Genomic DNA, 57,671 nt, shown 5'->3' with positions numbered 1-57,671 from the left:
GGAAATGCGTAAAACTTAAATACTTTATAGATCTAATACCAGGTTACGCTTTTAAAAGTGAAGAGTACTCATCTAATGATAAGGATATTAAGCTTTTACGAGGGATCAATGTTTCACCTAATCAGATCAAATGGTCTGAGACAGTGTATTGGCCTAGCGAAAAGGTAGATATGTATGAAGAATATCTCTTACAAGAAGGAGATATTGTGATTGCAATGGATAGACCTTGGGTTTCAGGGGGCATAAGAATTGCTGAAATTGGTAAGCATGATTTACCTGCCTTATTACTTCAGCGCGTGGCTAGAATGCGTAGTAAAGTAGGGATTAGTAATAAGTATTTAAAACTTTTATTAACTAATGACCTATTTTTAGCATATTTCACTCCTATGCTAACAGGTATCAGTGTGCCACATATAAGTGGAAATCAGATTGAAAATTTCATATGTCCACTTCCTAATATTGATGAGCAAAATCAAATTATTCAATATTTGGAACAGAATTTAAGTGAGATCAAAAAAGCGAAAGAGTTGTTATTAACTCAAATCGAAAAGCTGAAAGAATATAAAACCACGCTGATTAATGATGCTGTTACAGGAAAATTTAAAGTGGCTTAAATCTTTATCTAGCTTTTAAAAATATAAACCGCCAATGCAGAGCGTAGAGGAATACTTGTGAACAAAAATTTAAATGAACTGGCTTTAGAAAAAAACATCGAACGTGCATTGGTCGGTATTTGTAAAGAAGATCTTGCTCAAGGCATAGCTCAAATCCATTCGGGTTTGGGCTATGTCATCGGGCAAGTGTCCGACTTTAATACAGACTATGCGATTGATGAAAAATTGTTTTTTCGATTTTTAGAAACAACCCAAAAAGACAGCTTAGATGCCTACAAAGCCTATAACAAAAACGACCGGAAACAAAAAATTCTAGGACGTTTTGACAAGCTGATTAAAAAACATGGCATTGCCTATATGCTCAAAAAAGGCATGGCACTAGATGAACAACATTTTCATTTTATGTACCCATGCCCATTGGCAAGCAGTAGCCAATCGGTCAAACAAAATTTTGCGTCTAATATCTTTAGCGTGACACGACAAGTGCAGTATTCACTAAAAAACCGTCGTGAAGAAATTGATATGGTCATCTTTCTAAATGGCTTGCCGTTGGTGACGATGGAACTTAAAAACGCATGGACGAATCAAACAGCACGTTATCACGGTCAAAAACAATATCGTGAAGATCGTGACCCAACACAGCCATTACTGATGCCTGCACGTTGCTTGGTACATTTTGCTGTCGATACCGATGAAGTCTATATGACTACCAAATTAGAAGGCAAAAAGACTTACTTCTTGCCATTTAACAAAGGCACAGCTTCAGGTGGACAAGGTAATCTTGTTAATCCGAATGGCTATAAAACGGCATACCTGTGGGAAGAAATCTTTGTTAAAGAAAGCTTGGTCAATATTGTTCAGCACTTTGTCCGTTTAGACGGTAAAGATACAGATCAACTCAGCAAACGCACCTTGTTTTTCCCACGTTATCATCAACTTGATGTGGTACGTAAAATCATTCGTGATGTGTCACAACATGGCGTAGGCAAGCCGTATCTGATTCAGCATTCAGCAGGTTCAGGTAAGTCTAACTCGATTACGTGGGCAGCCTTTCAGCTCATTGAAGCTTATCCAAACAATGCACTCGCAGCAGGAAAACGAGCATTACATCAACCGTTGTTTGACTCAGTGATTGTAGTGACAGACCGTAAAATTTTGGATAAACAACTTCGGGACAATATTAAAGATTTCTCTGAAATCAAAAACATTATTGCGCCTGCACTGAGTAGTGCTGAGCTCAAAAGTGCTTTAGAAACCGGTAAAAAGATTATTATCACCACGATTCAAAAGTTCCGCATCATTTGGGATAACGTGACCGACTTAAGTGATAAAAACTTTGCCATCATTATTGATGAAGCACATAGCTCACAGTCAGGCGAAGGGCATAACAGCATGAACAGAGCAATGGGCAATGAAGCCTTAAAAGCTGCCGATGATGTTCAAGACATACTTGTCGCAATGATGACCACACGTAAAAAACGTGAAAATGTCTCGTACTTTGCATTTACAGCAACGCCTAAAAACACCACTTTAGAAAAGTTTGGTCAGCAAGATTCAACAGGTAAGTATGTACCATTCCATCTATACGGTATGAAGCAAGCTATTGAAGAAGGCTTCATTTTAGATGTGTTGGCAAACTATACGACCTATAAGAGCTTCTATGAGATTCAAAAGTCGATTGAAGATAATCCGATGTTTGAGTCGAAAAAAGCACAGCGTATTTTAAGAGCCTATGTAGAAGCATCACAACAATCGATTGATGCTAAATCCAGCATTATGCTTGAGCACTTTATTGACAATGTGGTCAATAAGAAAAAGCTCAAAGGTGTAGCAAAGGGCATGGTGGTGACACAAAGCATAGAAGCTGCGATCCGCTATTACTTGTCACTTAAAAAATTGCTAGATCAAAAAGGCAATCCATTTAACATCATGATTGCATTCTCCGGTGAGAAAGAAGTTGATGGTACAACCTATACTGAAGAATCGCTGAATGGCTTTAATGACGCTAAAACCAAAGAAAAATTTGATTTAGATGAAAACCGAATTTTGGTGGTGGCAAACAAATACCTGACTGGTTTTGATCAGCCTAAACTGACCACAATGTATATTGATAAAAAGCTTACAGGAGTACTATGTGTACAGGCTTTGTCACGTTTAAACCGTGCAGCACCTAAATACAATAAACGCACGGAAGACTTGTTTATCTTAGATTTTTACAATGACATTGATGATGTTAAAAATGCCTTTGATGATTTCTATACCTCGACTTCATTGTCTGAAGCAACAAATGTCAATGTGCTGAATGATATTAAAACGGCATTAGATGACAAAGGCATTTATGAATTACATGAAGTCGTGAAGTTTAATGAACTGTTCTTTAGTAATGCATCAGGCAGCGATTTAAGTCCAATTATTGATACCGTTGCAGCTCGATTTGACGCAGAGAGGAAAGGCTCGTGGGAACATGAGCAACGTGTTGATTTTAAAGTAAAGGCTAAACAGTTCGTTAAAATTTATGCTCAAGTCTCCTCGATTATACAGTTCAATAAAAAGGAATGGGAGCAATTGTATTGGTTCTTAAAATTCCTTATTCCAAAACTGAATGTACAAGATGGACGATTGAATGGTATTGATGATTTATTAGAATCAGTCGATTTAAGTACTTATGCCTTAAAGCGTGAGCATATCAATATAAGCATTACGCTTGATGCAGAAGAGACAGTTTTAGATCCACAAAATCCAAACCCTCGTAATCCAAGCGAAGAAAATGATGATGAAACCTTAGATGATATTATTTCTAAGTTTAACGAGAAATGGTTTCAGGACTGGAGTGCAACACCACAAGATCAACGAGTGATTATCATTGATTTAGTGAAGCGTATTCAGCAACATCAAAACTTTATGAAAAAGTATAAACAGACGCAAGATCCACAAAACAGAGCATTGGTATTTAAAAAGATGCTCGATGAAATTATGGTGGTACAGCGTAAGAATATGGTGGACTTGTATAACCTTTACCGTAAAGACTCTGCATTCCAAGATACGTTTAGTCAGACCTTGGAAAACTTGATTGAGATGGAAGAGGTTTAGTATTACTTATAGAAGTCATCATTAATGGTGACTTCTATTTAGCCTAAATTATTTAAAAATATTTGAGGGGGGATGGGTGAGAGAATCGATAGCAAATGTTTTGGATGTAAGACCTAATTTAAAAGGTTCTGAAATAGCAGCAATTCTTGGTTGGCATAAAAAAGAAATAAACTCATTTCTAGCGCAGAATACAGATGTTTATATAAGAGATGATGCTAATTTTACTTGGAGCAACAAAGACCCATTAAATGTAAAGGAAATAAAAATTGATTTTCCCTCTGGGTGGATAGATGCAAACACATATGAGAATGAAGTTCTAGCAGGACATGATTTTTTTATAAACAGAGGCAGAGTATCTTTCATTTTTAAAAAAAATACTAAATTATTAATGGAAGTCATAGCTAGATTTATTTCATTGATAAATCAGCTAAATGATTATGGAATTAAGGTTGTTATAGATCTTGAAAATTGTACTGCTTCACATGGTTATTTAAATAGAGCAGGTTTTTTTGAACTCACTAATACAGGTATTATCATCTTACCTAAGCGACCTAGTCACTCAACTGCGCAGCAGTTTAAAGGGAATTGTCGTTCTTTAGTTGAATTTGGTGAAATTTGTCCAAAGAGTGAAAATAAACAATTAAAAAATGACTTGAGGACAAGTTTCATTACGCAGACATCATCAGAATATGCGAATGTAGCAACTCTATTTTTTGCTGAGTTTATTGGGAATGTCAGTGATCATAGTGAGTCTAAATTGAAGGGATTTGCTGGATTACAGCTATATAGTCCACCGAATTCAAAACAGCATATACAAGCTGTAATTTCTGATAGTGGTAGAGGAGTAGTGGCAACATTAAGGACAACTCTTAAACATAACTATCCAGATCTATATAAAAAATATCCTGAGGGGCATGAAGAATCAGATATAGGTTTGGCATTGGAAGTTTTTTCAAAAGGAAGAATTACTCGGTTTGGTAAAAGTAGTGGTAGAGGATTAGGTTTTAAAAGTACAACTGATAATGCAAGTAGGTTTGATGCAAATCTAAGTATAAGATTGAATAATTTTAGTATTCAATTGATCTATCGAAAAGGTGAGCTGATTAGTGAAGATATACTTAGAAATCTAACATATATACATGGCACACATATTTGTTTTGATTTTATAATTGACTGAAGCTGCTTAAACAGGTTAAATTTAACAGATGACTAAAAAAAATTTTATAGAGCTTAGAAAACTTGTTAACTCATCTGTTGCTTTTGGCAATCAAGAAGGGAGAGAGGTTTATCAAGCTATATCAATGTATATTGATGAACACCCTGAGTACTCTATTTTCGAGGTATCTTTACGAGGTATTGATGCTACAGATGCCTCTTTCCCGAGAGAAAGTATCGTATCACTGGCAAAGAATTTCCGTGGGGAAAAAGCTTTTTATTTAACAAATTTTAAGAACAAAGATTTAATAGATAATTGGCAATACGGTGCAGAGGCTAAAGAGCAACCTTTGTTAATCAAGCATGAAGATAAGCATCTTTGGATAGGTCCAAAAGTTAATTCAGCAACACAAGAATTGCTAGATTTTATTTATGAACAACCAAAAGTTACAACCTCTTTGATTGCTAATCATTTTGATGTTTCTATTCCGAATGCAAGCATGAAGCTAAAAAAATTATTTAATCAGGGTTATATCTTAGGTGAAAAAGAAACAGCATCTTCTGGTGGGCATGAGTTTGTTTATCGACCAATAAAAGATTAAATAATCTGATTAAACTGTTTGACTTAATCAGATTTATTGGGTTATAGTCTTCAAAAGGGCAAAAGCCCTTTTTTGAAACCACCTGATTAAACAGGTTAAGTTAAACAGAAATAGGAAATTTAGCTATGGCTACAAATCCTCCATCAGGCGATGGACATCGTAATGGAATGGTTCGAGACCGTTCCCAAACACAAACCCCAAGTGGTCATTGGGTTAAACGTGACACTGATACTGGGCGTTTTATGGATGTTAAGACATCTGATAAAACCCCTTTCAAAGGTGTTCGTAAAGAAAAATGAACAAGTAAATAATGCTCAATGGCTTTTCGAAGCCATTGAGCATCCTATTAAATTTTTGAATTAGAGGTTGTAATAATGGCGCGTAACCGTACAGTTAACTATGCTGTTGTTGATATTAAATTACTTCGAGAAGGTACAGCAGTTGAAACTTATGTCGAGCTTTTTGAGGAGCTTCGAAATAACCCTAGACAGATTCCTTTGGAACGCAATAACTATTTAAAATTTCGTTTCATTAAACCATTGAATGAAGAAAACTTACTTAATGGTTTTAGTGGTGAAGTTTTTAAAAGTAATGGAATTACAAGTGATTGGTATGACGAAGAAAAAAATGAAAGAAATCGTCATAAAAATGTAGAGGAAAACTATATTCCATCTAATTTAAAAGCAAACCCAAGATTCTTTAAATTTATATTTTTTCCTTTACATCAAAAATTGGTTTGTGAAGTGAAAGACCCTGAAAATGAGATCCAAATCGGATTGCTTGAAAAATTTTTAAAGAAGCTAATTATAACGGATAAATTGCAGGACAAATTTGGACGAATCATAGTTAGTACAGTCCCTGAAGTAATTTCGGCAGAAAAGATCATCAATTCGAAAACTTTAAAACGAATTCAAATTTGTTTAGAAAAGCTAGAAATAGGTGAGCAGTTCGATTCAGCTCACAAGGTTATTTCTTATATGGCTGATACGAATACAGAGTCTTATATTCAGACATATATCGCAGGTAAAAATGATTTTTTAAACTTAAGCGATGAGGTAAAAGAGCTCATAAAGTTTGCTGCAGAGCATGGCATTATTGAATATAAGATCGAAAATCAAGAAGGGTTAATAGAAGATAAAAGTACAGCTGAATCTAACCCTTTAATTATTAGAGTTCAGTATGATCCAGATGAAACAGATCAACATTATTTGATCCAAGCTAAAGCCTTGGAAATTGTAAGTAACATTAATTAGCGGTCAAAATTGAAGTAGTGAGGCGAGTGGGGTGTTATTTCATCCCACAGGTTTAACTAGACATTTGGAGTAATAATCATTGGATGTAGTCTTAAAATATTTACCTCTTATCATTTTTATTTACCCAATTTTATCTTGGTTAGATAGCAGAAAACGCTTTACCCATAGTGCAAAATTTTATGCTGATAGGGCGGTATCTGTTAAAAAATATGAAGAAGAAATTAAGCGAGCTGATATCACTGATTATGAAAAGAGTGCCTTTGCACAGGCAATGGTTGCCACTGAAAAACTAGGCTTTAAGGAAGTGAATATTCTTAAGCTAAAATCCGCTAATAACTTTTTTTCAATGGTTAATAAGATAAAAAAAATTAGACACAAGATAGAAGTTAAAAAAATTGGGCAGGAAGATGTATTCGTTTCAATCGATAGATCTAAGGCGTTAAAATTTAAACCAATAATTTATTTCCTTCTATATGTATCATCAGTACCAATTTTTATATCGAATAGTCTTTTAATTTTGTTGTTTAAATATTTTGGATGGAACTTATTTGTTGTCGATGCAAATACTTATATTTTTTCTCAATTTGCTATCTTAATAGTTGGAATTTTAGTAGCAATTATTGCTGCGATGAAATTCATTAATCATGAAGTCTTAATGTCATTGATTAAAGAAGATATAATTATGACAAAAGATGAATTTGAAAAAGCTCAGAATTGATAAAGTAATGTACATGATGATTTGGTTGAGCTTGGGTAAATCTGGGTTAAATAACATGGATGTTCTTTAATAGTAACAATAGTCTCAATTGCTAGTTCAACTTCCACCACCTCTATTTTTAGCATTGGTTATTTATGGCAGGATTACCATGTGGAAGACCAAATGACATATGAGTTTGTATCTCGTTGTAGAGTCAAAACCTTTGTAGATCTAAACTTTTAATTTATCTGCACATGTAGTTTTATAAGTTTATTATTAGATTTTCAGGGGGCCTGTTTTTGTCAAAGCAAATCATTCTAAACAATATATTTACTGAGTATGACGATAGTATCCATGGGGATGGAAATATTGATCCACTTGGAATGCTTGTTATTTGGTCTGGATTAGGCCGTGAAATTTTTAGCAGTAGAATTAGCTCTATTGCAAATGATCTACGAAGCTATACTGTAAATCTATTGCATCACGCAGTGATAAAATCATTAATTGAAGATTCCTCAGTAAGTTTGTCTAATAAAATATCATCAATCTATCATGACAAAAATGATCTTAAATTTAAACAGTCATGTATTTTGATGTTGGAAAATATTTATATATTTTCAATGATTAAAAACTCATTTTCCGATAACAATGTCGCCTTACAAGGTGTTCTTGGGAGTTCAAATGGGCGAAAAATCTGGGAAAGCCAATCAGCAAATCCTAAGCTAGCATTTGGCGTAGATGTTAAGGAATCACAAGTTCTGGTACGTCAACTATTGTTAGGTGTGAATGGACGTTACAAATCACCAATGATGTTTTTAGAATTTTTTGATTCAAATTATAACTATATTCAAGAGGGGCATGCTTGGGAGTATGCATCAGAATTTATAGATAAAAACCGACGGTTACGCAAATTAAAACAGAATCTCAAGGACTTTCTAGTAGAGAATATTTTAACCATTGATAGCGAAAATCCTACGATCCGATTCTCTGATATTCCTGATGAGATCAAAAAAGGTTATGGAATAAATTTTTCTACATCAAAGCATATTGGAAGTTATGCAACAGATTTTTGGTTAAAAATAACCAAACTTGATCAAAATGCACCAGGTGCTTTAAGGGAGTTAATACTTACAAAGGATGATTTGGGGTATTCAGAAATCATTGGTAAAGCAATTAATAAACCAGGGCTCGCACCTAAAGAAAAGACCAAACTTGAAAATATTTTTTCAGTTGAACCTTTACTCAGTGAAATCAGCCAATTATTCACACACCTACTCGATAAAAAGAATCATACGGTGCGGGAAGTCGAAGAAATCTGGCACAACCAATGGAACAGAAAAGTACGTACATTAAATCAATATGCTTCAAAGATAAGGCAGCATCAATTAACAGAAATTAATAAGAGTATTTCAGCCACTGCAAAATACCGTTTAGAAAAATTGCTTTTAATCGGAGAACAAACCAGTTTAGAAAATCAAATTAAAAGTTTGATTCAGTATCATTCAGAAATCATGCAGCAACGTGGCAACACGGCCTGGTTACGATTTGATGATGGCCAAATAAAATTATTTGTTAGACCAAGGCCATTATCGGAAAAAGTATCTGAAAGTACTAAAAAACACTGGGTACACCATTATTATTTGCCGGAATTTAAAATAATGCTCGATGGAATGAGGGGAAAATAAGGTGAAATTACTTAATGAATTTAAGCGTACTATTGCTGAAGCAACGAAAAATGAAAAAAAAATCCGTAAAGTATGGATGACGACATTCAATATCGATATTGGTTTTGTGGAAAAGTATATTTTACCTATTTTAGTCGATATGGAATGCCCTCGAAATCCGATGGATTATGAAATCATGCAACAAAAAATATTTGATCAAAATATTGATTTTAGATTGTTCTGTGATCAAAGGATTTTAAGTAGGGATAGTGATAAATTAACATCAATTCCAATTCATACCATCAATACAAAAAGTTTTAAAAATTCAGAACACTTAGGGAGACAATGTTTATTCCATCCAAAAGTTATCTTAATTGAGAATAATCGTAACGAGCTTTATATCGGGGCGGGAAGTGCTAATTTAACTATTTCTGGGTGGTCTAAGAATCGAGAAGTTTATAGTTTCCATAAAGTTGAAACCGTTGAACAATTTAAATCTATCAGACTATTCTTTAACACGATTACCAATGTTCTGAAAAATCCCCAAATTCCTAAGTTTTTAAGTCTTCCTCAATTTAAATCTAGTTCAGTACAACATTCATCAGCGAAGTGGGATTTTGTACATACTTTTTTGGATAAGGATTTTTTGAGTTTTATACTGAGTGAAGATACATCAAAATTAAATATCTGGTCGCCCTATTTTAGTCACAACATTCCAGGCTTAATTGAATTATTTAAGTTGACCTCTCCTCATTTAAAATCAGTAAAATTAGTTGCTGATAAAGCCAATGGTCATCATTTTAGAATTAAGTGGAGTGAAGAAATAGAGATTTTAATCCAAGAGAATAAACTCGCATTTTATACCAATCCTTTATGTCAAGATGATCGTCTAGAAATGACCCATGCCAAAGTTTGGCAATCAATTGGCAAGTGCTCGTCAAGATTTGCAATTGGCTCTTGGAATTTTACCCATCATGGTACGGCAAGTGTAAAAGGTAAGAAAAATATTGAGGCAGGTTTTGTATATCAGCATATTCCCAAAGAGTCGATTTTAGGCAGCAAAATAGACGTCAAAGCTACACATTTTGCCGATGATCAACTTCTCAAAGATGAACAATTAAATTTAACTGAGCAATTACCATTTCTATTAGATGTAGAATTTGATTGGAAAGACAAGACCTATACTTTGAAATTTGAGTCGCTAGATGATGATGTACTCTTAAATTTACAAATTAAATTGCCTGGGATTGAGCAAAAACAAAATTTGATGTTTAAGCATGATAAAGAACGAAATATCTTTCTAGAAAATATGAGATTTACTGTCACTAAAGATGATGCTGTTTTAAAAGACCATTTTTTTCAGATTTTTAAAAATGGTCGGTTGATAATGAAAGATATTTTTACCGAAATAAATTTTGATTATCGACGTGCTCAGCGTTTTGATAATTTATCAGATCTCATTGATAGTTTGGTATTTGAAAGAGAAGTTGGTCAAGCTGACAGTATGTCTTTACGGGCAAGCATGGCAGATCATCAAGATGTCGAAGTATTTGATGAGACTGTGGCAGCCCCTCAATCCAATGAGATCACATATTTTAGAATGTTTTTAGCATTTAAAAATTTTGAAAACAAAATTTTGAATAGCCCAAATGAAATAGATTTATATAAACAATTATTTGTGTATCCAGGATGTCTGCTTGAACTCAAGGAAAAAGTCGTTGATATGCAGTTCGAAAGTCAAATCTTTCAGTGGTTCGTTTTACAAGAGGTCAATAAATTAAAAAATGTGGCGAGTAAACATTATGCCAAGCTCAGTACCCAGAAAGAATCTATGAGATTAGAAGACTGGAATCAGCTCAATTGCGATCTCCCAAATATTTTAGCCAAAGTAAAACTCACACCACAACAGAAAAAACAGTTTAGGGCATACCTTCAACTTGTGAAGAAGAAACAAAGCTATGTATAAATATAATTTAACAACGATTAGTGAGATGATTCATTTCAATTTAGAGCATAAGGATTGGATTTATACACATGGCGCACAAAAGTCTTTAGAGGCTATGCAAGTCGAGGGTGTGTATGGACTGATTCAGCGTTTAAAGAAGCATGATGTTGCTTTACTTGCAGATGAAGTGGGTATGGGGAAGACCATTCAAGCACTTGGTGTAATGAGTCTTTTATGGAAAACCAAACCAAATGCAAAAGTTTTGGTACTTGCTCCCAACGTTGTGATATGTGATCAATGGTGTAATGAATTTGAAAATTTAAGAAATAAGCATGCCAATGAGCATCTAGCTAAAGCAATTAAACATATTCATCCAATACGCTGTAAAAACTTTATTGATCCTGAGCATGGTGTACTGAAAGTAATCAATGAAATCCAAAATGATAGGAATCAGCAAGCCTTATTGTGCTTAACGACAATTCACTCTCTAAGTGGTTTAGTGCCTGAAGATAAAAAAGATAACAGTATTGCCGTTGCCCAAAAGAAAGCCCAAGAGATCAATGAACGTATAAAGTCAGTTATGAAAGAGGGTTTTGACTTAGTCGTTATTGATGAAGCACATTACTTTAGAAACGTTGGTGGTGGTTCTCAACGCGTTGCAGCAGCGAAAGCATTATTTGGTGAGCCTAATGGCAATACACGACTAGCTAAACAATACTTATTGCTGACTGCAACCCCAAGTCATTCAAGTATTCATGATGTTAATAATATTTTAGGATTTTTCAAAGACACCCAGGCTCTATCTCCAAGTGATTCTTTAAAGCTATATGCAGTTAGACGTTTACGTTTTATGCAGGGATTTGAGGGGGCATATAACAAATATCATTACCGAAACGAGCATGTACTGGAGGCTGATTTCAAAGAAAATCCTTCGTCTGAATTATTTTTTGCACTATATCAAAAAGCACTGGTCGATGAGTACGGGGGGACAGGTGGTGGGAAATCATTTTTATATGGCTATTTAGAAGGATTTGAATCCGTTGGCCATCATAGCAAAGATCAAGAAGATGGAAGTAAAGAGTCGTTTTATACTGCACTTGATACTGACATCTTATCTCAATTATCAAAGGAGTTTTTTGAACAATTTAATCAAGCCCCTGAACATCCTAAATATGGGGTAATACAAAATACTTGTTCGCCTGAGGATTTATTTCATAAGGATCATCAAATTGAAAATGACAAAAATCTAATTTTTGTTCGACGAATACCCTCTGTGCGAGAGATTACGCAGCGTATCAATGCTGAGTATGATGAAATATTTGCAAAGCAGATTATCGATGCTTTGGCTCCAGCGGATAAAACTAATTTATTTATGCAATGGAAAAATAAGAAGTGGAGTAGAGATTTCTTCGAGAAGAAAATATCTAGTAAAAATAGCAGTGAAGATAGCTTTGAAGAAATTAATGAAAACGAATCTTTAGATGATGAAAGCCCAATTAAATCACACATTCTAGATTTATTTATTATTAAAAAAAATGATAAATCCAAAACGACAGATTGTAGTAATTTTAGAAATAGGCTAGTGGTACCTAGCAGTTTATTTTCTATATTGTTAGAGCCATCGTCAGATTATAAAACAGGAGAATATGAATATTTTTATAGTTATGGTGATTCTCAAAAGAAAGATGATTATTTATCAGCAATTAAAGACTATCGTTATAATTCTATAACTCATTCGGAACATCAGTCTAACTTTAAATCATCTTTAAAGACATTGTGGGCCGATTTGTATACGCAATTAGAAAATGATGATGTTGCACTTTATGAAACCTATAATGGTTGGTCTGATGTTGTCAAAGAAAACTTTTCACAATATTTTAAGACAGGAATTTTGTATGCAAGTCCTGTCATCGTTGAGCTTTATTGCTGGTTTGCTAAATTTGTATTGGCTAAAAAATATAATAATCGTAATGTACAGCAAAGTTATCGAAATTTCTTAATTTGGGTTCGTACCAAAAAATTACTGAAGATCTCTCTACTCTATAAATACTTTGCAGCGGCTATTTCAACATTTGAAGCTCTATGTACAAAAATAGCAGGTTTTTCTTTTTCTGAAAAATTACCACATGATGCTTGGAAGGATTTCAAACAGCTCCATAATCCAGCGTGGTATGCCAGTGGCGAGGTCCAAAATAGGAAAAGATTAATTATCGGTTTTAATAGCCCATTCTTTCCCAATGTATTATCGGCAACCCAAATTTTTCAAGAAGGTGTAAATCTACATTTACAATGCAATAAAGTCTTGCATTACGGTATGGCATGGACTCCTGGTGCTAATGAGCAACGTATTGGTCGGATTGATCGACTATTTGGCAAAGTGCATAGAGATTTGAGAGAGATAGGTCAAAAATCTGGACTACACATTTATTACCCCTATTTAAAAAATACCTTTGATCAAGAGCAATTGGCTTCATTTATAGTAAAAAAACAGAGCTTCGAGGATCAATTAGATCGAGGGGAGCAAGTTGATTTTGACAAATCTATTCCTCTTACTTTGACTAATGATTGGTTGAAATATTTACGTAAGCCGAAGCCTTTTAATGATTGTGGTAATAGGGATCCTTATCCGGCAATTTAGGGCTTTGTTGCATTAACTACCTATTGATGGCTTATTCCACTTTAGAGGTGTTTATTGGTATTGAGTATTTGGCTAAAACAAATTGGATGATTTAACCCCCTTGTTTAAGATCATCTATCAAGATAAACAAATATAAAATCTTACCGTATTTATGACTTTGAAAACTTGTAATGGTAAACCTGTAATCGCACCACCTAAAGGAGTACAAGAAGTTCGTAATGCACTCAAAGCAAGAAATAAATAATTTTATAGTACTGTGACATCACCTGTCATTTTCTTTTTCTATATTTGTCTTGTGCAGTTGAGGTTCTTCAGCCTAATCAAACGCTGAAATGAAAAGTATTCAGGAAAAGAAAATAGATATGATAATACGTTCAGGTCCATTTACTAATACGCAAAAGAAGAAAGCACTAAAGCGTCTTTTAAAAGCATTAATATTTGGAAAAATAAAATGGGCTGAATTAAAGAAGTTCTATTTAGCAATGTTACATCTAGAACGTTATTTAGAAAAGCTAAATTCTCTTTAAATTAAAATTACATTAATGTTTTTATGTGCTTTAGTGTAAATTTTTGTTTGTTTAATGTGTTATATTTCAAGTATATCAAACTTTAAAATTTTGATATATGTTTTAAATAATTAGAGAAAATTTATGCAGCGTGATGATTCTATTCATGAGCGTTTAGCTGACCGATTGGCCAATATTTTAACAAAGTTAAATATGGGCTATCAGTTAAGTACAAAAGAGCTCGCATCCGAGTTTGGGGTAAGTACACGTACTATTTCGAGAGATTTTGATCGCCTTAACACTTATTTGCCATTGCTACAAGATGATGAAACTAAAAAATATTACTTAGAAGCAAATTATTTAGGGAAAATTGCACCACAAGATATCCGTAATTTTGCTCAACTTTCTGGGATTAGTCATTTGTATCCGTCATTGGATATGTCCTTTTTACGTGAACTTTTAGATAGTCGAGCACATCATATTTATAGTGTTAAAGGTTACTCTTTTGAGGATGCGAGTCAGTTTAAAGAATTATTTAAAGTGCTTGGAAAAGCAATTCAAGAAAATAGCCAAATTGGCTTTGTATATAAAGGGGAACCTAGACTGGTTCAGCCTTATCGTTTAATTCATCATCACGGTAGTTGGTATTTGGCTGCGGTGAGAAAAAATCAACTGCGTACTTATCGTTTTTCACATATTGAACTTATGCATGCTACGCATGAATATCCTCAATTTATTCCAGATCAAAATATTGTAAAACTTGTGGAAGATGATGACAGCATCTGGTTTGGACAGGATAAACAGGAAATTATTTTATCTATTGATAGTCAGGTTTCTTTTTATTTTAAGCAACGTTCTATATTGCCCGAGCAACAAATCGTAAAAGAGTTAAATGATGGTGGATTGTTGGTTTCTTCAAAAATTAATCATGACATGCAGTTGTTACCGTTAATACGGTTTTGGATTCCACATTTAAAAATAGTGAATCCGAAGGGGTTACAGGAAGAGTTGGAAATAGATTTAAAAAAATACTTAGCTATAGCGTAAGAAAAAGGGGGGGCTATGTTAATAGAGTCACATAAAGATGATTAATGTTAGAGCATGAATTATTAAATTTTTCAAAAATTAAAGTTGGCATTAGTAATGAAAGAAATGATTAAAGAAATTTTTAATGTTGGGAATAAAAAACAAATATCAAGTATTGAAGATAATATTTTGAGTTTGGAAAAAGCTAGAGAAAGGTTACAAAAATTTCAAACAGAACGTGAAGAAAATAGCATTGCCGAAGAGTCTTCTGAAGAAAAAGAGATTCATAACTCTGTTTTTCAGATAGTACAGCCAATCGTTACTTTAGATAATGATGTGGTTTTATCAACAGCAACTCGTGTTCAATTAGATGAGGGATTGGCTAAATTAAAGTTCCATAAAACAATTTATGAAGATTGGAATTTTGGGAGTGTTGATAAGCAAGGACGTAGTGTAATCCTAAATTTCTATGGTGCTCCAGGCACTGGAAAAACTCTTACAGCAGAGGCTTTTGCTGGAAGTTTAGGTCAACCAATTATTAAATTGGGTATAGCTGAATTAGAAAGTAAATTTATGGGGGAAACCTCAAAAAACATTCAAGCTGTATTTAAAGCAGCGACTGAAGCAAGTGCGGTTTTATTCTTTGATGAAGCAGATACATTATTAGGGAAACGTTTATCTTCGGTAACACAGGGAATAGACAATGAGGTGAATGCAATGCGTTCAACCTTATTGATTGAACTTGAACGTTTTAGTGGTATTGCTATTTTTGCGACTAATTTTGCGAAAAATTACGATGAAGCTTTCAGAAGCCGTATCAGTCATCACATACATTTTGATTTGCCTGATTTAGAGGCACGCAAAAAACTTTGGGCGAAAATGTTGGTTGACCAAATTCCTTTATTAGAGTCTAAAGATGAATTTATACAAACCGCATCGGATTTATCTGATGGATTCTCTGGAAGAGAAATACGTACCTGTATGAGATTAGTTCTTCCAAAAGCATTGTTAGAAGCTGAACAGAAAAATGAAGATCCAAAAGTTAAATTAGAGCAATTACAAGAAGTAATTGGTCGTATAAAGCAAGCCAAAGTTGAAGTTGCAAATAGTGAAACGAAATTAAGTGCTAAGGAAATTAGTACAGCGAAATCATTATTGGGTGTAAATAAATAATCAGGGGGGGTAAAAATGGGCTTTTGGAGTTCAGTGGGATCAGCAGTTTCATCAGCTGCTAGAAGTGTCAGTTCAGCAGTATCTTCCGTAGGTAGAGGAATCTCATCTGCAGCAAGTGCAGTATGGGATACAGCTAAAAGTGCTGCAAGAAAGGCTGTGGATTGGATGGCTGACGAAGCTGAAAACTTCGTAGGGAAGGTGAAAGATGTATGGAAAATGGCAAAACCTTGGGTTGAGAAGATAGCTCCATATATTTCCAAAGGGATAGCATTACTCCCATTCCCTTGGGCTGGAGCTGTTGCAAAGGCTGTAGAAAAGGGAATTCAGGCACTTTTAGCATTAGAGAATAGCCCAATCTTGAAAAAGGTTGAACAGGCTATTATCTGGGCTTCCAATGCTGCCAAAACTTTTAGAGAAATGTACCTGACACCTAAAGATGTAAAGGAAGCTGAACAGCGTCAACAAGACTTGCAAGAAGCTATGGATGCGATGAAAACTGAAGAACAGCGTCAATCTGTTCGTTTTGCAGCTGTGATTAATGATTATGTTCTAGTGCAAACTCATATCCAAGAAATTCTTGAAAAAGATACGATCAAGGATTTCTCACATTATCTACGTTTACGTGCAACCCAAAAATTATTAAGAGCTGCGGAAAAAACTTTAAGTACTGCTCGTAATCTAGATGAAATTACAGCAGATGATTCATTCCTATTACGTGTAGGGGCAGATCTGCTCGCAGAAAATCCAAATCTTAGCGATGCTGATGCGGAGAAGTTAGATAAAATTATTAAACGCCGTTTTAATGGTAAATCGTTAGTTCCGTTTGTTTTTGAAGAGTTAATTTGTGCTTGGGAAACCAAATTACAAAATATGGAATCAAAATGGACACAGATGAATAAAGAATTAGCGACTTTAAAACGTCAAATAAAAGAGCTTGAAGTGAAAATGCAAATTGAATCATTGACTTCTAATGAAGAAGCACAATTGGTTAATTTAAAAAATGATGCAAAAAATACCTCTTACCAACTAACTCAACAAGCAGAAGAAAATCGTGCAATGCAAAGCTATGTTCACGCTGCAGAAGGTTTCCTTCAAGTTTTAGAGAAAACTGCTGAACAATTTGAAGAAGAAGGTCTTGACTATATCGTAGATGACGTTGCAACTGTTGGACGTCTACTGGTTGAGTGTGCTCAGCATGGTAAACAATGGAATGAGCTAACAGAGGATGAGCAAAGCCTTATTACTGACTATGCGAATATTTTCGCAGAAGACAGTAAAAAACGAACTCAAGAGTTAGTTGAGGCAGAGGTCTAATTTATGGAAATTTTGAGTTTTTTACTTCCTTTTCATTTGTCTCCATTTAAATTAGATGCATTACCTAGTATTTTCTTTTTTGTTATTTGGGGCCTTTTCTTCTTCACAATTTTTAGAGTGTATCAAACAGCAAAGCCTGAGAATTGGGAGCATAATTGGTATGGTGGCAACAAAAATAATCAGTCAAAAAAACTAGATGCCGAACATGGCTCCGTTATGGAAATTAGCGAAGCTGTTGCAACACCATCTGAAAAATTGGCAGATATTATGCCTGGCATGATTCTGATTATTGGTTTGTTGGGTACATTTTTAGGTTTAGGGCTTGCCTTAGATAAAGCATCTTCAATTCTCACGGGTGCTAATGCATTGAGTAATATGGATGCATCAATGGCGAACCTTATGCAAATGCTTGAGGGATTAGGGACTAAATTTAAAACATCTACTTGGGGATTACTTGCTTTTATTCTTTTAAAAGTCATTTTATCTAAAAATGGTTATGAAGAACGTCGCTTACGTTGGTCAATTGAAAAAGTGAAAAGTGAGCTCGATATTGTTCGTGATCAGAAATTACAAGAGGATCGTAACAATAATAATAAGCTGATTGATTGTATGCAAAGTATAGCTATGCAATTTGAACAAACTGTTGCAAAAAATCAATCTACTAATCAAGAACAACTCAAGCAATTAACTCAGCATACTCAAGACACTATTAAAGCCATTCAGCTTAGTCATGATGAACAGTTAAAACAGCTACATTTAAGTAATGAAGAAAATGTACGTTCTTTAACTTCACAATCTAGGCTTATAGAAGGGTTAGTTGAGAATACACAGCAAAATCATGCTTCTCATCTAGAACAAACAGGGAAATTTTTATTATCATTTGAGCAAAATAGTAAAGATCATCGTTCATTGCTTACTCAAAATCATTCTGGGCAAATAGAAACTTTAAACAAACAGTCTACATTGCTGGAAAAGAAATTCGATCTTTTAGCGCAACAATCAGTGAGCCTAATCGAATTAGTTGGAGAGCAACATAAAGAAACTGCACAATTGCTCCAAGATAATGTAGCTCAGAGTGTTCAGACGCGTAATGCTATGGTTGACTTCATTCATAAGAATGAAGAAACAGTTATTAGACTAGGAAAGGCTGCTGAAGGCATGTCTCAAGCCGCATCGACAATGGGGACGTCAGCGAGCCAACTACAAACTGTTATTGATAGCTTTAGACAGAATATGGAAGAAGTCATTTCTTTGATGAAAAAAGACTTGAACTCTACCATTTCTAATATGAATACTAGCTTTAGCCAAAATATGACAAAAATGTCAGATAATCTCAAATTATCTATTGGTGATATGAGTACAAGCTTCAAAAAAAATATGTCTGAAATGTCCAAAGGTTTAGGTGATGCAACTCATGATATTTCTAATGCGGTAACTAGTTTATCTACAAGTGTTGATAAAACGATGAATGAAGTTACTGCTACGATTGGTCAATCAATGGAATTGCAGACAAAAGCACAAAAAGTATTTTCTCAGAGCACGAATACATTAAATGAATATATTGAAGAGATGACAGGTTTGGTTAATAAGTTGTCTGGAGATATTACAGGTGGCTTAAAAGCTGTTTCAGAAAGTAATCGTCAAGTGATTGGTCTGGGTAAACAAATCAAACTAAGTAGCGAGGATCTTACACAAACAGTGGGGAACGTATTTAATGATTTGTCTCAAAATCTCGATGCTCTTAATAGTTTGAAGCCTACACTAGAAAATTTAGCAAATGGTATTGTTTTACAGAAGGCAACATTGGAAAGGATGGAGTCTCAGAATTTAAAGCAAAATAGTTCTCAAAAGAAAAATGAAAAGATTAAGAGTGGTAATGTAAATTCTGCTATTTCACAGGCGCTACTGGGTTGGAAGGATTGAGTGAATGAAGGATAAGCCAAGTGAGTGGGTATCCATTTCAGATCTTATGGCTGGTGTAATGGCTGTCGTAATGTTGCTGCTTGTCATGTCAGTTCTACAAAAAACTTATGCAGAATTAAAGCATAAGCAAGAGTTAGAGCAGGGGGGGGCTGCCCAGCAGAAAAGAATTAGTGAGATGTTAACGGATCTAAAGAATTCTGTAGATGAAACAGGAGCGAGTAATTTAATTTCCTTTGACATCGCTGATGGAAAAATCACATTAAAAGAAAATATTTTTAATGTAGGCAGTGCTTGTATCACACCATCGGCAGCTAAAACATTCAAAAGCCTCGATCAACGTATCGTTAGTTTTTTAAAGGAAAATCCGAATGCCTCTGTTTTTGTTGAAGGACATACTGATAATTCAGTTGTAAAGCAGCCTGTTCTTGACTTTAAGGAAAAATGTACGGTTTATGATGACAACTTTACGTTATCTGCGGCTAGAGCAAGAGAAGCTAGAAAACTAATCATTTCAAGTTTGGATTCTAAAGATGCAAATCGGGTTATCGTTGCGGGTTATGGTGACTCTCGTCCTCTAAATGGTATTGATCCATCAGATGGAAGAAATAGACGGGTAGAAATTCAGTTTGCAGTATCAGAAAGTAGTAAATAACAATCTAATACATCCCTTATCTCATCGTCTTAAGACGATGAGATAAGGGGTTTTTATATTCCTAAGACTACTTGATAGGGCTTAAACCCTTCCAATACAGCATCTGTAACCAGCTGAATAAAATTCTCAGTTTTTCCATAAGCCATCCATTGATCTAATGCTTCATAGTAAGCCAAACGATTTTCTACTGTAATCACACAAGGCGGATAGCCTGCTTTTAAGAGTTCAAGATTCATCAAGAGACGCGATGTACGACCATTCCCATCAATGAATGGATGTATGCCTACAAAATCTGCATGTACTTTAGCTGCACGTTCAATAGCATGCAGCTTATGCGCCTCAGAGTTGTACCAATCGACAAGCTGAGCCATTTTGTCATTCAATAATGTATAGTCGGGTGGGGTAGTTGTAGCACCTGAAATCAATACGTTTTGTTGGCGATAACGTCCTGCATTGTCATCATCAATATTTTTTAGAATGAGCTGGTGGATATTTCGAATCTGCCATTCAGAAAAAGGCTCTTCTTTACGAATAATATCTTCAACATAGTAGATAGCATTTCTATGGTTGATTGCCTCGAAATGTTCTCGTAATGCTTTTCCACCAACAGTTATGCCTTCTAAAACGACTTTGGTCTCTAGCAAAGTAAGTGTATTGCCTTCGATTGCATTCGAGTGATATGTCCAACGAACAATAAGATCTTCTTGTAGATTTTTTACAATTGCAGGGGAAAGAGGACGATGCTCATCTAATTTTGTCTTTAAAGCATCAATATTTTCAAACATAATCTAACCCTTGAAGTTGTATTCTTGAATGATACATGAAAAAAACAAATACAAAAAAGATGATGTTATAACATAATGATTTTATTAGGTTGTAAGGATGTTAGAACCCATATACTGTTTAAAATGCTAATTGAAAATTTGAAGAACATTTCAAACTGATTCAATATACTGAATTTGATATAGGTCAAAATTACGTCACTAAATTTCAAATTATCAATTTGAAAAAGTGAATAGTATTTATACGGTATTTTTTACGGTAAAAGCTATTCTGGTTTAATTTTTTATTTATAAAAATCAATATTATATGTTTTGTTTATGGTGCGCGCTGAGCGCACCACAACTTATTATAAAATCAATAACTTATATATACTTTGGCGTAATATTGGCGTAATCCATTTTTTTAGACAAGAAAAACCCTGCTATATTTTGCGGGGTCTACTTACTGCTTTTTTCAAATCTTCCGGCCTTTCATTTAACCAGTCAGATAATTTTTTCAAGTTCCATCTTCGGCCTTTTACAGTTTCTGTAACATACTTTAGTTTTGGGAATCCTTTTAAGCAAATAATAGATGTTTTGAAATATCCTTTTTCATAACTTAAAAAACTTAAAAATTCTGCCGCCTGATTATCTGTCAACCAAATGTCTGAAGGTGGTAGGGCAACAATAAAGTTACCTATGTTTGCCATTGCTGTCATTGATTCACCTCTATACAACTTTCTATATCTGGCATCTTCATAAAAGTAATCCAATGCGTATTTACTGTTGATGTGGTGTCAGCATTCGATAAGCCCACAAGGTCAGCAGCCACCTGATCAACCAGAACATCAAGTCGAGCCAGTTCAATTTTCACTAGGTCGATATTCAGCAGCGGAAAACAAGGAGCGAACAATTCAGGTTTAGTTTGAGCGTTCATGATAGGTCTCCATAAGTTGCCAATTGCATTGCAACTCTTTCTCTTTTTCTCTTTTTCTCTTTTAGCTAAAGCTTCTGCTTCTGCTTTTTCTTGCTCAAGCTTTTCTATTTCAGCTCTGCACTCAGCTACAGGTTTGTAGAAATCTTGCTGCCAAGGGCCTTTATGAATCCAACCATAAAATTCAGTCCAACCAGGGTGACCACCAAGAATTCCATAAACCTGAATACAACCATGTGGCGCATTAATTCCCCCTAGTTTAATCTGAAAACCTTTAGGAACGACAAATATTTGGAATGTTTGTCCACGAGCATGGTGATGAGAAAGAAGGTAGAGATTCCCATACTGAGCAGATTTAAATAAACCTGCATATTCATGTGCACCATTCATTTCCCCACCTCCATCTGAAACTTAACTGTCTGCACAGCTTGACGATCTGCATCATCTGAACAGTTGCGAACTGTAAATAGGGTTGAAACAACGGTGATGCCAATTAAAGAAATAGCAGCAAACTCTTTTAAAACCGCCTTAACCTTGGCAACTTTATTTGCCTTAGCAATCTGCTCACTTGATGGTGGCTGTTGGTAAAGAATCCCTGTTGATGGGATGTGGCTAAACTCTGGGGTTTGACTATCCAAAAATATGAAGTTGTGCGATGCCACAGATCAGGCTGAAGTGTATATACGGAAGCCAAAGAATTGAATTTAAGAGCTCACTAAATAGGGGGCTTTTTTAATGCCCTGAGAAATGTTCTGTGTAAGCAATATCAGGGCACCTTATGGCGGCTTCCCTTATTCGTAGTGGTTTAAGATTAATTGCCGCCACTAGATTTTTTTTGATCACAAATTTATATAAAAAATTAACAACACAGAAAGATGGCACTTCTATAATTCTTTGGAAAAAAATAAAAAGAGTTATTGGAAATGTCTAAAATTTTTATATTAAAAGAAGTAAAAGCTATAAGTCGTTGTGGTATGAAGATAGTGGTAAAGCGGGTGTTTGAAAAGATTTTCAATGAATACGGAACAAAACCTGTATGTGTACCTTTGCCTCAAATAGTGATTAATGAAAAGGTGATTGGTCTAAATGATGAAAATACTTTTATTCATCCTGGAACAAAAAAAGAGTTCAGGGTGACAAAAAATGAAGTAATGTTTAAATCAAAATTGCCATACCTTAAAAAGAAAAATAACCCAAAGTAGACGAGTAAAAACAGTTCCTGTGCATTCTCAATACTTTGTAAATCAAAGCATGGTGATATATTTTTTTTGCTCCAAAGAGAAAGTGCAATAAAAATAAAAAAGATGATACCCCGTACTAGTCCGCTTAGCTTCCCCAGGTTAAGCGGACTTTTTTAATATTTAACAAATAATTAATTATGTTTTTATAATATATTGATTTATTTTGTATTATCTTAATTTTTGGAATATTCAGCCAGTGAAAACTATTTGAATAGTGTACAAAATAACCAATAGAAACTGCTGTAGTTTCTGAATGACCTCCCAAGGTCCTTAGTTTATAAGCCCACATCACTTTCCTTGAGTGGGCTTTTTTTTTGCATGTGGGAAAGCTGTAGACCTTATTTAATTCCAATTCCCAATAGTACTGTATGTTTAGATTGTGAGTTGGGTGTAGGGAATTCAGTTAACAAGATGGTGGGGGTATGATTACAAGCTGATTCGAACTATTCATGGGGATCAGATTAACCATTTAAATGCTCGCAGTGAGTGGCAATGTGGAAAGTGTAAATGGATTACATATGGTCGCTATTTAGATCGAATTAAATAAATCCTGTTTCACCATAATTAAAATATCCTGATGGTACCTTCATATATTTTTAACTAGAAATACATTTGTGAAGGGACCATATCGTTGAGGGTAATATATGCTCCGATTCTTAATATGTTTATTCGGCCTGCATGGTGCGACAGAAATCGATTACACGATTGATGATGAAGAAATTAAAGTGTGTCGGGATTGTTTGAAAGAGGTTAAGTAATAATTGATTAAAAAAAATGCGATTAATTAAATTAATAATCATGTTTTTTTTATTTTAATAATGTTGAAATAATTTAATCCTATATTTAGTGAAAACAAATAATAACTCCAAAAATTCTAAGGTATTAGTGGAATTAGGCCTGTTTAATTTGGGAGAGTTAAGCAGGTTTTTTATTGAAGATTTTTATATTTTGTCGAAAGTATTACGACATATAAGCCTCGTCATTCATATGTCGGGGCTTTTCTTTTTCTAGGATATGTATAAAAACCAAGGCATGAAAATACTCTGGTTTTTATTTATAAACTTTCATTTTTTATAGATTTGGTAGTTTTTGCTATTCATATATTTTAAATACATGTTTATAATGCGCCAACGAATTGAAACGCTGTAGTTTCTCTTGTTTTAGTCCTATGCATCCCTCGCATGGGACTTTTTTTTGGAAAAAATTATACTCCAATTCTTAATGTGTTTATTCGGCCTGAATGGTGCAACAGAAATTGATTACACGGTTGATGATGAAGAAATCCAGGTGTGCCGGGATTGCTTGAAAGAAGTTGAATAATACCAAACCAGAAAACATAAGCCTGATCATTAATTTGATTGGGCTTTTTTATTGCCTAAAGGATAGTGAATCAATGAAAACAAAACTACTAGCAGTTGGCTTGATGTGCGCAATTGGAATTGTAGGTTGTTCGCGTGATGCTCAAGTTGCTTCGCGTAACTTGTCATATGCAGCTGACAACTTTCAGCTAGATCGCCGTATTGTTTTCTACAATGGCATCACTGGTGAATACATCTTAACAATTGAAGGTAAGTGTTCTTTTGATCCAGTTGGTGAGCGCAAAGTTGATGTGACTTGTAAGACTGGTGCGGATGAGTTCAAGAAACACTCATGAGGTATTTCCGATAATGTCACTTATTTCTCCGAGCAACTTAATGGCAGGTGTGAGTACATATCGCTATAAAGTTGATTTCAGACCAAGTACTGTAATTCCAGACGTTGATTTGAAATTACCAAAGTAACTTTTGCCGGATGTATTTAGTAGCAATGCTATTTTTTAGTACTTATAAAATAAGAAAATTTTAAATCTATCTGCCAAAAATTTTGATGATTGTTGCATATAAAACAGTAGTTCAACATTTTTTAGAAAAAAAATAAACAAGGCGATGTATGTCTATTAAATAAGTGCTTGATATTATTGATAATGATAGTTGGCACATAAATTGAAATAGATACTGCAATATTTATTCAAGTCTCACATTGTTTTTACAAACGATATGAGGAGGAAGTTTTGCAGAATGTCGGCATCTATGCACAGTCTTATTTCTTTGTTGGCTTATCACGCACAACTTAGACCGAAAGCAATAGCACTCAGACATAAAAAATTAGGTCGATGGGAGCAATGGACCTGGCATGAATTACTAAAAAGAAGTGAAAAATATGCATCAGCATTGGATAAATTGGGTTTAAAAAAAGATCAGGTTTTTTTAATTTGTAGTAGTCCCAATGTTGATATTGTTGCAATCAGTCTGGCCATACAGGCATTAGGTGGCAAGGTTCAATTATTTGATCAAAGCTTTGAAAATTCCATTAAGCATGATTTTGTCAAATATTTAGCAGCATTAAAACCTGACTATATTTTAGTTGAGCAATTGGAGTGGCTGGTCTCAATCGAGTCTTTAAATTGCGATCCAGCGTATATTTTTTATCTTGAACAAAATAATCTGAAGCAGATTCAGCATGAACATATTGTCGATTTGACAAGTTTGCTAGCTGAAAATAAAACGCCATTGATTGATTTTAACAGTATAAATATTCCAGCTTCACAAATTGCATTTAGTTTTGAACATTTTGAAAACAATCAAAGATTCAGTATTGATTACTCACATCAAGATCTAATTCAGGAAGCAGAGTTACTGGTTCAAACTCATGAGCTAAATGAAGATGAAGAAGCATTTATTGCTCGAGCATTTTCAAGTATTGGGCATATTCGTTATTTGTGGTCAGCATGGTTACTTGCTGGATTCAGCTTAAATATTCCTGAGACTTTGCAAACACGGGATCAGGATAGACAAGTTATCGCACCTACCTTGGTACTTGGAACGAAGTCAACTTATGAGCGTGTTGAACAGCTCATTATTCAACGTTTGCCACAATCAGGCAGTTGGCTCAGAAAAGCTTATTACACTGTATTACTGCAAGCTCAGCAGCAGTTACCGCTGAGTCTTCTCCAAAAAATTCTTCTTGGATTATTCAAACGAGCCATTTTGGAAGAGCTTGGATTTTCTCGATTAAAAACAGCTTTGATTGTAGGGGAAGGGCTTGATGAAATTACTCAACGTTTTTACGAAAACTTAGGCGTAAAAGTAGAGTATTGGGGACAGCAGGCAGAATGGAATATCACCCAGCTTGCTGACTTTAATCATGAGACAGCAGTAATTTCAGTCAGCTTAGTGCAGTAGGAGATGAGTATGACATCAATCACTACAACCTATTTAGAAGTCAAGGATATTGATCTGGCTTTTGGTACATCTAAAATCCTGAAAAAACTGAGTTTTAAGGTAGATAAAGGACATATTTGTTCTTTGATCGGGCCGAACGGTGCAGGAAAAAGTTCTGTTATTAACATTATAAACGGTATTTACCAGCCACAGTCGGGCCAGATTATTTTGTCAGGAAAACTGCTTAATCATTACAAAGCGAAGCATGCACCGCATTTAGGAATCGCTCGGACCTTTCAAAATCTGGCTTTATTTAAACAAATGTCGGTATTGGATAATGTCCTGGCGGGGCGAGTATTAAAAAGTAAGTATTCGTTATTTGCTGCCATTTTATCGTTACCACAAGCTAAAAAAAATGATGATGAGCAGCGTTATAAAGTTGAAGAAATTTTAAAGCTGCTTAATTTACAGGAATATCGTGAGCAGATTGTCAGTACCTTATCGTATGGCTTGCAAAAACGGGTTGAACTAGCACGTGCTTTGGCAGCTGAGCCTGAATTATTGCTTTTGGATGAGCCAATGGCGGGTATGAATCATGAAGAAAAGCAAAGTATTGCTAATTTTATTCAAAAGATAAACCAGCGTTTGGGAATCACTATTTTAATGATTGAGCATGATTTAGGTGTGGTTATGAATATTTCGGATCACATTGTTGTACTGGACTATGGGCAAAAAATTGCAGACGGCTCAGCAGCAGATATTCAGGCACATCCAGAGGTGTTGAGTGCTTATCTGGGAATGCAAGAGATTGACGCCAGTTAAATACATAAAAATTCATTAAAAAATTGAGGTCTATTTCATGTCTTTCTTTCTTGAAGTATTACTCGGTGGGACTTTCGCAGGGGTTATGTACTCTTTAGTCGCCATCGGTTTTGTGTTGATTTATCGTGCATCTGGAGTATTTAACTTTGCTCAGGGAGCATTAGTACTTTTTGCTGCATTGACCTTTGTTAATTTAACAGAGCTCGGCATTCCATTCGTTGTCGCATTTATTGTGACTTTATTCTCGATTTTTATTTTAGTTTTGCTGATTGATGCATTGATTTTACGGCATTTGATTAACCGCTCTGTGATTACCTTATTTATGGCAACGCTGGGATTAAGCTATGTCATTGAGGGTGTAGCACAAACCGTATGGGGAACACAGGTTCATGGTCTAGATCTGGGAATTTCTGACACCCCTATTGATGTCTTTGGAATTATGCTCAGCAAATTTGATCTTTTTGCGACTGCGATAGCAGGAAGTTTAGTCATCATTTTATCTTTACTTTTTAGCAAGACACGTTTTGGTATTTCCCTTAGAGCAGTTGCCGATGATCCACTTGCAGCTCAGTCAATTGGGATTCAGCTCAATAAAATTTGGATTCTCGTCTGGACTGTAGCAGGCTTTGTTGCATTAGTTGCAGGTCTATTGTGGGGAGCTCGTTTAGGTGTGCAATTTTCATTATCACTGGTTGTACTGAAAGCATTACCGGTGTTGATCATCGGTGGCTTTACTTCAATTTCAGGCGCTATTGTGGCAGGGCTTATTGTTGGTGCAAGTGAAAAGCTCGCAGAAATCTATTTAGGTGGATTAATTGGTTCAGGTATAGAAAACTGGTTCCCATACCTACTCGCTATCCTATTTCTATTGGTACGACCAACAGGCTTGTTCGGTCAGCAGCAAGTTGCGAGGGTCTAATATATGTTTCTTTTTAGTCAATCAGGACAATATCCTCAGTATTATCAAGATGAACAGCGTATTTTTCGTTTAAAAGAACATCGCATTTTGTTCTATTTTGGTCTGTTAATCGCTTTTGTCTTCCTGCCTTTTGTGGGTTCGGACTATTTGTTTAATGCCATTTTAGTCCCTTATTTAGTTTTGGCATTAGGAGGTTTAGGGTTAAATATTTTGACCGGCTATGCAGGGCAATTGTCATTAGGATCTGCGGCGTTTATGGCTGTGGGAGCATTTGCAACTTATAACCTGGAGTTACGTGTTCCTCAATTGCCGTTACTGCTGAGTATTCTCTTGGGGGGACTTATTTCCGCTGTCTTTGGGATTTTGGTGGGTTTGCCTAGTTTGAGAATTAAAGGATTTTATTTAATTGTTTCTACGTTGGCTGCTCAATTTTTTGTTCCCTGGTTATTCACGCAGTATGGCTGGTTCACTAATCACAATGCTTCAGGGGTAATTTCTGTCCCACCTATGGAAATATTGGGTTATTCGCTGAGTAGTCCGGCTGAACATTATCTGCTGACATTGAGCATTGTGGTCGTACTGACTTTTTTAGCCCGCAATCTTATACAAAGTCAATATGGGCGGAATTTTAGAGCCGTCCGAGACATGGAAACAGCTGCCGTCACTATTGGTATTCCAGTCGGAAGAACCAAGTTACTAGCATTTGCCATCAGTTCCTTTTATCTCGGAATTGCCGGTGCACTGTGGGCCTTTGCCTATCTTGGAACAATTGAAGCGAATGGACTTGATCTGAACCGCTCATTTCAAATTCTATTCATCATTATTATTGGTGGGCTAGGCAGTTTAGCAGGCAGCTTCTATGGTGCCGCTTTTATTGTATTGCTTCCGATTTTTTTGAGTGTATTTGGCCAAGCTATTTTTGGTCAGGGGATTGACCAGGCGCTATTACAAAATCTGCAAAAAATTATTTTTGGTGCTTTGATTATTTATTTCCTCATCAAAGAGCCTGAAGGTCTGAGCCGTTTATTACGCACGCTTTATCAACGATTAAGAGCCTGGCCATTACGTTATTAATTACTTTGAATGAATTCCATTGATTTACTTATCTATTTAGAGGCATAAAATGAAATTGTTTAAATCCTTATGGTTCTGGTTGGTTGCTATTGCGATCATCCTTGTAATCATTGTTTTGGTCACCAAAAAGGATAAACCTGAACAACCATTAGAAAAAGCACCAGCACAGGCACAAGCAACTGCTGTAGAACCAGCACAATTGTCTGATCAGAATGCACAATATTTCCCATTGCAGAGTTACCGTGTTGGTCCTTATGCATCAGGTGGAACAGGTTTCTTTGGCGGCTTTATTGATTATCTCAAAGCGATTAATGCCAAAGGCGGCGTGAATGGTGTAAAGATGGTCTGGTCAGAATGTGAAACCGAATATGTTGTTGAAAAAGGGGTTGAGTGCTATGAACGTTTGAAAAAAGGTTTAAATGGAGCACCAGCAGCAGCTACCAATCCATTATCTGTGGGAATTGCCTATGCAACACTAGAACGTTCTACAAAAGATAAATTGCCGTTGATTACCATTAACCATGGTCGTACAGATTCTACAGATGGTCGTGTATTCCCTTATGTATTTCCCTTGCAGTTAAATCCATATAGTGAAGTATCTGCCATTGTGAATTATTTAGGACAACAAAGTGGTGGAATTGAAAATCTTAAAGGCAAGAAAATTGTCGTGCTTTACCATGGATCACCTTATGGTAAAGAAACAATCCCTGTAATTGATATTTTATCTAAAAAATATGGTTTTGAAGTCACCCATATTGAAGTACCGCATCCAGGGAATGAGCAGCAATCACAATGGTTGAACATTCGACGCATTCAGCCTGATTGGGTTATTTTACGTGGCTGGGGGGTAATGAATCCCGTTGCTTTAAAAACGGCACAAAAAGTTGGTTATCCAACAAATAAAATTATTGGGAATATCTGGTCAAACTCTGAAGAAGATGCAGCGCCAGCAGGTAATGCTGCAAATGGCTTTATTTCTATCACAACCCATCCATCAGGAACGAATTTCCCAGTATTACAAGAAATCAAATCTTTAGTTCTAGATAAAGGACAATCAGACTTAGCCGATAAAAAACGTTTTGGTACGGTTTATTATAACCTTGGCGTTGTGAATGGTATTTTAAATGTAGAAGCTGTTCGTGTAGCTCAAGAAAAATTTGGTAAGCGTCCTTTAACGGGTGAAGAAGTTCGTTGGGGCTTTGAAAACATCCATTTAACAGATGAACGTTTAAAAGAACTTGGTGCGTATGGTTTGGTACAACCTCTAAAACTTTCATGTGAAGATCATGAAGGTGGTGGAGCAGTGCGTTTCCAACAGTGGGATGGGCAATCTTGGAAAGTGATTAGTGACTGGGTACAGGCAGATCGTGAATTATTGCGCCCTATCATTGAAAAATCATCACAACAATATGCTAAAGAACAGGGTATTACTGTCCGGAACTGTGCTACTGAAGATTAAGAGAGGAATTGCTGCATGTCCGGATTATCAAACATGATTGAATCAGCCAAAACTGGGCCGCTATTAAATGTCAAAGATATTGAAGTTGTTTATGAAGAAAGCATTTTAGCTGTAAAACAAGTCAGTTTGACTGTGCCTAAAGGTTCAGTTGTAGCCTTATTAGGTGCAAATGGTGCAGGGAAAAGCACGACACTCAAAGCAATATCGCAGCTGATTTTTGCTGATAATGGAAAAATTCAGCAAGGTGAGATCGAATATCAGGGAGAGTCAATCCGTGGTAAAAATCCGAGTGATATTGTGAAAAAAGGCTTGGTTCAAGTTCTTGAAGGCAGGCATTGTTTTGCACATTTAACAGTGGATGAAAATCTACGGACAGGCGGCTTTATACAACACTTATCTACGAAAAAACTCAATCAGGCTTTGGAAAAAATTTATCATTATTTTCCAAGACTGGCTGATAAAAAGCAGACATTAGCTGGTTATACTTCAGGTGGAGAACAACAAATGTTGGCCATCGGTCGGGCATTGATGACTGAGCCTGAATTGGTTTTACTGGATGAACCATCTATGGGATTAGCACCAAAAATCAGTTATGAAATTTTCGAGTTAATTCAACAATTACGTCAGCAGCAAGGTACAAGTTTTCTGGTTGCAGAGCAAAATATACGTTTGGCACTTGAATATACAGACTATGCTTATGTAATTGACAATGGATCAGTTTATGCTTCAGGCCAAACAAGGGAATTGTATGAAACAGGCGAAATTCAAAAGGCCTATTTAGGTAAAGCAGTATGATTCTGTGGATAACAGTTCTTTAAGTCATATTTCAAGGTAACTTGAAATATGCTGCTAAGTTTTATAAAAAAGCGCTGATTTATCAGCGCTTTTTTTTGTATGACAAAATGAATAAGTGTTGTTAGGGGAACACTATTCCAACAAATAATGTATTTAAGAAGAAATAGGTTTTAATATTATTTTATTTAAGTTATTGAAATATATATATATAAATATTGGCATGATTTTCGCGTATATAGACCTAAACGGAATACTGATTTATGTATTTTAAGCCCAATTCAGGTTATTTATGATGAGTTTAATATCTTCTTTTCACCCTTTAAAGCTAGTGGCTGTTATAGGCTCAGCTCAAACACCTTCAAAAACAGAAGCATTGGTTGATGCAATATTAGCTGAGTTACAGCAACACATTGATATCGAAATAAAATATGTAAAATTAAGTGAAATTGGTCATTTAGTGAATGGTGCCACCAGACGGGATTTACTTGCAACTGAAGTTCAGGAGGCACTTGATCTTATTGAAACAGCAGATGCTTTGATTGTGGCTAGTCCAGTATACCGGGCTTCATATACGGGGTTATTTAAACATTTGTTCGACTATGTCGATCAATTTGCATTAGTTGATAAGCCAGTATTATTGGCTGCATCTGGGGGCAGTGAGCGTCATGCCTTAATGCTTGATCATCAATTTCGTCCCCTATTCAGCTTTTTTCAAGCCCAGATTTTACCTATAGGCGTGTTTGCAACAGACAAAAATTTCGAAAATTATCAAATCGTAGATCAATTATTAATTGAAAGAATCAAACTTGCTGTCAGCCGCTCAATTCCCCAATTGTTATTTGCCAGCAATTTAGCTTTTAGTAGTAAAGATCAGGATGAGAAATATATTAAGCTTAATCAATATATTAGCGATAATCGCACGCCCTTTTTCTTAAACATATTCAAAATTTAAAAGTGACCCAAAATGTGGGTTAGTTCTTATCTATTTAATTTATTTTCTAATGATACAAATTAAGGAGTTTTAACATGGCTATAGAAAATACGAATAATTCTCACGACATCCGTTTTGCATATTGGGTGCCTAATGTTAGTGGTGGCCTTGTAGTGAGTAATATTGAGCAACGTACTGAGTGGAATATTGATTATAACCGTCGTTTGGCACAGGTTGCAGAAAAAAGTGGTTTTGATTATGCATTGTCTCAAATCCGTTTTACTGCGGGTTATGGTGCTGAATTTCAGCATGAATCAGTTTCATTCAGTCATGCAATTTTGGCTGCAACTGAAAAATTAAAAGTCATTGCAGCTATTTTACCTGGTCCTTGGAAACCCGCATTAGCTGCGAAACAGTTGGCAACAATTGATCATTTAACTCAAGGCCGTATCGCTATCAACGTGGTCAGTGGCTGGTTTCAGGGGGAGTTTGATGCGATTGGTGAAGAATGGCCTACGCATGATGAACGCTATGCCCGTTCTGAAGAGTTTATTCGCGCCTTAAAAGGAATCTGGACTCAAGATAACTTTAATTTTAAGGGTAAATATTATCAGTTCAAAGATTACACATTGAAGCCAAAACCATTGCAGCAACCGCACCCAGAAATCTTCCAAGGCGGGAGCTCACGTGCTGCACGAGATATGGCATCAAGAGTATCGGACTGGTACTTTACCAATGGAAATACGGTTGAAGGTATCGAAGCACAAATTCAGGATATTCGTGAAAAAGCTCAAAAAAATAATCATCAAGTCAAGATTGGTGTGAATGCTTTTATTATTGCTCGAGATACGGAAGAAGAAGCAAGAGCTGTTCTACAGGAAATCATAGATAAAGCCAACCCAGAAGCGGTTCATGCATTTGGTGATGCAACGCGTCAGGCTGGTGCAGCCAGTCCAGAGGGTGAAGGTAACTGGGCAAAATCAACTTTTGAAGACCTGGTGCAGTATAACGATGGCTTTAAAACCAATCTTATTGGAACACCGCAGCAAATTGCTGAGCGTATTGTTGCATTAAAAGCGGCGGGTGTAGATCTGATCTTGTCTGGTTTTTTACACTTTATTGAAGAAGTTGAATACTTTGGAGCAAAAGTTCTGCCTCTAGTGCGTGAACTGGAAGCACAAGAAAAAGAGAAAATTAAGGCAGCGGGTTAAAATTAGCCAAATCAACCATAAGAAAATTCTATTTTTAACATCTTGTTTAAAGATGTATACAGGAAGCAGATATGACAACTTTGCAAAATATTACTGATTTAAACCATAGTGCGGATTATGAAGTACTTGCACAAAAATATCGTCCCATTTTTACTAAAATTGCAGAAGGGACAGTACAGCGTGAACAGGATCGTATTTTACCTTTTGAGCAGATCAATTGGCTAAAAAAAGCAGGTTTTGGAGCAGTCCGTGTACCAGTTGAACATGGAGGGGATGGTGCTTCTATTCCTCAATTGTTTAAGCTTTTAATTGAGTTGTCTAAAGCGGATTCCAATGTAACTCAGGCATGGCGTGGTCATTTTGCATTCGTAGAAGATCGACTGAATGCGCATCGGGATATAGATCAGAGCCATTGGTTTCAGCGTTTTACTGATGGTGAAATCATTGGTAATGCCTGGACAGAAGTTGGTCCGGTAAAAATTGGTGATGTGATTACCAAGGTCTTTCAGGAAGGTGAAAAATGGTTAGTCAGTGGAAAAAAATATTACACTACTGGTAGTATTTTTGCGGATTGGTTAGATTTATATGCTCAAGATGCTGATACGGGTGAATCTGTTATTGCTGCAACTCGTACAGCACAGCACGGGGTGAAAATTCAGGATGACTGGGATGGTTTTGGTCAACGAACCACTGGAAGCGGAACCACAACCTTATTGAATGCTGAAGTAGATGAGGTGATTTCCTTTAATACTAGATTTAAATATCAAACAGCATTTTATCAGTTATTTCATCTATCTACGCTTGCAGGAATTGCACAGGCAGCTGTTGAAGAATTTAGCCATCAAGTCCGCCAACGGACACGCGTGTTTAGTCATGGTAATGGAAGTCGTGTGGATCAGGATGTTCAAGTTTTGCAAGTCATTGGGAAGGCATCCGCTCAGGCCTATGCAGCTGAAGCTATAGCTTTGCAAGCTGCCAGAGCATCTCAGCAGGCATATCAATCACATTTTTCTCTGGATCAGGAATCTGAAAAACAAGCTAATATTCTGGCCGAGATAGAATCTGCACAAGGACAAGTTGTGATTTCAGATTTGGTACTAGAGCTCACCAGTAATTTGTTTAATGCATTGAGTGCATCAGCAGCGAGTCGTGAAAAATCCTTAGATCGTTTCTGGCGTAATGCTCGTACAGTGTCTTCTCATAATCCACTTATTTATAAAGAAAAAATTATAGGGGACTGGGAAGTTAATGGAACAGAACCGATTTATGTATGGCAAATAGGTGGTGGAAGTAAAGAATAGAATCAAAGTCCTCAATAGTAGAACATGCAGCTCTAGGTGAAAATCAGAGTTGCATGTTTAAAATTCTATAAATTTCAATTATTCTGCTCCACGTTTGCTTACAATGAGTTCACCTAATTCAATAAGACGTGATCTAATTACATTGCGGCTAAGTCCCAATAGTTGTGCTGTTTTAACCTGATTTTGATGACAATAATGATATGCAATGCGCAATAATTGATCTTCAAACTGAGCATAAACTTTCCCTTGATGTTGCTGGAATAGGCTATGAAAAACTTCTTTTAATTTTGGATCAATTACTGGTTCAATTTTATGTTCATCTAGCTTAGGTTGATGTGACTGTGAAGGTGATTTAAGCAGGCTAAGGTCATCACTTTCAATCATGTTATTTTGACAAATAAGCAGGGCATGATGAATCGCATTTTCTAATTCACGGATGTTGCCAGGCCATGAATATTTTCTGATTTTATCTTTTGCAGCATCTGAAAATTCAGCTTTATTATAACCAAGCTGGGCATGGTACTTATCAATGAAATGATAGGCTAGGGGTAAAATGTCCCCTTTACGTTCACGTAATGGTTTAATATTTAATGTAATAACATTTAATCTATAATATAAATCTTCACGGAATTGGTCAGCGAGGATAGCCTGCTCCAGATTAACATTGGTTGCTGCCAGTACTCGAACATTGATGGGAATGCTTTTACGTGAACCTAGCCGTACAACTTCACGTTCTTGTAATACTCGAAGCAATTTGACTTGAATGCGTTTTGATAGGTCTCCAATTTCATCCAATAATAACGTTCCTCCATTTGCTGCCTCAAACCATCCAGCATTACTTGAAAGTGCTCCCGTAAATGCACCTTTTTCATGGCCAAAAAGCTCACTTTCAACCAGTGTTTCTGAAAATGCACCGCAGTTGACTGCAATAAAAGGTTTATTTCTGCGATGACTATGATCATGTATTTGGCGTGCAATCAGCTCTTTGCCTGTACCGGTTTCCCCATGAATGAGTACACTGGCTTCACTTGGGGCTATTTGTTTAATATATTCCAGTAATTTTTTTGATTCAGGATCATGAAAAACTTGTGCTGTCGCTTTATGTGAATGGCTCCGTTCCTTAATTTCGGGTAGCGTAATAATATCCTGATGCATCTAATTTATTCCTTCTTCCATATACATGGACCGATCTGTTCTTTATGAGAGATTTGCTGAGTTTTAATATGATTATGAATAGAAGGATGCTTTGGGATAAATATCATTCAATGCCCATTGCCCCAAGTCCTTAATTTTATATTCCACGGGATCATGCAGACTTTGGGTTCGAACATTACGCCAAAAACGATCCAAGCATAAAGCAGCATGTGTGGCTCGGGCTCCTGTAACCTCAAAAATGCGATTACTGATGTCCAGGCTGGTACGAGTTGCCGCTACTTTTGCTGTAGCTACAGCCAGAGCAACCTCTCCACGTTGTGCTTCTGTTAAATTTTCAGCGATATCCCATGCCTGCTGTAATTTAGCTATAGCATTTTGATTAAGTAATTTTAATGACTCTAATGCTAACCAAAATTCACCATAATGACGCAATATATATGGGTCTTCATTTGCTTGATCAACACCTGATAAAAACCAGGCCTTAGATTCATTTCTTGTATAATGCTTGGCTTCTGTAAAAGCACCTTCTGCAACACCCAAAAACATGCTGACAAAAACCAGCTGGGCAATCAGAGGTCTAAGAGAAGAAAAAGGGGTACTTAACGGCCCAGGATCAAGCAGCATATCTTTAGCTTCGACACGCACGCGTTCAAAAATTGAACTTCCACTATCTGTTTGGCGTTGCCCAATATTATCCCAATCATGATAGAGAGTAATACCTGAACGGGAAGTAGGCACAGCAGCAATCAGTAATTTACCATTATTTTCATCAATCCCTGATGCAATCAACATCTCAGAATCTAAAGCCCCAGAACAAAAACTTTTTTTCCCTGAAAATTCGTACCATCCATCTTGATGTTTAACAATTGTCCGTTTATCAAGTGGGTTTAAGGCATTACCCCAAAACCATGATTTTTCTGCAGTGACTTTATACCATCGTTGCCATTGTTGAGCATTGCCAAATAGGCGGATAGTTGCAAGTAATAAGTGATGGAAACCAAAGACATGAGCGATTGAACTGTCAGCCTGAGCAAAAATTCGGACAACGTCAAAGGTATCTTTCCATGTACCTGAAAAACCACCAAATTCCTGAGGAATGGATAAAGACAATAACCCACTTTGACGGATTAGATCTCGTTCATATTTGGGCGTACCACCAGTTCTATCTCGGTGTATAGCAGTTTGGGCGAACTGTTGAGCTAAAAATTGTGCAGATGGAATGACATCTGAAAGACTACAAAGACGATGACTCTTATTTAAAATATTCACAATTTTTTATCCTGTATTTGGGTTAGCATTAGGTTAGAAATATAAAGAGGATTTTCATTTCAAATTTTTGATATGAATTGAAATGAGGATCACATTATGAATCGTCACATGAACGTCCAGTTAGAATAAGAAAGCCGTACTATCCCAAAAGTATCCGCACTTAGATTTGTTCTCAGAAATTGCCTATTACCATAGGTAAGTAAAAAACAAAAAATATCCATGCTTTATTCTCAAATTTATGATCTCATTTAAGCTGAGTACAAACATTATTCCAATGAAATAATTATTTAAATTCAATTATTTATAATAAAATTGTGGCTCATTGGTATTCTCCAAAAGAATGAAATGTTGATTTTCTGTTGAAACAGAAACACTTATTACGAATATTATAAAGAGTGTGGAATAAATCAGAGTAAAAAGGTAAATAATTAAATTTAATATTAATAGCAGTTAATATTATTGGTTTCTTATTATTAAAACTTATTTAATAGCCATTACTGACCTTATTTACTGATGTAATTACTGACCTTATTTACTGATGTAATTATTGAAACATCATATATAGACCATTTTTTTCTTTATCAATATGATTATATTTGATAAATCGGTTTACATTTAACTTATTTATTTTGAATTTTGGAGATTAATTTGGATATCGTAAAACATCCCGAATCTCGTCAACTGATGCGTACGGTGAAAGCCAGTGCATATGTATTTGAGGACCAAAATTCAAAACGGCTTATGTCTTATATTGAACAAATTGCCCCGAGTGAGGCGACTGCTCTGATTATTGGTGAAACAGGTACTGGTAAAGAGTTGGTTGCTCGAAAAATTCATTTACTTTCAAACCGAAAACATCAGCCTTTTGTCGCGGTGAATTGTGGGGCGTTGTCCGATACTTTGGCAGAAACAGAACTATTTGGACATGAAAAAGGTGCTTTTACAGGGGCAATTAACCAGCAAATTGGTTGGTTTGAAGCCGCACAGGGAGGAACGATTTTTTTAGATGAAATTGGAGATTTATCACCTAACATTCAAGTTAAGCTCTTACGTATTTTACAAGAAAATGAAATCGTCCGTTTAGGTTCTCGAAAGACGCATAAGATTGATGTCCGGATAATTGCCGCAACAAATATTCGCCTTGAAGAAGCGGTATATGCTGGAAATTTTAGAGAAGATTTATATTTTAGGTTAAAAGTCGCATCTTTGAATATTTTGCCATTACGCTTACGTATAGGGGATATCCTTCCATTAGCACAACATTTTATTGATGATTACTCACAGAGTCTGAAACGTAAATCACCTGAATTGAGTGCAGAAGCTCAACAGTTATTGCATGATTATCATTGGCCTGGAAATATTCGTGAATTAGAAAATGCCATACATCATGCTTTGCTGGTGTGTAAAAATGGTGTGATTCAAAGTTATGATTTTCAGCTATCCGGTTTCAAACATTCTTTGTTATCTAGTGAATACAATTTGTCTATTTATCAAAATTCGGATCAAACACTAAAACATATATTATTTAATTGGTTTGAGCAGGGCATTGAAAATCTTGATGAACTGCTTGAAGCAGAGATTACTGAAGCAGCTTATGAGTATTGTCATCAAAATCAATTACACACGGCTAAATTATTAGGTGTAAGCCGTAATATTATTCGAGCTAGATTAATTAAACATGGCTTATTGTCACCGAATACACGTATACATGCTTCCGCATAAAATACTGCTTTAAAATATTCATGACCTCAAGAGTAATCTCTTGAGGTTTTTTTATTGAGTATGAAATTCCTATTTTTCAATAGATTGCATTTTTTACGAAAATTTAAGCTTTATAAAATTCACCGAATATTTTGAGAAATACTGGTTTTCATTAATTTGATGATTTTTTTAATTTTATGATACACATTAATTTGTGCTGTTGAGTGAACAGCAGTTATTCATCAATATTAAAATAAAATTGAGCAATATAAGTATATATTTTAAATAAAAATGTAATAAATACAATATCTTATTTTTGGTACGTTTTATGCAAAACAGATAATGTATTTATTGAAAATAGGCATACAAATGAAAGGTAAAATATATTTTACATTGTTAAATACCATTCTAATTTTAGGGTCAGTTAATACTCAGGCGAATGCCGCTGACTATCGTTGGCAAATTCGTGGCGCAGTTAGCAATATAGATCCAACATCATCTCCAGGAAGTATTTTTGATAAAACTGCAAAAGTTGATATTGAAGATACTTTCGGATTAACAGGAACGATTGGATATTTTGTTACTCCGAATGTTGCTTTAGATTTGTTGGTAGGCTTACCTCCAAAACACGACATTATTGTTGCTGGTGCCAATGCGGCGACCACTAAACATTTACCTCCCATTTTAAGTGTGCAATATCACTTTTCACCCAACGCAAAAATTAGCCCCTATATTGGTGCGGGGATTAACTATACCTACTTCTTTGATGAAAAATTGAAAAGTGGAGGGGATTTACATCTTTCTAGCTCTGTTGGATGGGCTGCACAGCTTGGTGCGGATATTCGCTTAACACCAGAGTGGAGTGTGGGTGCAGATGTTCGTTATGCCGATATTAAGACTGATGTCAAAATTAATGGCGATAAAGTGGGAAGTGTGGATGTAGATCCAACTATATATAGTTTAAATGTAGGTTATCGTTTCTAACAAAAAAACAATTTTTTATTGGTTATAAAATCTTACTGAACAGGAAAATAAAATGACAAACTTAAATATCGATCAATTTATTCAAACTTTGCCTACACAAGCAGCACATCGTATTCAATCAGAGGATGAGGCAATTCGTATAGCTCAACAATTGGCTGAACAATTTGCAAAAGAAGCATCTCTACGTGATCAAAAACGGCAACTACCTGTTGATGAATTGAATGCTTTTTCACAAAGTGGGTTATGGGCGATTACAGTTCCTAAACAGTATGGCGGTGCTGGTGTTTCATGGCGTACTGCTTTAGAAGTCATCAAAATTATTTCATCTGTTGACCCGTCATTAGGCCAATTACCACAAAATCACTTGGTCATTTTAGAACATATTCGTTTAGATGGCACCGAAGCACAGAAAAAGTTCTTTTTTGAGTTAGTGCTAAATGGTGTACGTTTTGGTAATGCATTCTCAGAAATAGGCAATAAACATGTTGCTGATTTTAAAACTATTATTAAGCCTGTAGCAGATAATGCTAATCAATATGGTTTTGAAGTGAATGGTAAAAAATTCTTTGCGACAGGTGCTTTATTAGCACATTGGGTACCTATCGTGACAGTGAATACAGATGGTCTTCCACATTTAGCATTAGTTCCAAGAGAAACTCATGGTTTAACTGTGATTAATGATTGGTCCGGTTTTGGTCAGAGAACCACAGCTAGTGGTACTGTGACAATTGAGCAAGTAAAAGTACCTGTTGAACATGTTGTTCCAATTTATCAAGCATTTGCAAATCCAACAGTCGCAGGACCTGTTTCGCAAATTATTCAAGCGGCTATAGATGCAGGAATTGCACGAGGCGCTATTCAGGAAACGATTCAATACGTTAAACAGTATGCTCGCCCATGGATTGATGCCAATCAAGAAAAGGCAACAGATGATCACTATACGATTGCAGCAATTGGGGATTTGAAAATTAAGTTGCGTGCTGCTGAGGCAGTTCTAGATTTGGCGGCAGACCAGATTGAAGTAGCCACGAATCAAGCTAATGAAGAAAGTGTTGCTGAGGCATCTGTGCTGGTTGCTGAAGCGAAGGTACTAACAACGGAAGTAGCTATTCTTGCAGCGAATAAATTGTTTGAATTAAGTGGTACACGTTCGACTCTGGCAGAACTTAACCTTGATAGACACTGGAGAAATGCGCGGACTCATACTTTACACGACCCAGTGCGCTGGAAATATCATTTAGTAGGAAATTACTTTTTAAATGGTGTTAAACCACCACGACATCCTTGGGCATAACCTATCAGTGAAAAGCTCCATTATTAAAATAATGGAGCTTTCTTATTTTTTAAGCCCATAAAACAGGCTGGCGTAATAGAATCAATTAAAAAGAAAAGGATTTACTTAATCCTATGATCACTTTATTGTCATGACCATCAAGATCAATTCCGACATAAGAGAATTTTGCAGAAATACCATCATTAAAGGATTTGGTTAGAGAAAGAGAATATGTGAAAAACTCATCTAGCCCACCAATGCGTTCCTGATCAAAGGTATCACCGAATGCATAGCCAAGTTGAGGAGTTAATGTCACACTTGGTTTGAGCTGAATATCTGCCTGAGTTGTAATATACCATGCAGATTCATCCTGATTCTTTGGATCTGGTAAATATGCATTACGGTCAGGTGTAAAATGTACTTTCGCACTTAAATTAACAGGATGTACATTTTCTAATTTGTAGTTAAGTCCAGCATATACTTCATAAGTATTGTATTTTGTTTGATTGGGATAATTTAAATAATATAAACCAACATCAACTCCCAAATTGTTATTAAGCTGAGTTGCATAACCTCCATAAATATCCCATTCAACATCACTGTCTACATTGCCATCGCCATCTTTATCATACCATTTTACATTAGAAGCAAAACTGCCTAAATAAAGACCAGAAGCATGATGGTAATCAATGCTGCCTTGAAGGCTTACTCCTCCAGTTTGATCCAAACCCCGGGCATAATAATCACTCACTGCACTAATATTTCCAGTAGTCGCTGCATAACTGTAGATACTTGATAAAGACATAATGGCCAGTAAACTAGAACGAATATAGTGCTTAAGATGTGATTTTGATTGAGCCATAGTAAAGTTCCATAAAAAATAAGTCTTTTGTATTGGCATTTTTCATGCCATAATTAAATTATTGATTTGTAATAATTATTTTTTATTTCATAAACAGTAGTTGTATATTTTTTTTAATATTTGTGGATTTAATGTTGTATTTTATAAATGGTGAAATTATTTATTCTGAAACTTTTTCATAAATTGAGCTTCATCATTAAGATTTAAAAAAGGTTTCTTAAATTTTTTACAATTGCTGGAGTAAAGAATAAGGTGGATTTAATTTAATTTTTAAAATTTCAAAAATTACCTTATCCGTAAGTATGTCTAAAATAATACATCAAAAAAAAACGTTAAATTAATGATATGTCACATTATTTTTATATTACTGTCAATGCCGATGCAATCAGTACACCATTTCAAATCCCAAGACAGGATTTGAACAAGATTTTTAAAAGTATTAAAAATGCTTTTAAAAATCATTGGTTTATAATTGGAGTTGTTTTATTAAATCTTATAAAGATTTTAATTTTCCAAACAATGACAATCATAATTAAAACACCAACTGAGTATGGTCTTTAAAAGGTCTCACAATTTTGTGAGGTTTTTTGATTTTTCAGAGGCATGAATTTGAGCAAACAGCTAAATTTTTTAATGCATGGTGAAGCTGAAATTTATTTTAATAATGATAATTCTTGTCTGACAAGAATTAAAAAATAACTCAAAGCAAACGTTGGAAAACTATTTCTGCATATTCTTTGTACTTTGCTTTGTGGTGCTATCTTTTAATCAACTCAAAGAAAACGCGCTCAGTAAAAAGAATTAAATGGTTATAAAGTACTAGTCCGCTTACCTCCACCTGGTTAGGCGGGCTTTTCAAATATTTAATAAATCATTAATTAAGTTTTCTTAATAATGTGATTTAATTAACATTATTTTATATTTTGGTATATTGTGCCACTGAATATTATTTGATTAGTGTACAAAATACCCAATAGAAACTAGCTGTAGTTTCTAAAAGGACTTTTCCATGGTCCTTATTTTATAAGCCCCATACCAATTCTAAGTGTGGGCTTTTTTTTATATGAGGGAAAGCTGTAGATCTTATTTAATTCCACTTAACACTGGCACTGTATTAGGCATGGGTTGTGAGTGGGGTTTAAGGAATTCAGTTAAAAAAACGGTGGGGTATGATTAAGAAAATTATCAAATCTATTTTTTGCAAGCATGATTACAAATTGATTCGAACTATTCATGGGGATCAGATTAATCAATTAAATGCCCGTAGTGAATGGCAATGCAAAAAGTGTAAGTGGATTACCTATAGTTGTTATGTAGACCGAATCAAATAACATCATATAACAAATACTATCTCTATCGTTGATATTTGATATGGCATTTTTAATGCTTGATAAATCATTAATTAGCATCGATTAATAGTTTGATTTGGTTAATATTATTTTATTTTTGGCATATTATGTCACTGAAAATTTATTGAATAGTATGCAAAATAACCATCAGAAACAGCTGTAGTTTCTAAATTACCCTCCAGGAGCCCCAATCCCCTGGAGGGTTTCTAGTTTATATAAGTCCCATCACCCTTACCAAAGTGTTTTTTTTTGCCTGGAGAAAAATGATGCTCCAATTCTTGATGTGTTTATTCGGCCTGCATGATGCCACTGAAATCGATTACACGATTGATGATGAAGAAATCAAAGTGTGCCGAGATTGTTTGAAAGAAGTTAAGTGATAATTGATCAAAAAAATACGATTAATTAAATTAATAATCATGTTTTTTTTATTTTAATAATATTGAAATAATTTAATCCTATATTCAGGGAAAACAAAAAATAACTCCAAAAATTCTAAGGTATTAGCGCAATTAGGCCTGTTTAATTTGGGAGAGTTAAACAGGTTTTTTATTGAAAGATTTTTATATTTTGTCGAAAGTATTACGACATAAACCCCGTCATTAATTTGTCGGGGTTTTTCTTTTTAAATTGATCTTATTTTGTTACGGTTTAAATAATGTATGTAATTCATTAGTTTAGTGTTTTTGATTAATAAATTATATTAACTTGTTGTTTTAATAGGATAATTATATTTATCTTTAGGTTTTTTGTAGGTGTTGTTGCTTCATCACCTTATGAAAATAATGGAGCTTTAAGATGAAAATAGCAAAATTTACAACCACATTTGATGATCTATTTGGCTGCTATTTCCGCCGATGGAATCCTCCTGAAGATGGAATTATTGAAACAGAAGTATGTGTATCTTGATTGGTTGGAGATGCTTTAAATAGATTTCTAAATTATTGTACCGAGCATGAATATGTACACAGTGTTGAGGAGGTCAAAGATAATTTGATTTTACTTACTGTTCACTTGAAATGATTGGATTGAAGCCGAAACCCCTCTTACTTTGGTGATGAGGGGTTTTTCTTTTCTTATTGGTGATTCCATGACAGACAAAGTGCAAGCGAAACAAGACTTAGAATTTTGCAGTGCTGAGCTGTCTAAGTATTAGGGTTTAAGCCGGGCCGGGTTGATTCGAAATGAGTTGCTGGCGATTGATGGCCTCATGATTAAGCTGAAAGAGCGTATTAAGAATTTAAAAGATAGACTTCGTATGCGTGACCATAAAAGACTGGCTGCGGTTCGGTTATTGCCTTGCATAAGGTGTGGGAATCCAAATAGCCAAGCGGCTCATTCGAATAGTGCTAAGCATGGTAAAGGGCGCGGAATTAAAAGTTCAGATTTATTCACGGTACCGATTTGTGTAGTTTACCATCAAAAATTTTACCGTTTTGAATTGGGCACTCAGGCCTAGAGTGAAGCTATGTTTGATCGGTGGTTGGTGAAAACCAATCGGATATTGCAGATGGAAGATAGAGAAGTTTTTTAGTGTATGATTATTGTGCGACTAGGGTAGCTCCCGAAAAGCATTTAACCTGAATGCCTGTCGCACCAATCAATCAGATTTTTTGATAGAGGTATCAAAATGAATTTACGTATCGAATTTGAAAATGATATGCAGGATTGGGTTAACGCTTTAGGTCATCCGAAATGGAATGATGAAGCTGGACTTTATGAAGAACAAGAATGGCAATTTGCGTGGGTAGCTTACAAAAGATCAAAAAAATCAAACTCTAGTATTTTAAAAATAGTTAAGGCTAACGCACCAGAGGAGGCAACGCATTTTACATATGAACCAGACCTTAGTGTTGTTAGCTACTGGCGCATAGTAGATGGTTGTGTTGAGTCATGGTCAGATGATGATCATTGCTGGATAACCTACCAAAATTCCGTCAAAAGCTATAATGATTTTATATTATCTCAACTAAAGCCATTATGAATTTTAAGTGAATGAACCAAGCTACCATTATGGTGGTTTTTTTATGGGTTAAATTTATGACCTGTCCAGCCTGTGAACAAAGCCGTGAATAGCCACGGTCTCTTTTATTTAGATGGGGTAAATGGGGGTAACTCAATTTTTAAAAATAACTATAGTTTAGATATTTAAATGCCTAGTTAAACTACCGCCATCATTCAAAAAAGCCTTAAATCTAAAGATTTAAGGCTTTTTTTATTGGCTGATTCTGTCTGTTACAAGCAACAGTTTGTTATAAGTAACAACGTCACCATTTTGAAGTTTAACCGTACTTGCTTCAGTGTTGATTTTTTATGAAGGCATGGATGGTTTCGATGTTGCTTATGTCATTAGGCTGTTAACTCTGCAGACACGATGCCGAAGCCCGCAATCCACTCACTGATGTCTTCATAGCAGTGCGTTGTCATTTCGTATTCGCCAAGCTCGCTCAATGCCGCAAATGCAGCCATCCATGCACGAACTTCCTGACCACCACGACCACCGTCACGACGGATTTCAGCTTCAGTCATTGCCTCTAATGCAGCGAAATCCGCGTTTTTGAATTTTTCAAGCAATGCCAGATCCCACTCAGGGCTTAGCGGTACAGAAACGCTCTTATCACCGGCAGCCAGACGCTGACCAACAGAAATCACATTTGCCTGACGTGCGTTACGTGCTTCCACTGTCGGGTTACGACCCGCAATCAGGAATTCTTCCACTTCTGGTGGAACCGAACCCATTTGTGGAGTCGGTGGATCGTGTGACAGACCACCTGTACCCAAGACAAGTACTCGCTCATTTTCAAGGTTCAGAGACTTGATGAACTGACCCACAGCACGACCTAAAGCAATAGTACGCTTGGTGGTTGGCATGGGTGCTGCAGCGCCATTAATAAAAACAGGAATTGTTGGGTAACGATCAAGTTGGCCTTCGCACAGAAAATGCAATGGCTGGGTCACCCCATGGTCGGCTTGCATGCGATAAGAATACGCAACATCCACACCTTCATCCAGTACACGGCGAACCAAAGCCAGTGCCTTGTCTTCAGGTACATCAATACGATCATTGTCCTTACCATAGTCCCAGTCACCTGCCGCTTTGGCACGAATGCCCACGCAGAAACTTGGCATCAGGTCATAGAAGAAACCATTAAAATGGTCAGGGCCAAAAGTAATGATCAGGGTAGGGTCATAAGCTTTGACTTCAGCTGCCAGTTTAGCAAAGGCATCACGAACCACCTGTTCTTTGCGTTTTTCCTGAGGTGAAGCAAATTCCATTAACGGGCTATGAGATGCACAAATAAGTTTAATAGCCATAAGAGACTCCTTAAAAGGAAGGCAGCCTAAGAACAGGCTGCCGATAAGTCCGTTTTGATCAGACTTGATTTTTATTCATCAAAGCATCTGGCATGCAGCTGGCGGAAACCACGAGTGTCCAGATTACAAATTGATAAATAAAAATCTTATTCATTAGAAGAACACACTCAGGTTATGTGAGTTATAAGTCACCTGATCAAGGGTGATTTTACGGTTGAAGATCTCAAAGCCTTGAGCAGTATCGACTTTACGGATCTTGTCGTGACGCTTACCACAGTAAATCGTAATATCTTTCTCTTTTTGAGAACGGTATAACAGGTAAGTCACGTACACATCGTATTCGCCTTCTACTTCAGTCGGCTCTACGATTACATTGCTCACCATGTGAGTGGTCCGTGATGGAGGCTCTTCAGCCCATGCCATACCTGTCTCAAGACGAGCTACACGACGCTCTAACAGGAATTTATTATCGTTGAACACCCAAGTTGTAGGTGGTTCAACTGAACGGCGACGGTCACGTGTCTGTGCATTAGGGGTAGTACGCAGGACGTAAGAAACGTCGTCTGCCATAACATCTAGCCACTCACGGAATTTCCAGTCGTCCAGCAATTTTGCTTCACGATAAAGAAACTGACTAATTTCGTGTTGAAGTTCTAAACTGATCTGACTCATTTCATAAGCTCCTTCTCATATTCGTCAGCTGCTTTTTCCACGTCTTCCCATTTTTCATGGATTAATAAATCTGCCCAACGACGGTATAAGCCACGTGCTGCAGTTTCAGAGAAAATATAGCTGGTGATACCAGGGACACCATCTTCACGTACTTTTTCGCTGCCTTTACCCATCTCAACGATCAGTTTGTTTTGACGAGCTTTGTAACCGCGAAGTACTTTCTGGATTTCTACCCAGTTCTCAGAGTCATCTTGCTCTAGGAAACCAGCAGGACCGAAGGCACGAGTTGCAGAGCGTTCAAATGCGTCTTTTACTTCTTGTGATGCGTCAGCATCACAGATACAGAATGCCCAAACTTCAGTTTTGTTTGGACCACGTGGGTGCCATACGCGAAGTGTTGCGGTACCGTTCAACCAAGACAATGTCGGGAACATGGTGTTGTGACCTGCAAGACGCAGCGCACGAACTTCACCAAGACGTTCTTTCACTTCTTCGTAAGTCTCACGGAAGTAGTTGGCAACTTCACCATCCACCCATACGTTTGCATCTGGTTTTTCTGTGAAGAAGAAGCCTGAACCGTGACCGCGTGAACCAAATTGAATCGCATCTTTGGCAGTTTCCCAGACTGGACGAGGTGTTTGTGCCGCACCTAAGGTCTTGGTAGATTCATCATCTGGTTTTGCACCCAGTACCTGTACTGCAGAGGCGTGTGAGAAGAGGGCATGGTATTGGTCAGACGCGAACTGCTCAGCTGCGAATTTCCAGTTACATTCAATTTCCCATTTATGTACACCACCTACGATGCAAGTACCACCTTCACGACGATCAAGCACACCGTCTAAGTACCACGCCATGTCGCCCATGTAGTCGATGAGGTCAGGTGTTGTTTCATCCCAGCAGCCAAATACCAGGCCTTTGTAAGATTTAACACGGGTTACTTCAAGTAATCCCCATTCTTTTTTACAGGCACCCTGTGGGTAAGCACGCTCTTCAAGCGGGATGTCTTTTAAAGAACCATCAATACCGTAAGACCAGCCATGGTATGGGCAAGTGAATGCACGCGTATTACCACAGTCAGCGAAGCTTACACGCATAGAACGGTGACGGCACTGGTTTAAGAATGCTTTGATTGAGCCATCTTTTTGACGAGCCACAATAATTGGGTCTTCACCCATGTAGGTGTTGAAGAAGTCACCAGCTTTAGGAATCTGGCTTTCATGGCAAAGGAATAACCATGTACGACCGAAGACACGTTCAAGTTCTAATTCGTAAATGTCAGGATCTGTATAGATCGATGGCGTGATACGTCCATTTTGTGCATCGACTAAAGCGTCGATTTCGCGCACATCAATTTTTCCACTCATGAAAAGCTCTCCTGTGACCAGTAATGGCACAAAGTAATAGACTCAACTTTTCAACGATGATGAAATATTTGGGTGAATTTAAGGAAATATTTTTTTTATTTTAATTGATATATTTCACGGATTATTATTGTGGTAATAATTCCTATTAAATTACTCGTGATTATAATTTATTTTTTTAATTTAACGAGTATATTTTTTTTGATTTTGATGATAATAATTCCTACTAAATTACTTGTATTTAAAATGGGTTTTTTTAAAGAATATTTAATTAAAATATGGTATTTTTTTGTTAAAATACAGTATTTTATAATAAATTATTTTATTTAATTGATATGTTTTTCAATTGTTGTGGTAGTGATAATTCCTACTGAATTACTTGTATTTAGGATACATGATTTTATTTTAAAGGAGATGTTTATAAATTACTGTGGAGGTAATTATTCCTACTAAATTACTTGTATTTAAAATAGGTTTATTTATTTTTAAAGTATAAATTTTTTGATTAATCGACGAGCCAGCTTTATAGAATTACGACATCTGCGTTAATTTATTATCTTTTGCTAAAGAATTGAACGTCAGTAAAGGGGTTCTCAAAATTTATATGACTCAGCTTTCTCTCAGTCAACAAAGCAAGGATTATGAATAAGACGTTGATTTTAAATGCCATACCGTACCAAACATAAAGAGGAGTTTACCGAGGAAGGTGTGTTTTCCTTAAGCAGGTTCGCTTGACCCTGCACAACGCGATTCTGGACTTTACCAAAGCTCAGGGCATTGAACTCAAGATTGTACAAAAGGCTATAATATCCTGTCTAACATCCATAAACTCGATCGGGATAGGCTTAGATTGTACTACTTTGCTGGATTATATCGTGCCATTGATCATGAATGAACGCATGATTCACCATGGATATAAAGCTGCTTTATCCTTTCGGTAGATACAAACGTACTTACGGAGAAGCTCAGAGGTACATTTTTATTTCTTTTTTAATCGAAAGAGTGCCCAGATTTTGCAATTTTAGCTATTTTTCTAATTGGAGAAGCATCTAAAAAAACTATTCAAAAGCCCATTTTAATTAATTCATAGGCAAATACCCTCTACCTTTTACTACTTAAGTCTAATGCAGTTTTCATGAATGAAAATAGGGATTTAGACGCCAAAAATATTGCGCAAATTATGTTTAACTCTAAATCAGCATTAATGAAAGTAGTAATCATTTAATTATCCCAAGTCAAGGCTCAAATTTCTTTGGTAAAAAATGAATTAAATCGTTTGTATTATCATGATAATGAAAAATTATCAGGTGGTGCTTGTTAATTATTAATATTTCAGAATATATAAGCGGTAGGATTACCCTACAGCTTATTGTTCTAATTGATAATGTCGTACAAGCTGATCTTTTATTTTAAAGACCTAAAACAACTTGATATGGTTTAAATCCTTCTAGAACAGCATTGGAAATCAATTGGATAAATGTTTCAGTTTTTCCATAGGCCATCCATTGATTCAAAGCTTCATAATAAGCCAGTCGATTCTCAACAGTGATTACACAAGGTGGATAACCAACTTTAAGCAATTCTAGGTTGATTAGTAGACGTGTTGTGCGACCATTACCATCAATAAATGGATGGATAAAGGGGGCATTACCCAGCCCCCGTTCTGTTCAGGGCCGTCCTGTGATTGTTCAGGCAGGCTCATCCGATCAGGGGCGGGACTTTGCGGCGCAGTATGCAGACATTGTTTTCACAATGCAGCCATCCGCAGAAAAAGCGAAAGCGTTTTATCGGGATGTGAAAGAACGGGTGGCCAAATATGGGCGTAAGCCGGATGAGTTAAAAGTATTCCAAGGTATTACACCTTTTGCAGCAGATACAGCAGTTAAAGCTGAAGAAATTAAAAATAATTTGGATGCACTGACTGATTATGGTTATGCATTGCAAAGATTTAAGCAAATATTCAAAAAACTGGATATTGAGTTAGATCAGCTGGATCAGCAATTGAACTTAGATCAGCTAAAAATTATGTCTGAAGCAGAGCAAAGTACCACAGCGAATAAGCTCTATCAGCAGGCCTCTTCAGGGGATACTTACGGGCTTTGTTAAATTCTCTTGTTACAGCGCAGGGCCATTGGATACCTGTAGGGACTGTAGCAGAAATTGCAACGCAGATGCAGCAACGGGTAAATGAATTCTGTGCAGATGGATTGATTGTACTGCCTTCTGATCTTGAGCATGGGCTCGATGGATTCCTCAACAGCATTGTGCCGCATTTAAAACGTCAAGGTGCATTTAGAACAGATTATGAAGGTAGGACATTAAGAGCTCACCTTGGATTGAAAAATTAAAGAAATATTGGAAGAAATCATGTCACAAAGTAAGAGTCATATTGGCTAAAATGAGCTGTTTTTTAATGCTTTTGAGCAAAATTGTGTCTCGTTGGCTTATCATGGTGTTTAGGCCCATCCAGAGTCTCAGCGTTTTGATTACACCCAGCCGGAATTCTGGATTGACTTAGCCAAGACTTTAGAAAGAGGCGGTTTTGACAGCATATTTTTAGCAGATGTCGTTGGTGTACATGATTTATATATATAAAGCCGGTTATCAGACTTCGTTGGAACATGCCATGCAAACGCCTGGTGGTGATCCCAGCGTTTTGATTCCTTTAATGAGCACTGTAACGGAACATTTAGGCTTCGTTTTTACACAGTCCATTTTGCAGGAACCTCCATTCAATTTCGCGCGTCGTGTTTCTACGCTGGACCATATGACTAAAGGCCGAGTAGGCCGTAACCCTGAAGATATACTATTTTTCCAAGGGTTAACTTTTGTTGTAGGCGGTACTGATGAAGAGGCTAAACGTAAAGATGCAAGTTACCGTGAATATCTGTATGAAGAGGCCTTTGCTGCGCAGTTAAGCAGTGCAGCCGGTCAAGATATTTCGGCAGTAGATTTGAATACTCCGCTAGAAAAAATAAAAACCAGTACACAGCAGGGATGGCTTAACAGCTTACGCCAGTCAGCGCCTGATCAAAGCTGGACTTTGGGGGAAGTACTGTTATGGCGCCGCAATCGTCAGTCGGTTGGGTGTCCTGAGCGTTTAGCAGATGTGTTGCAAACTTGGAAAGACTCAGGTGTAGATGGCATTAATGTTACACATGTCATTTCTCCAGGCAGTTACGAAGATTTTGCAGATGGACTTGCGCCAGAACTCAGGAAGCGCGGTTTATTAAAAACAGAGTATCTGCCAGGTACATTGCGCGAAAAACTATATGGGCAAGGTGACCGTTTAAAGGCTGACCACCCGATTTTTAAACGTGAGCTAAGTTATTAAGAGAATGAACAATGGAAAATAATATTAATCTATTTAAACGAAATATTTTGGCGGCTATGGTGGCTTCTACGGGAGCAGGCGCGGTATATGCTGCTGAAGTGCAGGATACGGATCAAAAAGATGAAGTGACCCAACTTGAAACTGTTGTGGTTAAAGCGGAAAAAAAATCAAGTTTGCAGGCAGCCAAGAAAGCTTTAGAAAAAGTACCTGGTGGCACTAATTTGGTTAGCGCAGCGCAGCTGGAGAAAGGCAAGTCTGGCACCAATGAAGACGTATTAGCGTTACAGCCCGGGGTTTATGCAAAATCGCCAGGCAATGAAGGTACGAAAGTATCCATCAGGGGGTCCGGTATTAATCGTGGGCCAGGTGCACACGCTTCAGGCGTTCATACCCTTCTGGATGATATTCCTTTTACAGGGCCAGGTGGAACACCTTATGAATTGCTTGAGCCATTGTGGCTGAATAGAGCTGAAGTATTTAGGGGGGCTAATGGTTTTGATAAAGGTTCTTTGGCTCTAGGTGGGGCAGTTAATTATGTGACTAAAACTGGAAAAGATGCTGAACGTCTGCAGCTTCGCTATGAAGCCGGTAGCCGAGGTTTCCAAAAGTATGCGCTGAGTTCCGGCCAAAAAATTGACGATCTTGATTATTATGTATCAATTAATGGTTCTACCTACAATGGATACCAAAAGCATGGTGAAGGAGATAGCAAAGGCATTGCAGCGAATGTTGGATATCAGATTAATCCAAATTTAGAAACTCGTTTTTATTTACGTTACCGTGAGACTGAACATCAGACGCCAGGTCGTTTAACTAAACAGCAAATTAAAGATGACCCTAAGGCGGCAAATGCCTACAATCTGCAATATGATGCAAAACGCATTCAGCCGGGTAGTACTTGGTTGGCCAATAAAACAACCTTAAATTTGGATAACGGCGGCACATTACAAGCCGCATTGGCTTACCATAACTATCCTATGGATTTGCAGGAGAGCCCGTACCGTACAGATGTGAAATATAGCGATATCTCTGCAAACCTGTCGTATCTGCAACCTTATGATTTGTTCGGATTAAATAGTGTAGCAAAGGCATCAATTCGCAGCACTACACATCGCCCGGATTCAGGTGTCACAGAATCGCTTCGTTTCGATAGAAACGGTTATGACGCAGGAACGATTACCCGCAAATATACATATCGTGGTTCTGACAATGTGATTCAATTGAGCAATGAATCTGAGATACAGCCAAATCTATGGTTAAGCACAGGTTTAGCAGGCATTTATACCAAACGCGGCAGTGAAGTTTATTATCCAGTTACTAATGAAGAATTAAGCGAAAGCGATTGGGACTTTGCGCCAAGGCTGGGCTTGCGATATGAAATTAATCCAGACCTTCAAGTTTACGGTAATATCAGCAAGAGTGTAGAACCGCCACATCCATGGTCATTAATTTGGGGATCAAATAAATACTTTCCGCAAGGTAGCGGTCCTGCTGCTGGCCGTATGCGTGCGCCTATTCATTTGGATAATCAGGAAGCACAAACTTTTGAAATCGGTGGCCGTGGTGAAAGTGGAATTGGTGCATGGGATTTAAATTATTACTACTCTAAAGTCAAAAATGAGTTGTTGAGTGTTGAGATTTCTCCAATGCCGAATCCTATTATTGCCGAATCAAATGCAAGCCGCACCATTCATCAGGGGATAGAGGCAGGCCTGAACAGCTTATTGTTGAGTCAGGATGGCTTGGGCGATTTATCACTTCGCCAATCATATACTTACAGTGATTTTAAATACAAAAATGACCCTGTATTTGGAAAAAATCAGCTTCCCGGGTTGCCTAAGCATTTTTATCAGGCGCAGCTTAGAATGGATTTCTACAATGGCATATTTGCCAGCGTAAATACTGAATATGCCTCTAAAGTACCAGTTGATTATGCAAATTCATTTTACGCAGATGCCTACAATACTTGGGGCATCAGTCTAGGCTATCAGCCTGAAAGCAAGAAATGGAATACATGGATTGATTTCAAAAACATTGGCGACAAGCATTATGCTGCCACGGTTACACCAGGTTACAACGATAATGGTTTAGATGTGGCACGTTCTACACCAGGTGAAAGTTTCTCAACATATGCTGGTGTTTCCATTAATTTCTAATTAAGAGCTGCTTCTCTATTTAAGAGAAGCAGCCTATTTAAATAAGCAGTAAAAATTCAGACCTTGCTAATGCATATTCATAAATTGCTGACACAGAAAAGTATAAATCAATAGACTTAGCTTAGTGCTCAATGTTTCATGATAGTAAATATCTTTGTTTGGCAATTTACGGATAACAAAACTTGAAGTAAATAATCATGAGTGACTTGAGAAGACCTATATAAACAGGCTGTGTTGGCACATATTCATCAAAATGTTGCAAGTGTACAGCCGACCCTTGAAACGTTTGATGCTGTGAAATCTATATCACCTGCTTTGAATCGTAAAAAAAACGGTATTGGTTGTTGGTTTACTTGCCGTGGGTCTTTTGCATATTGGGTTATATGCAATTATTCAGCTGAATCAAGCTGTTGAAGCGCCGAAAAAGAAAATCACACCTGTTGAGGTGGAAATTATTAAATTTAAGCCTGATTCGAATCATAAAATTTCTTCCCGGTTCTACCAATAGTGAATAGTTCTAACGGTGTTGAGAGATTCTTACTAGACAGTAGAAATACAGCATGATTCATGTCTACTTCACAGACAATAAAAAGCCCAATATTGAATTGGGCCTATGCTTTACTCTTCGATTTCGATGGGATCTCCATCCTCTGGGCGAATATGACGCACGCCATCATCTGCAGGATCAACACTTGAACCATCTTTAGTAATAGCGTTGTACATCTCATCCTCTTTCTTATCATCGATAAATTCTTCATCTTCAAGATCCAGAGGTTCGTTATCATCATCGAAATCTAAAGGCTTTTCTTCATCTTTCATGGCGATCCATCACTTATTTAACAAGACAATATCATGCTCAAACATTTGATAGAGTTATTCAATAGTCAGCAATCATCATTTGTGTAACTAGCACTTTAGATTACAGCTGATGCCTATATGGGAACGAATAGCCAACACGGCTTTTTGCATTTTCCAGCTATTTAAAATTATCGTAATAAAAAAGCCCTATTAAGTGCTTTTTAGATTCAAAAAAATCATCTGGCAGTTAAAGCTGGTAACCTTTTTCTGTAGATGAAATGCCTGCAAAGCAAAATTTAGCTTTGGGTACAAAATTCGTTGCGGTTGGTGTAGATAGTAGTTTACCAATTAAATCGGTGACACAATTGCTGTCTAAATTTAAAGATGGCGTAGCACCTGCTCTAAGCGCCGTGCCAAGCGTCTATTAAGGAGAATATAGATGCAACTAAATATCCAGACTTGCTGAAACAATAAGTATTTATCGATGGTCTTTGGCTTGATGCAGCAGATGGCAAAAGTTTTGCTGTGACCAATCCTGCTACGGGTGAAAGCATTGCACACGTACCAAGTGCCTCAACCGCACAAGTGGAGCAGGCTGTACTGGCTGCCGAGACCGCACTTCATTCCTGGAAAAATACCACGGCGAAAGAGCGCTCAGTATTACTGCGTAAATGGTTTGACCTGATTGTGGCCAATCAGGAAGATTTGGCAGTCATTTTAAGCACGGAACAAGGTAAGCCATTAACAGAAAGCCGAGGTGAAATTCTGTATGGTGCGAGCTTTATTGAGTGGTTTGCAGAAGAAGCAAAACGTACCTATGGAGATGTGATTCCACATGACAAACATGGCCGCCGTTTAGTCGTGATCAAACAGCCGGTGGGGGTGGTCGCAGCGATTACACCGTGGAATTTCCCGAATGCCATGATCACGCGTAAGGCAGGGCCAGCACTTGATGCGGGCTGTACCATTATTATTTAAGCCAGCTTCAGAAACACCATTGTCTGCATTGGCTTTGGTGGCGCTTGCAGAATAAGCGGGTATTCCGAAAGGGGTCATAAATGTAGTAACGGGTAGCTCACGTGAAATTGGAGGTGTACTGACCACGCATCTGGTCGTGAAAAAATTATCTTTCACAGGCTCAACTCAAGTGGGCAAGTTGCTGATGGAACAGTGCTCTTCCACCATGAAAAAAGTCAGCATGGAATTGGGCGGTAATGCACCCTTGATTGTATTTGAAGATGCTGATCTAGAGCGGGCAGTAAAAGGTGCAATGGCATCGAAATTCCGTAATAGCGGTCAAACCTGTGTATGTAGTAACCGTATTTTGGTACATGCCAATATTCATGATCAGTTCCTGGAAAAATTGGCTACTGCCGTGCAAAAGTTAAAAGTTGCACCGGCCTTTGAAGCAGGTGCAGAACAAGGTCCTTTGATCAATGAAAAAGCGGTTGAAAAGATCGAAGAACATATTGCCGATGCTGTGGGTAAAGGCGCAAAAGTCATAGTGGGTGGCAAACGTCATAAATTAGGTCAAACCTTCTTTGAGCCGACTGTATTGTCAGATGTGACATCTGACATGCTGGTGGCTAAAAATGAAACCTTCGCACCGCTTGCACCGGTATTCAAATTCAGTACAGATGAAGAAGCGATCCAAATGGCAAATGATACCGAGTTTGGCTTGGCCTCTTATATCTATACCGAAAGCTTAAGCCGTGCCTGGAAAGTTGGGGAAGCGCTTGAATACGGTATGGTCGGTATTAATGAAGGTCTGATTTCGACTGAAGTTGCGCCGTTTGGTGGGATTAAGGAATCTGGCACAGGACGTGAAGGTTCAAAATACGGTATTGAAGACTATCTGCAAATTAAATATATGTGTAGGGGTATTTAAGCTTGAACCATGGAAAATAAGGACCAACTGATCCTTATTTTTTAGCCCAAATTTTGAGGAGGAAAATATGAAACAGCTTCTCACCTTAAGTTGAAATAAAAAACTAAAAATGGATGGAATGATCAATGATTTTAGCTGAGATAAAGGCTTGCAAAGCTGAACAGAGTGATGTTTTAAAATGTTATTAAAGAAATTATATGCTGTTGATTTGATTTATTTTAAATAAAAAATATAGATCATCATTATTATGAAAATGGCAGATATAAAGCAATAAGTATTAGAACCACTTTCAGGTTTTATGTAAATCTAAGCAGCTGATATTAAAACAGCATCTATTTTGCACGAATTTATAAAATATACAATTATAGTTTTATTGAATTGCTGTGTATAAATGTTGAGCAGGGTTGCCTATTTCTTTCTCGAGTTTTATATTAAAAATACAGTAGGTCGAGAGACGCTACAAAGTGGTTGGACGGATCAATGACAGCTTGTTGAGTTTGCAACCTTCGGGTTGAAACAAAAAATCAGCACTAGCCTTCCAACATAAAAGCCCGCAGAAATGCGGGCTTTCTTATTTTAATGAGCAAAAATGCTTTGCGAATGGCCCGGTTATAGCAGCAATCACTTTAGATCATTGAGGCTGATTAATATGAT

At 36.5% G+C, this 57,671-nt stretch carries 47 protein-coding genes and 4 pseudogenes (1 of these 51 running past the window's edge); 39 read left to right on the top strand and 12 right to left on the bottom strand.

Annotated features, from left to right (window positions below; all coding sequences use genetic code 11):
* The 16 genes from LZZ98_RS11075 to LZZ98_RS11000 all read left to right on the top strand — a co-directional run.
* Positions 1-614: the 3' portion of a restriction endonuclease subunit S gene (locus tag LZZ98_RS11075; protein ID WP_237787896.1), read on the top strand. 676 nt of this gene lie to the left of the window's left edge; only the last 614 of its 1,290 coding nucleotides appear in the window; its start codon lies beyond the left edge, outside the window; it ends in the stop codon at positions 612-614.
* A 57-nt stretch (positions 615-671) separates the two neighbouring features.
* Entirely contained in the window at positions 672-3,704 is a 3,033-nt protein-coding gene (locus LZZ98_RS11070) for a type I restriction endonuclease subunit R (protein WP_237787895.1), read from the top strand.
* A gap of 76 nt (positions 3,705-3,780) precedes the next feature.
* A complete protein-coding gene (locus LZZ98_RS11065) occupies positions 3,781-4,881 on the top strand; it encodes an ATP-binding protein (protein WP_237787894.1) in 1,101 nt (366 codons plus the stop codon).
* A gap of 28 nt (positions 4,882-4,909) precedes the next feature.
* Positions 4,910-5,461 (top strand): DNA-binding protein, encoded by a 552-nt coding sequence (locus tag LZZ98_RS11060; RefSeq protein ID WP_237787893.1) that lies wholly within the window; start codon positions 4,910-4,912, stop codon positions 5,459-5,461.
* 125 nt (positions 5,462-5,586) lie between these two features.
* Positions 5,587-5,760 carry a hypothetical protein gene (locus tag LZZ98_RS11055; RefSeq protein WP_171260619.1) on the top strand — a complete coding sequence of 58 codons (174 nt, stop codon included), beginning with the start codon at positions 5,587-5,589 and terminating at the stop codon, positions 5,758-5,760.
* Positions 5,761-5,835: 75 nt separating this feature from the next.
* Positions 5,836-6,714 (top strand): DUF4747 family protein, encoded by an 879-nt coding sequence (locus LZZ98_RS11050; protein WP_237787892.1) that lies wholly within the window; start codon positions 5,836-5,838, stop codon positions 6,712-6,714.
* 79 nt (positions 6,715-6,793) lie between these two features.
* Positions 6,794-7,432, top strand: coding sequence for a hypothetical protein (locus LZZ98_RS11045; protein WP_237787891.1), 639 nt, complete (start codon positions 6,794-6,796; stop codon positions 7,430-7,432).
* A 278-nt stretch (positions 7,433-7,710) separates the two neighbouring features.
* Positions 7,711-9,096, top strand: a complete 1,386-nt coding sequence (locus LZZ98_RS11040; RefSeq protein ID WP_237787890.1) for a hypothetical protein — start codon at positions 7,711-7,713, stop codon at positions 9,094-9,096.
* A gap of 1 nt (position 9,097) precedes the next feature.
* The gene (locus tag LZZ98_RS11035; protein ID WP_237787889.1) at positions 9,098-11,041 is read left to right on the top strand and encodes a hypothetical protein; all 1,944 of its coding nucleotides are present in this window, start codon (positions 9,098-9,100) and stop codon (positions 11,039-11,041) included.
* Positions 11,034-13,658: a DEAD/DEAH box helicase family protein gene (locus LZZ98_RS11030; protein ID WP_237787888.1), complete on the top strand. Its 2,625-nt coding sequence runs from the start codon at positions 11,034-11,036 to the stop codon at positions 13,656-13,658. The genes LZZ98_RS11035 and LZZ98_RS11030 overlap by 8 nt, the downstream gene beginning before the upstream one ends.
* Before the next feature lie 332 nt (positions 13,659-13,990).
* Entirely contained in the window at positions 13,991-14,185 is a 195-nt protein-coding gene (locus LZZ98_RS11025) for a hypothetical protein (RefSeq protein WP_237787887.1), read from the top strand.
* Between the two features lie 123 nt (positions 14,186-14,308).
* Positions 14,309-15,211 (top strand): helix-turn-helix transcriptional regulator, encoded by a 903-nt coding sequence (locus tag LZZ98_RS11020; RefSeq protein ID WP_237787886.1) that lies wholly within the window; start codon positions 14,309-14,311, stop codon positions 15,209-15,211.
* 96 nt (positions 15,212-15,307) lie between these two features.
* The gene (locus tag LZZ98_RS11015; protein WP_237787885.1) at positions 15,308-16,363 is read left to right on the top strand and encodes an ATP-binding protein; all 1,056 of its coding nucleotides are present in this window, start codon (positions 15,308-15,310) and stop codon (positions 16,361-16,363) included.
* Between the two features lie 15 nt (positions 16,364-16,378).
* Positions 16,379-17,677 carry a hypothetical protein gene (locus tag LZZ98_RS11010; RefSeq protein ID WP_237787884.1) on the top strand — a complete coding sequence of 433 codons (1,299 nt, stop codon included), beginning with the start codon at positions 16,379-16,381 and terminating at the stop codon, positions 17,675-17,677.
* 3 nt (positions 17,678-17,680) lie between these two features.
* Entirely contained in the window at positions 17,681-19,600 is a 1,920-nt protein-coding gene (locus LZZ98_RS11005) for a hypothetical protein (RefSeq protein WP_237787883.1), read from the top strand.
* Between the two features lie 4 nt (positions 19,601-19,604).
* Positions 19,605-20,252 (top strand): OmpA/MotB family protein, encoded by a 648-nt coding sequence (locus LZZ98_RS11000; protein ID WP_237787882.1) that lies wholly within the window; start codon positions 19,605-19,607, stop codon positions 20,250-20,252.
* A 53-nt stretch (positions 20,253-20,305) separates the two neighbouring features.
* Here the strand turns inward: LZZ98_RS11000 and LZZ98_RS10995 are convergent, their stop codons facing one another.
* The 4 genes from LZZ98_RS10995 to LZZ98_RS10980 form a co-directional block, all read right to left on the bottom strand.
* Positions 20,306-21,037, bottom strand: a complete 732-nt coding sequence (locus tag LZZ98_RS10995; protein WP_237787881.1) for a Fic family protein — start codon at positions 21,035-21,037, stop codon at positions 20,306-20,308.
* 419 nt (positions 21,038-21,456) lie between these two features.
* Positions 21,457-21,732 (bottom strand): hypothetical protein, encoded by a 276-nt coding sequence (locus LZZ98_RS10990; RefSeq protein WP_237787880.1) that lies wholly within the window; start codon positions 21,730-21,732, stop codon positions 21,457-21,459.
* Positions 21,729-22,337: a hypothetical protein gene (locus tag LZZ98_RS10985; protein WP_237787879.1), complete on the bottom strand. Its 609-nt coding sequence runs from the start codon at positions 22,335-22,337 to the stop codon at positions 21,729-21,731. The genes LZZ98_RS10990 and LZZ98_RS10985 overlap by 4 nt, the downstream gene beginning before the upstream one ends.
* Complete coding sequence (locus LZZ98_RS10980; RefSeq protein ID WP_237787878.1) at positions 22,334-22,585, bottom strand: hypothetical protein; 252 nt, start codon at positions 22,583-22,585, stop codon at positions 22,334-22,336. The genes LZZ98_RS10985 and LZZ98_RS10980 overlap by 4 nt, the downstream gene beginning before the upstream one ends.
* 140 nt (positions 22,586-22,725) lie before the next feature.
* On the opposite strand from LZZ98_RS10980, the gene LZZ98_RS10975 reads away from it, so the two are divergent.
* The 12 genes and pseudogenes from LZZ98_RS10975 to LZZ98_RS10920 all read left to right on the top strand — a co-directional run bounded on the left by LZZ98_RS10975 (position 22,726) and on the right by LZZ98_RS10920 (position 34,900).
* Complete coding sequence (locus LZZ98_RS10975; RefSeq protein ID WP_237787877.1) at positions 22,726-22,878, top strand: hypothetical protein; 153 nt, start codon at positions 22,726-22,728, stop codon at positions 22,876-22,878.
* A complete protein-coding gene (locus LZZ98_RS10970; protein ID WP_213033307.1) occupies positions 22,871-23,149 on the top strand; it encodes a hypothetical protein in 279 nt (92 codons plus the stop codon). Before LZZ98_RS10975 ends, LZZ98_RS10970 begins: the two co-directional genes overlap by 8 nt.
* Before the next feature lie 1,432 nt (positions 23,150-24,581).
* Positions 24,582-24,969: pseudogene (locus LZZ98_RS15615) on the top strand (beta-sandwich lipoprotein).
* A 276-nt stretch (positions 24,970-25,245) separates the two neighbouring features.
* Positions 25,246-26,409: an AMP-binding protein gene (locus tag LZZ98_RS10960; RefSeq protein ID WP_237787875.1), complete on the top strand. Its 1,164-nt coding sequence runs from the start codon at positions 25,246-25,248 to the stop codon at positions 26,407-26,409.
* A 9-nt stretch (positions 26,410-26,418) separates the two neighbouring features.
* A complete protein-coding gene (locus tag LZZ98_RS10955) occupies positions 26,419-27,210 on the top strand; it encodes an ABC transporter ATP-binding protein (RefSeq protein WP_237787874.1) in 792 nt (263 codons plus the stop codon).
* Between the two features lie 37 nt (positions 27,211-27,247).
* Positions 27,248-28,129 (top strand): branched-chain amino acid ABC transporter permease, encoded by an 882-nt coding sequence (locus LZZ98_RS10950; protein WP_237787873.1) that lies wholly within the window; start codon positions 27,248-27,250, stop codon positions 28,127-28,129.
* 3 nt (positions 28,130-28,132) lie between these two features.
* Complete coding sequence (locus LZZ98_RS10945) at positions 28,133-29,203, top strand: branched-chain amino acid ABC transporter permease (protein WP_237787872.1); 1,071 nt, start codon at positions 28,133-28,135, stop codon at positions 29,201-29,203.
* 49 nt (positions 29,204-29,252) lie between these two features.
* A complete protein-coding gene (locus tag LZZ98_RS10940; RefSeq protein ID WP_237787871.1) occupies positions 29,253-30,662 on the top strand; it encodes an ABC transporter substrate-binding protein in 1,410 nt (469 codons plus the stop codon).
* A 15-nt stretch (positions 30,663-30,677) separates the two neighbouring features.
* Positions 30,678-31,457 (top strand): ABC transporter ATP-binding protein, encoded by a 780-nt coding sequence (locus LZZ98_RS10935; protein ID WP_237787870.1) that lies wholly within the window; start codon positions 30,678-30,680, stop codon positions 31,455-31,457.
* A 289-nt stretch (positions 31,458-31,746) separates the two neighbouring features.
* Complete coding sequence (gene msuE / locus LZZ98_RS10930) at positions 31,747-32,409, top strand: FMN reductase (protein ID WP_442862709.1); 663 nt, start codon at positions 31,747-31,749, stop codon at positions 32,407-32,409.
* A 74-nt stretch (positions 32,410-32,483) separates the two neighbouring features.
* Positions 32,484-33,599 (top strand): dimethylsulfone monooxygenase SfnG, encoded by a 1,116-nt coding sequence (gene sfnG / locus LZZ98_RS10925; RefSeq protein WP_237787869.1) that lies wholly within the window; start codon positions 32,484-32,486, stop codon positions 33,597-33,599.
* Between the two features lie 71 nt (positions 33,600-33,670).
* Positions 33,671-34,900 carry a monooxygenase gene (locus tag LZZ98_RS10920; protein ID WP_237787868.1) on the top strand — a complete coding sequence of 410 codons (1,230 nt, stop codon included), beginning with the start codon at positions 33,671-33,673 and terminating at the stop codon, positions 34,898-34,900.
* Positions 34,901-34,978: 78 nt separating this feature from the next.
* Here LZZ98_RS10920 and LZZ98_RS10915 read toward each other — a convergent pair whose 3' ends face one another.
* Both LZZ98_RS10915 and LZZ98_RS10910 read right to left on the bottom strand, forming a co-directional pair.
* Positions 34,979-36,055 (bottom strand): sigma-54 interaction domain-containing protein, encoded by a 1,077-nt coding sequence (locus LZZ98_RS10915; protein ID WP_086176596.1) that lies wholly within the window; start codon positions 36,053-36,055, stop codon positions 34,979-34,981.
* Positions 36,056-36,127: 72 nt separating this feature from the next.
* On the bottom strand, positions 36,128-37,324 hold the full coding sequence (locus LZZ98_RS10910; RefSeq protein WP_237787867.1) for an acyl-CoA dehydrogenase family protein: 1,197 nt from the start codon (positions 37,322-37,324) through the stop codon (positions 36,128-36,130).
* A 648-nt stretch (positions 37,325-37,972) separates the two neighbouring features.
* On the opposite strand from LZZ98_RS10910, the gene LZZ98_RS10905 reads away from it, so the two are divergent.
* From LZZ98_RS10905 to LZZ98_RS10895, 3 genes are all read left to right on the top strand, one after another.
* Positions 37,973-39,046: a sigma-54 interaction domain-containing protein gene (locus tag LZZ98_RS10905; protein WP_237787866.1), complete on the top strand. Its 1,074-nt coding sequence runs from the start codon at positions 37,973-37,975 to the stop codon at positions 39,044-39,046.
* Positions 39,047-39,394: 348 nt separating this feature from the next.
* Positions 39,395-40,009 (top strand): OmpW/AlkL family protein, encoded by a 615-nt coding sequence (locus tag LZZ98_RS10900; RefSeq protein WP_237787865.1) that lies wholly within the window; start codon positions 39,395-39,397, stop codon positions 40,007-40,009.
* Between the two features lie 52 nt (positions 40,010-40,061).
* Entirely contained in the window at positions 40,062-41,303 is a 1,242-nt protein-coding gene (locus LZZ98_RS10895; RefSeq protein ID WP_237787864.1) for an SfnB family sulfur acquisition oxidoreductase, read from the top strand.
* 85 nt (positions 41,304-41,388) lie between these two features.
* On the opposite strand, the gene LZZ98_RS10890 is transcribed toward LZZ98_RS10895, so the two are convergent.
* Complete coding sequence (locus LZZ98_RS10890; protein ID WP_237787863.1) at positions 41,389-42,144, bottom strand: TorF family putative porin; 756 nt, start codon at positions 42,142-42,144, stop codon at positions 41,389-41,391.
* Positions 42,145-44,751: 2,607 nt separating this feature from the next.
* Here LZZ98_RS10890 and LZZ98_RS10885 point away from each other — a divergent pair.
* Positions 44,752-45,027: pseudogene (locus tag LZZ98_RS10885) on the top strand (DUF968 domain-containing protein).
* 96 nt (positions 45,028-45,123) lie between these two features.
* Positions 45,124-45,477 (top strand): hypothetical protein, encoded by a 354-nt coding sequence (locus LZZ98_RS10880; RefSeq protein ID WP_237787862.1) that lies wholly within the window; start codon positions 45,124-45,126, stop codon positions 45,475-45,477.
* Between the two features lie 365 nt (positions 45,478-45,842).
* Here the strand turns inward: LZZ98_RS10880 and LZZ98_RS10875 are convergent, their stop codons facing one another.
* From LZZ98_RS10875 to LZZ98_RS10860, 4 genes and pseudogenes are all read right to left on the bottom strand, one after another.
* A complete protein-coding gene (locus tag LZZ98_RS10875) occupies positions 45,843-46,808 on the bottom strand; it encodes a 3-carboxyethylcatechol 2,3-dioxygenase (RefSeq protein ID WP_237787861.1) in 966 nt (321 codons plus the stop codon).
* 153 nt (positions 46,809-46,961) lie between these two features.
* Positions 46,962-47,480 carry a 3-phenylpropionate/cinnamic acid dioxygenase subunit beta gene (hcaF, locus tag LZZ98_RS10870; RefSeq protein WP_237787860.1) on the bottom strand — a complete coding sequence of 173 codons (519 nt, stop codon included), beginning with the start codon at positions 47,478-47,480 and terminating at the stop codon, positions 46,962-46,964.
* Positions 47,477-48,844, bottom strand: coding sequence for a 3-phenylpropionate/cinnamic acid dioxygenase subunit alpha (gene hcaE, locus LZZ98_RS10865; RefSeq protein WP_237787859.1), 1,368 nt, complete (start codon positions 48,842-48,844; stop codon positions 47,477-47,479). The genes hcaF and hcaE overlap by 4 nt, the downstream gene beginning before the upstream one ends.
* A 1,406-nt stretch (positions 48,845-50,250) precedes the next feature.
* Positions 50,251-50,478 (bottom strand): annotated as a pseudogene (locus LZZ98_RS10860) (Fic family protein); the annotation flags it as partial.
* A 43-nt stretch (positions 50,479-50,521) separates the two neighbouring features.
* Here LZZ98_RS10860 and LZZ98_RS10855 point away from each other — a divergent pair.
* The 4 genes from LZZ98_RS10855 to LZZ98_RS10840 all read left to right on the top strand — a co-directional run bounded on the left by LZZ98_RS10855 (position 50,522) and on the right by LZZ98_RS10840 (position 54,331).
* Complete coding sequence (locus LZZ98_RS10855) at positions 50,522-50,947, top strand: LLM class flavin-dependent oxidoreductase (RefSeq protein ID WP_237787858.1); 426 nt, start codon at positions 50,522-50,524, stop codon at positions 50,945-50,947.
* Positions 50,941-51,189, top strand: coding sequence for a hypothetical protein (locus tag LZZ98_RS10850; RefSeq protein ID WP_237787857.1), 249 nt, complete (start codon positions 50,941-50,943; stop codon positions 51,187-51,189). Before LZZ98_RS10855 ends, LZZ98_RS10850 begins: the two co-directional genes overlap by 7 nt.
* Before the next feature lie 230 nt (positions 51,190-51,419).
* Positions 51,420-52,175 carry a hypothetical protein gene (locus LZZ98_RS10845; RefSeq protein WP_237787856.1) on the top strand — a complete coding sequence of 252 codons (756 nt, stop codon included), beginning with the start codon at positions 51,420-51,422 and terminating at the stop codon, positions 52,173-52,175.
* Between the two features lie 11 nt (positions 52,176-52,186).
* Entirely contained in the window at positions 52,187-54,331 is a 2,145-nt protein-coding gene (locus tag LZZ98_RS10840; RefSeq protein ID WP_237787855.1) for a TonB-dependent receptor family protein, read from the top strand.
* Between the two features lie 618 nt (positions 54,332-54,949).
* Here LZZ98_RS10840 and LZZ98_RS10835 read toward each other — a convergent pair.
* Complete coding sequence (locus LZZ98_RS10835) at positions 54,950-55,150, bottom strand: hypothetical protein (RefSeq protein ID WP_086175941.1); 201 nt, start codon at positions 55,148-55,150, stop codon at positions 54,950-54,952.
* Between the two features lie 257 nt (positions 55,151-55,407).
* Here LZZ98_RS10835 and LZZ98_RS10830 point away from each other — a divergent pair, with 257 nt between their 5' ends.
* Together LZZ98_RS10830 and LZZ98_RS10825 are read left to right on the top strand one after the other, a co-directional pair.
* On the top strand, positions 55,408-55,557 hold the full coding sequence (locus LZZ98_RS10830) for a hypothetical protein (protein WP_237787854.1): 150 nt from the start codon (positions 55,408-55,410) through the stop codon (positions 55,555-55,557).
* A 52-nt stretch (positions 55,558-55,609) separates the two neighbouring features.
* A pseudogene (locus tag LZZ98_RS10825) lies at positions 55,610-57,017 on the top strand (NAD-dependent succinate-semialdehyde dehydrogenase).
* Positions 57,018-57,671: the final 654 nt, after the last annotated feature.

The sequence above is a fragment of the Acinetobacter sp. SM34 genome (genome assembly GCF_022012365.1).
In the GTDB taxonomy this organism is placed as follows: Bacteria; Pseudomonadota; Gammaproteobacteria; order Pseudomonadales; family Moraxellaceae; genus Acinetobacter.
The sequence above is the reverse complement of the archived record's forward strand: the minus strand, read 5'-3'. Positions and strand labels throughout refer to the sequence as shown.

Excerpts from the sequence above, each read along its gene's own strand:
- LZZ98_RS11060 (WP_237787893.1), top strand. The coding sequence starts at position 4,910 with ATGACTAAAAAAAATTTTATAGAGCTTAGAAAACTTGTTAACTCATCT.
- LZZ98_RS11055 (WP_171260619.1), top strand. The coding sequence starts at position 5,587 with ATGGCTACAAATCCTCCATCAGGCGATGGACATCGTAATGGAATGGTT.
- LZZ98_RS11050 (WP_237787892.1), top strand. The coding sequence starts at position 5,836 with ATGGCGCGTAACCGTACAGTTAACTATGCTGTTGTTGATATTAAATTA.
- LZZ98_RS11030 (WP_237787888.1), top strand. The coding sequence starts at position 11,034 with ATGTATAAATATAATTTAACAACGATTAGTGAGATGATTCATTTCAAT.
- LZZ98_RS11025 (WP_237787887.1), top strand. The coding sequence starts at position 13,991 with ATGAAAAGTATTCAGGAAAAGAAAATAGATATGATAATACGTTCAGGT.
- LZZ98_RS11020 (WP_237787886.1), top strand. The coding sequence starts at position 14,309 with ATGCAGCGTGATGATTCTATTCATGAGCGTTTAGCTGACCGATTGGCC.
- LZZ98_RS11015 (WP_237787885.1), top strand. The coding sequence starts at position 15,308 with ATGAAAGAAATGATTAAAGAAATTTTTAATGTTGGGAATAAAAAACAA.
- LZZ98_RS11010 (WP_237787884.1), top strand. The coding sequence starts at position 16,379 with ATGGGCTTTTGGAGTTCAGTGGGATCAGCAGTTTCATCAGCTGCTAGA.
- LZZ98_RS11005 (WP_237787883.1), top strand. The coding sequence starts at position 17,681 with ATGGAAATTTTGAGTTTTTTACTTCCTTTTCATTTGTCTCCATTTAAA.
- LZZ98_RS11000 (WP_237787882.1), top strand. The coding sequence starts at position 19,605 with ATGAAGGATAAGCCAAGTGAGTGGGTATCCATTTCAGATCTTATGGCT.
- LZZ98_RS10995 (WP_237787881.1), bottom strand. The coding sequence starts at position 21,037 with ATGTTTGAAAATATTGATGCTTTAAAGACAAAATTAGATGAGCATCGT.
- LZZ98_RS10990 (WP_237787880.1), bottom strand. The coding sequence starts at position 21,732 with ATGACAGCAATGGCAAACATAGGTAACTTTATTGTTGCCCTACCACCT.
- LZZ98_RS10985 (WP_237787879.1), bottom strand. The coding sequence starts at position 22,337 with ATGAATGGTGCACATGAATATGCAGGTTTATTTAAATCTGCTCAGTAT.
- LZZ98_RS10975 (WP_237787877.1), top strand. The coding sequence starts at position 22,726 with ATGGCGGCTTCCCTTATTCGTAGTGGTTTAAGATTAATTGCCGCCACT.
- LZZ98_RS10970 (WP_213033307.1), top strand. The coding sequence starts at position 22,871 with ATGTCTAAAATTTTTATATTAAAAGAAGTAAAAGCTATAAGTCGTTGT.
- LZZ98_RS10960 (WP_237787875.1), top strand. The coding sequence starts at position 25,246 with ATGTCGGCATCTATGCACAGTCTTATTTCTTTGTTGGCTTATCACGCA.
- LZZ98_RS10955 (WP_237787874.1), top strand. The coding sequence starts at position 26,419 with ATGACATCAATCACTACAACCTATTTAGAAGTCAAGGATATTGATCTG.
- LZZ98_RS10950 (WP_237787873.1), top strand. The coding sequence starts at position 27,248 with ATGTCTTTCTTTCTTGAAGTATTACTCGGTGGGACTTTCGCAGGGGTT.
- LZZ98_RS10945 (WP_237787872.1), top strand. The coding sequence starts at position 28,133 with ATGTTTCTTTTTAGTCAATCAGGACAATATCCTCAGTATTATCAAGAT.
- LZZ98_RS10940 (WP_237787871.1), top strand. The coding sequence starts at position 29,253 with ATGAAATTGTTTAAATCCTTATGGTTCTGGTTGGTTGCTATTGCGATC.
- LZZ98_RS10935 (WP_237787870.1), top strand. The coding sequence starts at position 30,678 with ATGTCCGGATTATCAAACATGATTGAATCAGCCAAAACTGGGCCGCTA.
- msuE (WP_442862709.1), top strand. The coding sequence starts at position 31,747 with ATGATGAGTTTAATATCTTCTTTTCACCCTTTAAAGCTAGTGGCTGTT.
- sfnG (WP_237787869.1), top strand. The coding sequence starts at position 32,484 with ATGGCTATAGAAAATACGAATAATTCTCACGACATCCGTTTTGCATAT.
- LZZ98_RS10920 (WP_237787868.1), top strand. The coding sequence starts at position 33,671 with ATGACAACTTTGCAAAATATTACTGATTTAAACCATAGTGCGGATTAT.
- LZZ98_RS10915 (WP_086176596.1), bottom strand. The coding sequence starts at position 36,055 with ATGCATCAGGATATTATTACGCTACCCGAAATTAAGGAACGGAGCCAT.
- LZZ98_RS10900 (WP_237787865.1), top strand. The coding sequence starts at position 39,395 with ATGAAAGGTAAAATATATTTTACATTGTTAAATACCATTCTAATTTTA.
- LZZ98_RS10895 (WP_237787864.1), top strand. The coding sequence starts at position 40,062 with ATGACAAACTTAAATATCGATCAATTTATTCAAACTTTGCCTACACAA.
- LZZ98_RS10890 (WP_237787863.1), bottom strand. The coding sequence starts at position 42,144 with ATGGCTCAATCAAAATCACATCTTAAGCACTATATTCGTTCTAGTTTA.
- LZZ98_RS10880 (WP_237787862.1), top strand. The coding sequence starts at position 45,124 with ATGAATTTACGTATCGAATTTGAAAATGATATGCAGGATTGGGTTAAC.
- LZZ98_RS10875 (WP_237787861.1), bottom strand. The coding sequence starts at position 46,808 with ATGGCTATTAAACTTATTTGTGCATCTCATAGCCCGTTAATGGAATTT.
- hcaF (WP_237787860.1), bottom strand. The coding sequence starts at position 47,480 with ATGAGTCAGATCAGTTTAGAACTTCAACACGAAATTAGTCAGTTTCTT.
- hcaE (WP_237787859.1), bottom strand. The coding sequence starts at position 48,844 with ATGAGTGGAAAAATTGATGTGCGCGAAATCGACGCTTTAGTCGATGCA.
- LZZ98_RS10845 (WP_237787856.1), top strand. The coding sequence starts at position 51,420 with ATGATTTATATATATAAAGCCGGTTATCAGACTTCGTTGGAACATGCC.
- LZZ98_RS10840 (WP_237787855.1), top strand. The coding sequence starts at position 52,187 with ATGGAAAATAATATTAATCTATTTAAACGAAATATTTTGGCGGCTATG.
- LZZ98_RS10835 (WP_086175941.1), bottom strand. The coding sequence starts at position 55,150 with ATGAAAGATGAAGAAAAGCCTTTAGATTTCGATGATGATAACGAACCT.
- LZZ98_RS10830 (WP_237787854.1), top strand. The coding sequence starts at position 55,408 with ATGCCTGCAAAGCAAAATTTAGCTTTGGGTACAAAATTCGTTGCGGTT.